This window comes from Oceanisphaera sp. W20_SRM_FM3 (assembly GCF_052119705.1).
GTDB lineage: Bacteria > Pseudomonadota > Gammaproteobacteria > Enterobacterales > Aeromonadaceae > Oceanimonas.
The window spans coordinates 1-55,183 of record NZ_JBGQOP010000022.1 but is presented as its reverse complement, the minus strand read 5'-3'; the positions used below and the strand labels follow the sequence as shown (position 1 = coordinate 55,183).

Genomic DNA, 55,183 nt, shown 5'->3' with positions numbered 1-55,183 from the left:
GGCTCCCCCTGCGGGACTCGAACCTGCGACATACGGATTAACAGTCCGGCGTTCTACCAACTGAACTAAGGGGGAATTGCATTGCTTGAATGCGAGCCGAATGTTAATAGCTACCCCGTTAGCTGTCAACATAGAAAGTTGCTTTGTTGATGATTTGCGTTTGTTTGCTGCAAGAGTAGCCAAAAACAGCGGAAATCTGCAGCGCCTGACGGCTCTAAACTCAAACTGAGCGCCTTGTTTTGGCAGAGCATGTCGTTGTTTTCGTCCAAATCTGAGCCGAGAAAGATGCCTGTTAAATAATGGGGTGTCTCAACATTAAGTGCTAGTACTCTATTTAAGCGAGAGTACTCTATTAAACGTTAGTGCTGTAACGCAGGAGTCGTCTTACGCTGATGCTCCTTTAACGCCACAAGCAGCAGAGGACAGGCAGTACTCATCATCGTACGTCTGCACAAAGAATTCATACTTATAAGTAGGTCTAACATCGGCATGTAGTCTGAGGTAATAGCGTGAGGTAAGAAGGCGAGTTAGGTAGCAAGGACTGGATAGTTGACAAGAACAAATCACGTATTCCAATCGGGATGATCGTTTGGGGAATGTCGTGAAGGTGCCACCGAGGGAGGAGGGGGGATGGGAAGGCGCTCAGCGTCCAAAAATGTCTAACAAAACAGTTTTAGGCTTGAGTTAGTTGGATAATATAAAAATATTTACCGTTTCTATCAGTCTAATCAAGAATAATGGTCTATGCTTTAGTAAAGCTCTCTTAAAATTTTATAAAGCGTTCCTTGCATACCGTAAAACAATCTTTAAAGTCAGGTTTTAGCCTTGTTCTCATTTTGCGAGAGGCTAGTTTAGTATGCGCTAATTATTTAGAATCGACTAATTAGCACAGCTTTTCTTTGCCTGCGCACCTACCTAGCAGTACCACTTGGCGCTATCGCTATTTTTTGCTTTTAAAAAGCGATTAAATATTTCATTTGTTCTTAAATTAAGATTATAGTGTTGGAACTACTTAGCTTGTTAATAGTTGACCCTAAGGTCGAGTGTTTGCAGTGTGTATTTAGAGTAAATAAAATTAAAAACGGAACAGTATGGAACTGAGTCTGTGTAATAACCCAAAACAAGGAGTGATTTGATGAAAGGCAAGAAAATTGTACTGGTTACCGGTGCCGCTGGCGGAATTGGTACAGAAGTGTGTCGTTTATTTTTAAACAATGGTTATAAAGTGGTAGCGACACATCGCCCTGGTAAAGAAGAACAGGCTAAAAGCTGGCTTGCACAAGAAAAACTGGATGCACAAGATATCCAATTACTCGCATTAGACGTTAGCGATCATAAAGCGGTCAGCGAAGTATTAGGCGAGACCCTACGCGAATTGGGTCAGATTGATGTATTAGTCAACAATGCCGGCATTACTCGCGATGCGACCTTTAAGAAGATGTCGTGGGAGCAGTGGCAAGAAGTGATGGAAACTAACCTCAATAGCTTGTTCAGTGTGACCCAGCCCGTATTCAACCAAATGTGTGACCAAGGCTTTGGCCGCATTATTAATATCTCCTCAGTTAACGGCTTGAAAGGTCAGTACGGTCAGGTGAACTACTCTGCGGCAAAAGCCGGCATGATTGGTTTTACTAAAGCTCTGGCCGCCGAAGGCGCACGTTTTGGTGTGACGGTTAACGCGGTAGCTCCAGGTTACACTGGCACTCCTATGGTGACCGCCATCCGTGAAGATGTACTGGATTCCATCAAGGCGACTATTCCTCTGAAACGACTGGCAACAACGGATGAAGTTGCTGGTGCAGTACTGTATCTGGCAGGCGAATATGGCGGTTACGTGACAGGTGAAACACTGTCCGTTAACGGCGGCTTGTACATGCAGTAAGCAGTAAAAAATCGACTATTTATCATCAATGGAGTGAAATTATTTATGTCTGAACCTGTATACATTGTTGCTGCAAAGCGCACGCCAATCGGTAGTTTTTGTGGTGCATTAAGAACCGTTCCTGCTGCAGAGCTGGCCGGTATTGCTATTAAAGGAGCTTTGGCACAAGCAGGCCTGGCCCCAGAGCACGTTAACGAAGTGATTGTAGGTAACGTGATAAGCGCCGGCCAAGGCATGGGCATTGGTCGCCAAGCGGCACTGGCTGCGGGTATTCCAGTCGGTGTTCCTGCTTATAGCCTGAACATGGTGTGTGGCAGTGGTATGAAAACCCTGATGGACGCCTGTGCACATATCAAAGCCGGTGATGCAGATATCGTGGTTGCTGCGGGTTGTGAAAACATGTCACAAATCCCTTTTATTGCGAAAGGTGATTTGCGTAATGGCCACAAAATGGGCGACATGGCCTTGAGTGACTTGCTAATCAATGACGGCTTAACCGATGTGTTCAATAAATACCACATGGGCGTGACCGCTGAGAACGTAGTGGCGCACGAGCACATCACCCGCGATGAGCAAGACACATTGGCTGCTGCTAGCCAAAGCAAAGCCGTCGCCGCGATAAAAGCTGGCAACTTTAAAGCCGAAATCGTACCGGTAGAAGTAAAAAGTCGTAAAGACACAGTTACTGTAGATACTGACGAATACCCGAAAGACGGCACCACAGTTGAGTCTTTGTCACGTTTACGCCCTGCATTTAAGGCCGATGGTTCAGTTACCGCAGGTAACGCGTCAGGCATTAACGACGGTGGCAGCGCCATTATCGTGGCCAGCAAGTCAGCGGTAGAAAAGTATGGTTTAACGCCATTAGCCGAAGTAGTGGGCTACGGTCAAGGCGGCATAGACCCAACCATTATGGGGCTGGGTCCGGTACCGGCTATCAAGCAAGCTCTGGGTCGCGCTAATTTGACGTTGGCACAAATGGAGCGCTTAGAGCTTAACGAAGCATTCGCCGGTCAAGCCTTGGGTGTAGTAAGACAGTTGTCTAACCAGCACGATATCGCCGAACACGCCTTGTTGGAAAAAACCAACGTTAACGGTGGCGCTATTGCTTTGGGTCACCCTCTGGGGGCTTCAGGTAACCGAATCTTGGTTACTTTGCTATATGAATTGCAACGCAGTAAAACTGAACTAGGCTTAGCTTCATTGTGTGTGGGTGGTGGCATGGGCACAGCGGTTATCCTTAAGCGAGTGTAATACACGCGGTTATTGACTTCTTTAAGAAGGAATAAGCAATGTATAGCAATATTTTCCAGAACTTCAGTGAAAATACCGAAAAGACCTTTGCTCCTGTGCTGAAATATAATCAGTTGGTAGCAGATAACTTTATGGCACTCACTAACTTGCAATTAGATGCCGCCCGTCGATATGCAGATATTGGCTTGGCGCAGCTCCAATCAGCGAGTCAGTTTAAAGATGCAGCTTCGTTCGCTAATCTTGGCTCTAAGCAATTAGAAACCATGACACGCATTAGCCAGCAAATGATGGAAGATGCCAGTAAATTAGCGGATCTTACACAAGAGTTTAAAGCTGGCTTAGAAAGCATAGCGGCGAACACAGCAAAATAAACTCAGTTTAGGGTTAACCCTTCAACTAGAGCATATGACAGGGAAGTGGCTTAGTGGCTCCTTCCCCTTATTGTTGTAGGGTGCTTGTAATCTCTATCAGGGAACGACAATGCAACAAAATACATTTAATAGCCAAGACCCCATAGGGCAATTTTTTAATTGGAATGAAACTATGTGGTCAGAAATGCAAAAGGCGAAATGGGGCGAAAATCCTGTAAGCCAAGCGCTATCTCAAGTTAACTCTGACGACTTACAGTTGTTTTATAAAGCGGTATCCACCAATCCCATGCACTTGCTCGATATGCAAATGCAGTGGTGGCAAGGTCAGTTGGCCATTTGCCAAAATAGCATGCTGAAAAGCCTAGATAGCGGTGCGGCCAGCATTATGACTGATCCGCCAGGTGATAGACGCTTTAAGCATAAAGCGTGGAAAGAAAACCCCCATTTCGATTTTATTCGCCAGTCTTACCTGCACTTTGCTAAGTCGTTGACTGACATGCTTGATATAGTTGAAGGTGTGCCCGAGTCGGTACGTGAACGTTTAAAGTTTACCTTTCGTCAAACCATCAATGCATTGTCCCCAACTAACTTTATCTGGAGTAATCCAGAGGTGTTATTGCGCACCATCGAAGAGAAAGGGGCAAACCTGGTCAAGGGCATAGAGCTGTTTCAAGAAGACATGGCCGCCAGTGCCGATATGCTAAAAATTCGCATGACTCGCGAGTCAGCTTTTACCCTAGGTGAAAACTTAGCGGTAACACCGGGTGATGTGGTGTTTAGGAACGAAATCTTTGAACTGATCCAGTATGCGGCCAGCACTAAAACCGTGCATAAGACGCCGTTGTTGATCATACCGCCGTTTATCAATAAGTATTATATTTTAGACTTAACGGCGCAAAACTCGCTGGTAGCTTGGCTGCGTGACCAAGGACATACGGTATTTATTATGTCTTGGCGCAACCCAGGTCGTGAGCAGGCGAGCGTGAGTTTCTCCGATCTTGTGCAGCACGGTACCATGGAAGCGATCCGCGTTATCGAGCAAGCAACCGGTGAAAAAGAAGTGAACGCCATTGGTTATTGCATTGGCGGCACCTTGTTGGCGTCCACGCAAGCTGTATATGCGGCTAAGCGCATGAAGTCGCGAGTGAAGAGTGCGACTTACTTGACGACCTTGCTCGACTTCACCCAGCCAGGAGAAGTGGGTGTGTTCATCAACCCTCCTGTTATCGATGCCATGGTGCAGATGAACGAGGCGCAAGGCTACTTTGATGGGCGCCAAATGGCAGTAACCTTTAGTTTACTGCGTGAAAACAGTCTGTATTGGAACTATTACATCGATAATTACCTGAAAGGCCAAGAGCCCTCAGACTTTGATATCTTGTATTGGAACAGCGATAGCACCAACTTAAGCGCGACCTGTGCCAGTTTCTTGTTGCGTGACTTGTATCTCAATAACAGTTTGAGTCAAGCTGACGCCGTTAAGGTGGGCGAATTTGCCATCGATTTAGGCAAAGTCACCACCCCAAGCTACTTTCTTTCGACCAAAGAAGACCATATCGCGCTGTGGGATGCGACCTTTAGCGGTTCTAATCTGCTGGGCGGTACTAAGACTTTAGTGTTGGGTGAATCGGGTCATGTGGCCGGTGTCGTGAATCCGCCCAGTAAAAATAAGTATGGCTACTGGCTGAATGATGCAGACTTCGATAATTCAGAGCAGTGGTTAGCTAAGGCTAAACGTGAGGAAGGTTCCTGGTGGACTCATTGGCAAGAGTGGGCCACGCCTTTCTTAGGTGAAAAAGCAGTGGCTGCGCGTGTAGCTGGTTCAATTGACCATCCAGTATTAATGCCTGCACCAGGCCTTTATGTGACGCAAAACTTACCCGTAACAGAAGTTGAAACTGCATAACGCAGTTATTTAGCTTAATTAGCCGCCGCAAGGCGGCTTTTTTATCATTAAATGGCAGAAATTAACCGGCGGCTACAGTATAAATTGTAGGCGCGGCTCAATTATTGTGTGCTGGTACTTGAGCCGTGGCCGTAGATCATGGATCATGGTCGTTTGAAAATGCCATTCCCACGTTCGAGGTGTATGAATGAGTCAGGTGGACCAAAGTCCTAGCAATTTTATTCGCCAAATCATCAATGAAGATTTGGCCAACGGTAAACATCAGTCAATACAGACGCGTTTTCCGCCAGAGCCTAACGGCTATCTTCATATTGGCCATGCCAAATCCATCTGTCTGAACTTTGGTATCGCTCAGGATTATCAAGGCAAGTGTAATCTGCGCTTCGATGACACCAACCCAGAAAAAGAGAGTGTGGAATACGTTGAGTCAATTCAGCGTGATGTGCGCTGGTTAGGTTTTGAGTGGAGCGGGGAGCTTCGCTACTCGTCAGATTATTTCGAACAACTTTACGGTTATGCCGTCGAATTGATAGAAAAAGGCTTGGCTTATGTGGATGAGCTCTCACCGGAAGAGATCCGCGAATATCGAGGCACCTTAACTAGCCCCGGCCGCAACAGCCCGTTTCGTGAGCGTTTGCCTGCCGATAGCTTAGAGTTATTTAGGCGCATGCGTAATGGTGAGTTTGCCGAAGGTAGCGTCTGTTTGCGCGCTAAAATCGACATGGCATCGCCTTTTATGGTGATGCGTGACCCCGTATTGTATCGAGTGCGCTTTGCTCATCACCACCAAACTGGTGATCAGTGGTGCATTTATCCGATGTACGACTTTACCCATTGCATCTCCGATGCATTGGAAGGGATCAGTCATTCACTCTGTACGTTGGAGTTTCAAGACAACCGTCGTTTATACGATTGGGTATTGGATAACATCAGCATTGACTGTCATCCGCGTCAATATGAGTTTTCGCGTCTGAATCTTGAATATACGGTCATGTCTAAGCGTCGTTTAAACCAGTTAGTGGTAGAAGGCCACGTAGAAGGCTGGGATGACCCCCGCATGCCGACGATTTCAGGCTTGCGTCGTCGCGGCTATACGCCGGCGTCTATGCGAGAGTTCTGCACGCGCATTGGTGTGACTAAACAAGACAACATCATCGAAATGGGCATGTTAGAAGCCTGCATCCGCGAAGATCTCAACGAAAACGCACCGCGCGCCATGGCCGTATTGCGCCCAGTGCGTTTGGTGATTGAGAATCTAAGCGCCGAGCATGAAGAAATTCTGCAAGCTCCACGTCACCCCAGCAACCCAGCCATGGGCACGCGTGAGTTGCCTTTCAGTAATGAAATACTGATTGATGAAGCGGACTTTCGCGAAGAAGGTAATAAAAAGTACAAACGCTTGGTGTTGGGTAAAGAAGTGCGCCTGCGTAATGCTTACGTGGTTAAAGCCGAGCGCGTTGAAAAAGATGCGGCCGGTAATGTAACCACTATCTTCTGCAGTTATGATCCAGATACCTTAGGTCAAGATCCGGCTGATGGTCGCAAGGTGCGCGGTGTTATCCACTGGGTGTCTGCTCGTCATTGTGTGCCTGCAGAAATACGCTTATATGACAGATTGTTTAACGTGCCTAATCCGGGTGCCGTTGAGTCATTTGAAGAAGCGCTAAACCCTGAGTCTCTTATGGTGTTAAGCGGTGCCATGGTGGAGCCTTCTCTGGCAAATTCCATGGCTGAGCAAACCTTCCAGTTTGAGCGTGAAGGTTACTTCTGTCGTGACAATAAGAATGACGGCTTAGTATTCAACCTCACGGTTGCACTGCGTGACTCATGGGGCAAAGAAGACCAGTCTTAAGAAGCAAGTGAGGAGTAAGGCGTTAAAGGTTAGGGGCTATTTTCGAAGCTAAAACGAGAGTTTGACGCCTTGTACCTCTCTCTTCACTAGGCATAAACGTTCACCATAAAAAAAGCCGCAACGTGTGCGGCTTTTTTATTGCTGAAGCGGAGTCATGCTAGTGGTCTTCATCGTTATGCTGGCACGGCTTATCATGGCAATGGCCATATAAATATAAGCTGTGGTTAGTCAACTTGATGTTGAATTGACTGGCAATGACTTGCTGGCGTTCTTCGATAATTTCATCGTGAAACTCGATGACTCTACCGCAATCCAAGCACACCAAGTGGTCGTGGTGTTCTTGAGAGGCCAGTTCAAACACAGACTTGCCGCCTTCAAAGTGATGGCGGGCTACCATGCCTGCATCGTCAAATTGGTTAAGCACACGATAAACGGTTGCTAAGCCAATTTCTTCACCCTGATCGAGCAGCATTTTGTACAGATCTTCCGCACTTACATGCTCAGTATCGGGATGTTGAAGCAGTTCAAGGATTTTTACGCGGGGTAGCGTCACCTTGAGGCCTGCTCTTTTCAAAGCTTGATTGTTGTCAGCCATAAGAATTAAAGTTTCGCAATTCGTGTGTTTATTGACTTCATTGTCCTTCTTCTTAGCATTAAAGGCAACCGCAATCTAGTTTTGCCCGCTGTGCCATGATCTGGCGCAATAGGTCTGTTAGTGTGAGTTGTTTTTGTTACTATCTTATATCACTCAATCTGGTCGGATGAGATCGATGCAGCTAATTTTTGCTCGCCCCCGCTTACTCAAATTTTTAATGAACTGTTGGCCGCCTTTTTGGGGGGCCGGCATTCGTATTGAACACTTGAGTAAAGACTACCGCTATTGCCGCATAGGTTTAGTGCTGCGCTGGTGGAACAAGAACGCCAACCGTACCCAATATGGTGGTAGTTTGTTCTCCATGACAGATCCTGTCTACTCGATGTTATTAATGGCAATTCTTGGTGATGCCTATGTTGTCTGGGATCGCGCTGCCCAAATCACCTTTATTAAGCCGGGAAAAGGCCGCGTTTATGCAGATATTCATTTGAGACAAGACCAGCTAAATGAGATACTTAATGCGACCCAAAACGGTCATAAGCACTTCCCTCGTTTTCGTATTAATATTGTTGACGAGGAGGGTGCGTTAATCGCCGAGGTGGAACGAACCCTCTATGTACGTAAAAAATATCGACCATAGATAGTTAAGAGTATTGAGCAAAATTTCCTAACGTCATGGTTTGTAAAATAATTTGCGAACACAGGGGAACTTAGTCCATACTTAGCATGACTAAGTGGTCTCTTTGACTATTATAGAAACTAGGAGCATGTAATGCGCAATAAAATGATGTTAGTAGCAGTAGCTGGTTCTTTGTTGTTAGCTGGTTGTGGTTCAAAGACTGAGACTGCAACTCAGTTAGACGGTATCGCACAAGACGTACAAGCTATCCAACAGGGTCAGCAAGCTAACTCTGCTAAAATCGATCGTTTGGCTGCTGATGTTGCTGAAGCTAAAGCTTCTGCAGATCGCGCTAACTCTCGTCTGGATCAGATGGGTCGTTACACCAAGTAATTTTATTGGTGCAACTGAAAAGCCTGACTTCGGTCAGGCTTTTTTTTGCCTGTAATTTAGCACAGCCTTGCTCCTCCTTATGTATCTCATACTAATCAAAGTAAATAAGTGGTCTGTTTAAACGGAAAACGAGAGCAGACCCCAGCCAGTTACAAAGATAGACACCGACCTTGTAGTCCCACGCTTTAGGAATTGATACTCACCTTCCAGCCTACTGCGAATATTCACTGGATATTCGATTAAGCTGAAATGATTTGTCATGGCGAGACGAGCCCGCCCCTGCGAAGCAGGGTAGTTTAAAACTTTCCCGCTGAGACGGGAGTGCCAGCTAAAACGGCACACTACAAAAGACTGCGTTGTTTGTCGGTTGGGTTTAGATGTTGGATTCCCTGCTTTCTAATTTCTATTCACAACACACATAAGAATCAGCAAGCGGATAAATCTGGCCAGTTCATTTTACCTATTGGTATAAGTGTGGCTCTGTATTAGAGCCATAAAAAAGCCCAGCGACTGGGCTGGGCTCTTACGCTATTCATAGGGTGGTTAGATTAACGCACCTGACCTGCTAACTGCGGCGTAGCCTGATGGCTACCAATGATTGCTCTGATGCTCGCTTCATCTAGGCCTTGTTGAAACAAAGGCGCTAAGTCACGCATGTCTAACGGACGACTATCGGCATTACCTTCGGTGGTTAATGGCTCATGAGATTCGACGAACACTTGGCCGAATTCGTCTGTGCTCACTTTTAGCGCCTGGTTTACAATCTGTACCTGAGTGCCCTGATCAACTTGAGCAAACAGCCATTCTACGTGTTCTGGATACATACGAATACAGCCAGCACTGGCGCGTAAGCCTACATCTAATGGGTCGTTGGTGCCGTGAATTAAGTATTCACCACTGCCGTAGGCAAGACGCATGGCGTATTGACCCAAGGGATTATCTGGGCCGGCCGGCACTACTGCAGGCAGGGGCTTACCCATGGCTTCGTACTCACGACGCGTAGTACTAGTCGGTGTCCAGGTCGGATTCTTTCGCATCTGGCTGATACTCGTGGTGGTAAGTGGCGTGGCGCGGCCTACACGACCAATGCCGATGGGAAATACATATACGGCTTGTTCATTTTCTGGGTAATAGTAGAGGCGAAGCTCGGCCAAGTTAATGACGATGCCCTTGGTTGCGGCTTTAGGTAACAGCAGTTGGTTGGGGATCACTACCTGTTGGCCTGGCTTTATCAACAGCAGGTCTTGCTCTGCGTTAGCGGCCATTAACAAGATAGGGCTGACACCGTAATAACGGGCTAAGCTGGCCAACGTATCTCCATCTTGAGCTGTATGTAATAGCAATTGACCCACTGGAAGACCTTTATCGGCGGGTAATGGCAGTGGTGTAATATTGGCTAACACCGAAGTGCAAGGCAGTAGCAGTAGTAACAACGACAGCGCTAACTTTTTCATATCTGTATCTCATCATGCATTAAGTAAAGGTGGTCTTAAGGGCGTTAATTTTTTCTTAGTGCGTTCATCTGTTTGCAGCAACTAGAAAAAAGGGACGCGTCTAGCATCCCTATAAGACCTTGACTGGTGAATTAAGCTTCCAGCTCTTTTAAACACATTTCTTCATATATCTGCTTGCACCATGCTTTGACTCGAGCTGCAGTAAGCTCAGGCTGGCGGTCTTCGTCTATGCCTAAGCCAATAAAGTGCGCATCGTCCACTAAGGCCCGAGAGGCTTCAAACTCGTAACCCTCGGTTGGCCAATGGCCAATAATAATGGCGCCCTTAGGTTCGATAATCTCGCGCAATGTGCCCATGGCATCCAAGAAGTACTCGGCGTAATCTTCTTGATCGCCACAACCAAACAAGGCTACCAGCTTATCGTTGAAGTCGATATCTTCCAGTTCAGGAAAAAAATCATCCCAATCTGCCTGAGACTCACCATAGTACCAGGTGGGAATACCTAACAGCAGCAAATCGAAACCGGCGATATCTTCTTTAGTACTTTTTGCAATATCGTGTATTGCAATCAGATTCTTACCCAGCTCTTTCTGGATCATCTTAGCGATAGCTTCGGTGTTACCGGTATCACTGCCAAAAAACAGACCTACACTTGCCATAATAATGTTGTACCTGTCATAAATGTGAGTGGTTAGGCCGGTCGGCCTACTGACTATCTCGCAGCGCAAGCTGTTGTAGCAGCAAGGCCTGGATCAAATCGGCACGGCTTAGCTGTAGCTCTGTGGCCAATAAGTTTAATTTATCTAGCATTGCTTGATCGACTTTAAGCTCAATACGACTTAAGCCACGCGCTCGGTCACGCTTCAGTTGATTGCGTTTATTAAGCTTGAGTTGCGCTTGGCGGGGCAGGGGATTAGTCTTGGGCCTACCCGGTCGGCGCTCGTCGTCAAATAAGTCCAGTGTGGTAGTATCTTCGTCTTGCTTTGCCATGACTTAACCGACACCGGCCCCTTCCCACACGGCTTCTATGATGCCTTTAGCAATAAATCCGGAACAGCCCAAAAATAGCACAGCCCATACTATGTATCGGCCAAACTTAGGCACATTACCACGCTTGAGTACATCTTGAATGGCCAGACCAATCAGGAGGAAAATGGCGACAAAGAAAAACTTGAGGCCCCAAGTTTCCAGAAGCTCTATTTGTGCTAATGACATCACGCTGTCCGATCGTTTTAAATTTTTGCCACTATACCATAAAGCAAATGGCGCTGTTAACTGACCTTGCTTAAGAAATCCATCACCAAGCGGTTAAACAATTGCGGCTTTTCCGCGTGTAACCAGTGACCTGTGCCAGGGATCACTTTTGCCGTTGCCTTGGGAAATTGTCGTACCACTTGTGCTTGGTATTCAGGTAACAAATAATCTGACTCGGCGCCTTTAATAAACAGCACCGGCCCCTGATACGGCGGCTCAACTCCGGGCCAGTCCATAATATGCGAGTAGTTTTCCAGCAAGGCGTTAACATTAAAACGCCAGCTGTCCCTGTTCTCGGGAGTTTTGGGTGTGAAGGACTTCAGTAAAAACTGGCGCACGTCGGGTAGAGTGATGTGCTCACTCAATAGCGCATCCGCTTCCTTACGATTTGCGCAATCCGCAGCTGCCACCGCCGTTAAGCCGGCAAACACTTCTGTATGGCGAGCTTGGCGATAGGCCACCGGCGCCATGTCGGCTACCACTAAGCCCGCAATCAGCTTTGGGGCTATGCCTGCTGTCATCATGGCGATTTTTCCACCCATTGAATGGCCAATTAACCAAGGTTGCTTGAGTTGGAGTTGCTTGATTAACGCCACTATGTCTTGCGCCATTAGCGGGTAATTCATCTCGGCACTGCGTGGAGATAGTCCGTGATTACGCACATCTATGCTTACTACGTCGTAGTGATCAGTGAGCGCCTTAGCAAGACCATTTAAATTATCTAGGTTGCCAAATAAGCCGTGGATGAGGATCACCGTTTGACCTTGCCCTTGGCGGCGAAAATTCAGTTGCATCAGCATATCCCTGTCAAAAATCAAGGTCGATATTGTTACTTGCTCGGGCAAGCGGTGCAACCTACTTGGGCTGTTCGCCCGTGCCATGTATAATCAGATTCTGTCGTTGGGAGTGGACATGCCAAAAAATATGATGAAAACCATAGAGGTAGATGAAGAGCTTTATCGATATATCGCCAGCAATACGCGACATATCGGTGAAAGCGCCTCAGATATATTACGTCGTTTACTGAAAATTGACTCGCAAGCAGTAAGCCAAGAGCCGCAAAAAACAGCCGCTAAAGCTGAGCCTGATCACCCGTCGGGACAGGGCATAGAGCAGATGCTAAAGAGTGACGATCTTCAGTCTCAAGAGTCTGCCATTGACCGTTTTATGCACATATTGTCTGTTTTGTACCAAGAAAATCCGACTGCGTTTGCACAGGCAAATGACATTAAGGGCCGTAAGCGTATTTATTTTGCCGATGACGAAGCGGCCTTACTGGCCAGTGGCAACACCACTAAGCCTAAAGCCATCGCCGGCAGCCCTTATTGGGTGATCACCAACACCAATACCGGACGCAAGCGTAATATAGTGGCGCAACTGATGGCGGCCATGGGTTATGCACACGGCGTGATAGAGCGTGTATCGCAGAGTATTTGATTTTTATTTGTCAGCTCACGTTTATAAACTCACATGTCTAAATATGGATTTGTAAAAAAGGGAAAGTAATGAGCACACACCCCAGAGCGGGCTTGCGCGCCAAATCGGACGAACTCATTAATGTGCCGCGCTTAATGGCTGCCTATTACCAATTAACACCCGATGTGCGTGTCGCTGGGCAAAAGGTCGCCTTTGGCACCTCGGGTCACAGAGGCTGCGCGTTAGATATGAGCTTTAACCAAACGCATATCCACGCCATTTGCCAAGCAATCAGTGAGTATCGCGCGCTGCAAGGGTTAACTGGCCCCTTGTATTTAGGCATGGACACCCATGCCTTGTCCGAAGCGGCTTGGGGGTCGGCACTGGAAGTGCTCGTTGCTAATGGCATAGAAGTGCGAGTTCAAACTGAGCGCGGCTATACGCCTACGCCTGTGATCTCTCACGCTATTTTAAATCATAACCGAGCTAACCCAAATGACTTGGCCGATGGTATTGTGATCACGCCCTCCCATAATCCGCCCCGAGATGGCGGCATTAAATACAACGGTGCCCATGGGGGGCCCGCCTCCAGTGAGGCCACAGGTTGGATCCAAGATAGAGCTAATCAGCTGATCGCCGCCGATGGTGAGGGCATTCGCCGCCAAGATTTTAATCAAGCCGTGAGACAGGCGGTGGAATTTGATTACATCGAGCACTATGTGGCCGAGTTGGATGAAGTGCTGGACATGGCGGCCATCAAACAAGCAGGCATTCGTATCGGTATCGACCCCTTAGGCGGCGCAGGTTTGGCCTATTGGCCGCACATAGCTAAGCGCTATGGTTTAGATATAACAATAGTTAACTCAAGCCAAGACCCGACCTTTTCCTTTATGACGCTGGATCATGACGGCAAAATTCGCATGGATTGCTCAAGCCCTTATAGCATGGCCAACCTGCTGGCACTTAAAGACGACTTTGATATTAGTTGCGGTAATGACCCCGATTATGACCGTCACGGCATCGTCGATAGCCAAGGCTTGATGGATCCCAACCACTATCTGGCGGTGTGTATTCATTATTTATTTACCCACCGAAAAGAATGGTCTGCCGATTTGGCGGTGGGCAAAACGCTGGTGTCTTCTTCCATGATTGACCGAGTGGCGGCACAACTGGGCCGACGCTTAATGGAAGTGCCGGTGGGTTTTAAATGGTACGTGCAAGATTTATTGGTCGGCAAGCTGGGCTTTGTGGGTGAAGAAAGCGCCGGTGCTTCCTTTTTACGTAAAAACGGTGAGGTGTGGAGCACAGATAAAGACGGCTTTATTCCCTCTTTATTAGCCGCTGAGATCTTAGCCGTGACTGGCCTCACCCCTCATGCTTATTACGCCAACTTGGTCGCGCAACTGGGAGAGCCTGTGTATAAGCGGGTGGATGCACCTGCCAGTCTCGCGCAAAAGCAGGTATTGGCGACGCTCAACCCGGATGCGATTGAGGCGAGCACCTTAGCGGGCGATACCATTACCGCTCGCTTAACGACGGCGCCGGGTAATAACGCGGCCATTGGCGGTTTAAAAGTGGTGACCGAGCATGGTTGGTTTGCCGCGCGGCCCAGTGGCACAGAGCAAGTCTATAAAATTTACGCCGAAAGTTTTCGCGGTGTTGAGCATTTGGACTTGCTGATAGAAGAAGCCCAAACGCTCGTTAAGGCCGCATTTGATAAAGCCGGTGTTTAATTCCCCCTAGCAAGGTAAGCGGCGTGAGGCGTAAATCGTGAGAAAAGAGAGTGTTTTTCATTTTACGCCTTTAGCTTCAAATTATCGTTTTAACCGGTAACGCCTTGTATAAAGTAATTTGCCTCCTAGATTTAGTCTTTGAGTCTCGTTAACTCTTCCCCATCACCGCTCATCTTCGCTTTTACTCTCTGTATATGCGTTATCGAGAGCGTCTTTAGCCGCTTTATCAGCCATTGAATTGGAGGCATGATGCACACTAGCCCGCTTAATGACTTCTTGGCGCTCAGCCGCGCCCATCCCCATCATCTTGCTCCTTTTAGCGAGTCACTACCAAATGGCGCTCATATTCAGGTTTGGGACACAGGCGTGCTCTGTATTGAGCCGCACACCCCTGGTAACAAAGACATCGTTATTTCCTGTGGTATTCACGGTAACGAAACCGCTCCTATCGAAATGTGCGTACGGCTGTTGGCTGATATTGTCAGTGGCCGATTAGTCTGCGCACAGCGCTTATTGCTTATTTTTGGCAACTTAGAGTCCATGAATTTAGCAGTGCGAGAAATCGAAGAAAACCTCAACCGTCTGTTTTGTGGCGAGCATGCCAAAGGCAAGGTGCGTAATAAAGAGCGAGAGCGGGCCGCTAAACTTGAGCATTATGTGGCGCGTTTTTATCAAGCACGCAGCGGGGCTGTGCGGCTGCATTACGACTTACACACTGCCATCCGGGCTTCAAAGTATGAACAGTTTGCCGTGTATCCTTATATGGCGTCCCACCGCTATTCCCGTGACTTATTGGCTTTTTTAGCGGCAGCCGACATTAACACCTTATTACTGTCACACGCACCGGCACCTACTTTTAGTTGCTTTAGTGCCCAGCAGTTCGGTGCAGAGTCCTTAACGATAGAGTTGGGTAAAGTCATGCCCTTTGGCCAAAACGAGGCGGGGCGCCTCGGCCAATTGCAGCGCTGTTTGAGTGCAGAGCTCAGCCTCCTTAATTGGCAGCCACCCGCATTGAAGGTGGCAAAGATGCGGGTGTTTCAAGTGACGCAAGAAATCACCAAACAGAGTACACAATTTTGTTTCCACTTTGCCGAACAAGTGGCCAACTTTAGTGATTTTGCGCCCGGTACCTTGCTGGCCACAGACGGTGCCTTGGCTTGGCATGTGGCCGAATATACAGAAGCTGTAGTATTTCCCAATGCCGAGGTAGCGGTAGGCCACAGAGCGGCATTAATGGCGGTAGTCACTGAATTAACTGATAAAATGTTGTGTTGATTCCTATAGTTTAACCAATAAACACCGATGCTAAAGTTCGCTCTGGATCACATTTTATTGCTTTGTGGTCATTTTCAGTAAAATGTTGTGAACAAAATGTAGCTTTTAGGTGTCGCTTTGTGGCATTCTTTTTGTGCCTTAAGTTACAACCAAATGCACACTGCTGACGTCGTTTAAATATAAAAATCAGGACGTCACATTTCGACTACGTAAGGGAATCACGAATGAAGCAAATTAGTAAGCGCATTTTAACCGTCTCCGCTCTGGCCATGGCCGTAGCTGCACCATCTGTTAGCGCCGCTAACTGGTCTGATACTTTTGTTGGTTATCGTTATGGTTCTGATTTCACTGAACCGTTTAACTCTAATGATATTGAAAAGCATATCTTGAGCCTGACTCACGCCAGTGGTTATGACTATGGTCAAAACTTCTTTAACGTTGATTTGCTACAGTCCGATAATATGGATCCTGCAAATGGTGATAAGCGAGGTGAGGGTGATGGTGCATTTGAAGCCTATGTAACTTATCGTCACCAGCTGCTTTTAGGTAAAGTGTTTAATCAAGACTTTAGTTTTGGTCCAGTAAAAGAAGTAGCCTTGACTGCCGGTTTTGATTTGAACACAAAAAATACAGCAGTAGCTCCACGCAAGCAGCTGTTGGTAGTGGGTCCTACCCTAAAGTTTAATGTACCTAAGGGCTTCCTCGACTTCAGCGTCTTGTACGCTCACGAGCGTAATCATAACGGTACTAAGAATACTGCAGATGAAAGAGACATTACTTTTGATGACTACACAGTTTATAGCCTGAGCTGGGGACTTCCATTCCAAGCCGGTCCTGTACCTATGAAGTTCCAAGGTTTTGGTAACTACAACACGGCTAAAGGTAAAGGCACCGCAGAGGAGCAGTTAGTACGCGCATCTCTGATGGTCGATGTAGGTCAACTGGCCTTTAACAAGAGTAATGCCGTTTGGGCTGGTGTAGGTTACGAATACTGGAATAATAAGTTCGGTATTACCGATGTGCCCGGCGCTGATACTCATGCGCCAACGTTTAATCTAGAATGGCATTTCTAAGCTAACAGCGATGAACTTGCATTCCAGTTAGACTTAAAAAAGAGCGCTTAGGCGCTCTTTTTGCGTTGGTGTTTTAATAACTGGTGAAGCGTAAAAGCGGAAGATTTAGTTAAGGTTGCTGCAATAAGTGAAACGAGAATGTACAGAGGTGAGGATGAACCCTAGAAAATCGCGTTAACGAATCTTCTTAAGCTGCTTTAACTGCCAAATGGTTAGTGTGAGTTAGGAGAGGCGCTGCTCATGGTTTGGTGTTGATGTTAACTGGGGTATCTGCTTCTTTAATCTTACTCGCTTTAGGTACTTTAGGGCCGAAGGGGTAGCGCCTATGGGTGAAAATATAATGGTAAACACTGGCAAAGCCGACCATAAACAAGGTGCCAAACAAGGTCGGCAAGATAAAGTCCAGCGGCGCTAGCTCAGGATCCGCCAAATAAATCAAAATGGGATTGGCACCAGCGGGCGGATGCAGGGTGTCGGTTAACACCATTAAGGTAAAACTTAAGCCAAAGCACACCGCCAGCCCTATCATGGGATCGGGAATAAATTTTAGACCAATAATGGTCAGTATTGTGGTTAACAGATGACCCAAAATAACGTGCTTAGGTCGAGAAAGCGGCGCTGAGGGTAACAGCAGCAGCAGCACTAAAGTGGCGCCCAGCGGTGCACTGAGTACTATAAAATGGGTCCAGTCTTTCAGATAGCTCAACACTATCACGGCTGTGAACGCGGCAAGACCGGCGAGGGTTGCGTCACGCAGTCGGTGTTTTAGGTGCATATAACCTCAAGAGAAAATAAGAGTGGTGTGCGGCAGTTGGATGCATTTCGAGTTAAAAGTGTATTCAAAATACCTATAAAATAAAAGACGAGTTTGCAACTCCAACGTTATAAGTTAGTGCTGACGGCGATATAGCTGTTTACAAGACGGCGGCCAAAGAGCGATCAATTTAGCCTGATGTAGGTAATAGGGTCGCGCAGCAAGGGCTGAGCTATTAGCCGAGCCGCTAAGTGCTGTGAACGTTTTTGTTGTAAAATTATACGTTTAACAAAAAAAGTCTAAAGTTTCCGTAAAATTGCTGCATTAGTCAGCAGTTGAACATGTTTGCTATTTACAGCGGCCGCAAGTGTCCGTATTATCCATCTCGTTCGGAGGGGTGGCAGAGTGGTTGAATGCACCGGTCTTGAAAACCGGCATGGGTTTATAGCCCATCCAGGGTTCAAATCCCTGCTCCTCCGCCATAAAAAACGAAACAGGTCTTGCTGCAAAGCAAGGCCTTTTTTGTGTTTTAAATCCGTGAAGGGTGAAGCGCAAAGGGTGAAGTGGGTGCGTGGACTAAACCAAACACCCCAGCCTTTACCCTATTTTTGCCACGGAAGAACACGAAAACAGTTCACGTGCGACGAGAGATAAGATCCTATTGTTGGTAAGAGCTCCACTACTGCTAGCTGGGATGGCACTTACCGTTAGAGTCATTTTCAGATCTGATCACTATTTTTCCGTGTTCTTCCGTGTCTCTCGTAACAAAGAAGCGTGGCGAAAAAATCTTTAGTCTTGATCTTTCTCATAAAAACGCCGCTTCAGCTTGTTAGCTTAAGCGGCCTTGTTATTTGATCAGCGTTTGGTAATTAACGGGCGTTAATGGCGCCAATCATACGATCTAGGGCTTCTTCTAACATGGCGCGGGGGCAGCCAAAGTTAAGGCGAATAAAGTCACTGCCACCAAACTGACCGCCAGCTGACACGCCGACACCGGCTTGCTCAAAGAAACCAATTGGGTCTTCAAGATCCAGTGCACTAATATCAATCCACGCCAGATAAGTGGCTTGTGGTGACAGCACCTTTACGCCCGGCACCTGATTGAGGCGCGTTACGAGCAAGTCGCGGTTTTCCCGCAAATAGTCCAGCTGAGCCCTCAACCAATCGTCACCCTCTTTATAAGCGGCTTCTGCGGCTACAAATCCCAATAAGTTAACATCGGCCATAATGCCGCGCGCCGCGCGAGTGAAGCGATTACGTAATTCGGCATTAGGAATAATGGCGAAGGAGCAGCATAGACCGGCGATATTAAAGGTCTTACTTGGAGCCATTAAAACGATGCTGCGATTCGCCGCATCTTCATTTAAGGCCGCATAGGGAATATGCGCTTGGCTCTCGTCGAGCAATAAGTCACAGTGAATTTCATCAGAGCACACAATCACATTGTGACGTTCGGCAATCTCATTAATGGCCAGTAATTCCGCTTCGCTATAAATAGTGCCGCCCGGATTATGAGGGTTACACAGCAAAAATAAGTCGCTGTGTTTGGCCTGCTCTTCTAGCTGCTCTAAATTCACTAACCAACGACCATCTACTTCTACCATGTCCACATAGGCGGCCTTGCGTCCATGAAAGCCGGGTGCGTGCAAAAACGGATAATAAATCGGTTTAACGGTAATAATGTTGCCGTTAGGCTCACTAAAGGTCTCGCAGGCCAAGTTTAAAGCCGGTACCACACCTGGCATATACACCAGCCAGTCGGCGTCAATTTTCCAGTGATAGCGCTCCTGCATGCGCTTGATAATAAGCTCGGTTAATTCGTTGCTTGGGCGACTATAGCCAAAGATGCCATGCTCAACGCGCTCAGCAAGGGCCTTAATCACGGCCGGAGGCGCTTTAAACTCGGTGTCTGCAACCCACATGGGCAAAATGTCGGTGCCTTCGTATTTAAGCCACTTTAAGGCGCGAGTGGGGCGACGGTCTATCTGCTCATCAAAATCAAACATGGAATCTCTCAATATGGGCCTCTCAAAATAGGGGCTTTTGGGCAAAAGATAAGGGCTTCAGCATAAGGAAGCCGTGAGCGGCTGGCAACAAGCAGCCTAAGTTGTGGCTTTGGTGTAATGCTGGCGAATTAAGGTTAATAGTAGGCTGGCCGCAGGGCCCGGCGGGCTAGAATGAGGCAATACTAGATGCGAAAAACGCTTGCGCAATGCTTGATTCGTCATGGGTAAGCGCACCAAAATCTTGGCTTCCAGCAAAGGGGCTACCGCTTCCAGTGGTAACCAAGAAAAGCCCACGCCGCGGCGAAGTAACGACAAAGTGTCGTGTAGGTGATTGATCACCCAGCGTTGTTCGGCTTTTTCCCAGCCTTCTTCCGTTTCTTTACTCTCCGCAAGCACTAATTCTAGCTGTGCATCTAAGTCGAGTGCGCTCACCTCATCGAGTTCAGTGAGTACATGCCCAGGTGCGCATACCGGTACATAAACCGTACTCAGTAACGGCAAGCTAGTCACTCCGGCATCCACTTGACTAGCTAGCACCATATCGGCGGCTTGTTTGCTGATCACGGCTTGGCAGCCTGCGGGTTGAGCTTCCATTAAATGGATGCGGCATCCTCGCGATCGCAATGAAAAATCACTTAAGGCTTGATATAAGGGCTGACGGGGCAAAGAAGCCTCCACCACTATGCGCAATATCGGCTCCCAGCCACTGGCCAGTACATCGGCCAATAACTCCAGCTCTTGCATGCCATAGGTGAGCTTACGCGAGCGCTGCAAAAACACCTCACCTTCGGGGGTAAGATAGGCTTTGCGGCCTTTAACTTCTAAAAGCGCGACCCCTAATCCTTGCTGCAGCTTGGCGACAGCATGGTTAAGCGACGACTGACTTTTATTCAGTTTTTCAGCCGCCTGAGCGTAGCCCCCATGATCGACCACGGCTTGAAAAATACGCCATTGTTCAATGGTACTTTTTGGGCGGTACATGGGAGACTCTTCCTTGTGAATTAGGCTCAGCTAACGGTTACTTCCTTGCGTAAGGTGGCCAAGCAAATCAAGCATTAGGCGTTACGCTGCACTTTATCTGGTTGCGCATCGAGGGATTGGCCGTTAATGGCCAAGCTGTCTTTGCCCATTAAATACAGATAGAGCGACATGATCTCGGCGGGAGTGCGTAAGCTGGTCGGATCTTCACCCGGATACGCACGGGAGCGCATATCGGTGCGGGTGGCGCCGGGATTAATGCAGTTCACCCGTACCGAGCTATTGCTTAACTCATCGGCCAGCACTTGCATCATGCCCTCGGTAGCAAACTTGGAAATGGCATAGGTGCCCCAGTAGGCGCGGCCTTTCTTACCCACACCTGAGCTGGTGTAAATAATAGACGACTCAGGCGTGGCTTTTAACAGCGGCAACAAGGCTTGGGTCAGCAAAAATTGCGACTTAAGGTTGACCTGCATCACCTTGTCCCACTGATCTTCGCCGATCATTTCAAACGGACCTAACACGCTCAGATGGCTGGCATTAAATAACACGCCATCTAAGCGACCAAACTGTTGCTTAAGGGTCTCGCTCAAGTCTTGATAATGGGTCTTAGTGGCGCCGTTTAAGTCGAGCGGAATAATGGCCGGCTCTGGGCTGCCTTGGGCAAGTAACTCATCGTACACAGCTTCTAGCTTGTTCACGGTTTTGCCGAGCAAGATAACGGTAGCGCCGTGGGCACCATAATGCAGTGCGGCTTGGCGGCCAATGCCATCGCCGGCGCCGGTAATTAAAATCACTTTTTCTGCCAGTAAATCGGGGGCTGCATGATAATCGAGCATCTGGGCTGGGTTCTCTTAAGTAATAGGTAATAAGTAACTGTTAAACAGATAATACTGGGATCAAACCAGACTCTGGGCTGGGATGCTAGTGTTAAGCACTAAAAATACTGGTCTAAGGTGTTGCTGTACAAGCGAAAGCAGCTTTAGCTAGACGATAAGTAAAATGACGGTTGGTGTTCTAGCTTAAGACTTTTACAATGGGCCTTTAGGCTTTGTGCCGGTCTCAAGGATACCTTATGTTAGATTTTTTTTACCAGTATGGCCTGTTTGCCGCTAAAGCCCTGACCTGGGTGTTAGCCATAGGATTTGTCATTGCGCTGATAGCCAACGCCGCCATGCGGCCAAAGAAGGGAGCGAATCGCCTAAATTTAGAGGATGTGAGTGCAGACTTACACCAGCAGCAACAGCAATTACAAATGGCTTGTGCCCTCAACGATGCCGAGCGCAAGCAGTTAAAGCAGCAATTTAAAGCCGCAGCCAAAGCCGATAAAAAAGCCCAAGACGACAGGGCGCGCCTCTATGTACTGGATTTTAATGGCAGCATGGACGCCCATGAAGTGAGTGGGTTAAGCCGCGAAATTACCGGCTTGCTGCAATTGGCCAAGGCGGGCGATGAAGTCTTGGTGCGCTTAGAATCCGGTGGCGGTGTGGTGCACGGCTATGGTTTAGGTGCCGCCGAATTAGCGCGTATTAAAGCCCATGGTCTTAAGTTAACGGTTGCCGTTGATAAAGTGGCAGCCAGTGGCGGTTACATGATGGCCTGTGTGGCAGAGCGCATTATTGCCGCGCCGTTTGCTATCGTCGGCTCCATCGGCGTGGTGGCGCAAATGCCTAACTTTAATAAATTTCTGAAAAATAAAGACATAGATGTGGAGTTGCACACCGCCGGCGCCTTTAAGCGCACCTTAACGCTGTTTGGTGAAAACGACGACGCGGGCCGCGCTAAGTTTCAGCAAGAGTTGGAAGTTATCCACCACAGATTTAAAGACTTTATCGCGCAAAACCGCCCCGCCTTGGCGCTGGAAAAAGTGGCCACCGGTGAGCACTGGTTGGGCACAGATGCACTGGAGTTAGGCTTGGTGGATGAATTATCGACCAGCAGTGAATACTTGCTGAGCCAAAGCGGGAACAAGCGGGTGATCCGCCTGCATTATCAGCCCAAGAAAAACCTCAAAGACAAGCTCAGCCAAGCGGTCGAATTAGGCATCAGTCGTGCGGTACTTAAGTTTATCTCTGCCGCCCAACGGCCGTTTAGTTAATAAAGGTGAAGAGTGAGATGTAAGGCGTGAAACGCATAAACAAACACCTCACCTTTTACTCCTCACTCCTCACTCCTCACTATTCGAGTTGAAACTCATACACACTGCCTAAGTTTAAAACTTGGCTTAGCTCATCCAGAGCGCTGCGCGATTCAAGCAATAAATCAGGGTCGCGCAAGTCGCTCACGCTTAATTGATCTCGGTAGTGACGCTCCACCCAAGTGTTGAGTTGGGTAAAAAGCGCATCATTCATCAAGCAAGCCTTGTTTGTGGCTGCCAACTCGGCTTGGGTTAGAGCCACCCGCAGGCGTAAACAGGCAGGGCCGCCACCATTGCGCATACTCTGTTTTACATCAATATAATGCACCGCTTTAATAGGCGTGTTTAAGCTGGGTAACCGGTCTAAATAGGCCTTGACGCTGGGGGTGTGCGCGCATTCTAAGGGCGCAATAATCGCCATATTCCCGGGAGCTAACGTCACGATTTGCGTGTTAAATAAGTAGCTACTGATGGCGTCCGCTAACGGCACCTCAGCCTGAGTAACGGCAAGCAAATGCAGCTCGGTATTAGGTAACTTAGCCCTGATTTCGCTCAAGACGGCAGGCGTATCTAAAAACGCCAACTCATGAAAAAACAGCAGGTTTTGGTTGCCTACCGCAATCACGTCGTTGTGAAACACGCCCTGATCGATCACATGCGGGTTTTGGGCAATAAACAGCGTATTGTGCTCGCTCAAACCGTGTAATCGGGCCACGGCACGCGAGGCTTCCAACGTTTGACGGGCTGGGTAGCGCTGTGGCGCAGGTAAATGCCCATTAAAAGCGCAGCGCCCATACACAAACAACTCAAGCCCGGGTTCATGATAATCAATACACAAGCGCGTGTGGTTAGCCGCACCTTCATCGCCAAAGGCGTCTTGACCGGGTAGCGCAGGGTGATGGCAGAAATAATCATCATGATTAAACACCCGACGCAAGATAAGGCCCGTAACCTCATGCTCGATGGCGCGGTGAAACTTATTATTCAGGTTGGCGGGCGTAATATGCACGCGATTATCTTGGGTGTCGGCGCTAGGGGAAATGGTGGCCGCATTGGCAGTCCACATGCTGGAGGCCGAGCAGACTGCGGCTAATAACATAGGATCGGAGAGATAGGCTTTGTCCAGCACTTGGGCGTCACTGCCACTAAAGCCCAGTCGGCGCAAGGTATGCACGTCGGGGCGTTCTTGAGGGGCTAATACCCCTTGGATTAAGCCTAAATCGCTTAAGGTTTTCATTTTTTGTAAACCTTGTAGTGCGGCTTGTTTTGGATTCGAACTCGCTTGTGCGCTACTTTGTGAAGCCACATTGCCGTAAGACAGCCCAGCGTAGTTGTGAGTAGGGCCCACTAAGCCATCAAAGTTGACCTCAAAGGACAGTGCTGTGTGCGAGTGCTGCGCCATAGTCTGGCTCCTTAATTGCTGCGTGCGTAATGCTTAATATGAGCGCTGAAAATGGCGGCTTTTTACTTTTGCGCCATTATAGGTGGCTTTCTGTGTGAGTTGTAACTTAACATTAACAGCAATCGCGGGTGTGAGAGCACACCAGCAAAGCTAAACTAGCTTTACGCAAAATATAAGTAAACATAAGTAAAACATAACTAAAACATAACTAAAACATAACTAAAACATAACTAAAACAATGCCTAAAAAGCGGACGAACAGTCAGCCTAGCTAAAAAACCGGTTGATTCCTGTTGGTATCAAGGCGTTAATAAGACCATATAAATTCGATTCATTTTCTGCGGGCAAGTTTGCATTCCACGGCATTTTCACTTATACAGCCGTCATCACCTTGCCGCCGGACCCCAGCTTGGGGCCAGACCTGAAGGATAGAAACGCGCTTTATGAGTAAATCGCTGGTAATAGTGGAGTCGCCTGCTAAGGCAAAAACCATCAACAAATATCTGGGCAAAGACTTTATCGTCAAGTCTAGTATCGGTCACGTGCGTGACTTGCCGACCTCAGGATCGGCCATTGCTAAAAAAGCGCCGGCCAAAAAAACCGATACCAAAACGCTGAGCCCAGAACAAAAGGCCAAATTGAAAGCGCAAAAAGACCAAAAAGCCTTGATTGCGCGCATGGGCATAGATCCCAACAATGGCTGGCAGGCAAACTATCAAATTTTGCCGGGCAAAGAGAAGGTAGTCACCGAATTACAAGCGCTGGCCGAAAAAGCCGACATCATCTATCTCGCAACGGATTTGGACCGCGAAGGGGAAGCCATTGCTTGGCACCTCAAAGAGCTGATCGGTGGGGACGAGTCGCGCTTTAAGCGGGTAGTATTTAACGAGATCACCAAGTCTGCTATTCAAGAAGCTTTTAGTCAGCCCTCTGAGCTCAATCAGTTTCGCGTGGACGCCCAACAAGCGCGCCGTTTTTTAGATCGCGTGGTTGGCTACATGGTGTCGCCTCTGTTGTGGAAGAAAGTGGCCCGTGGCTTATCTGCAGGCCGCGTACAATCGGTAGCGGTACGCTTGCTGGTAGAAAAAGAGCGCGAGATTAAAGCCTTCGTCCCGGAAGAGTATTGGGATATTCAAGCCGAGCTCAGCAATACCGATAAGCTGGCGCTATCGATGGCGGTGGCAAAATTTAAGGGCAAAGAATTTAAGCCCGATAACGAAACCGACGCCATGGCAGCGGTGTCCAGTCTTAAGGCCGCTACCTATGAAGTGGTGTCGCGCGATGATAAGCCCACCCAAAGCAAACCATCGGCGCCTTTTATTACGTCTACCTTGCAGCAGGCGGCCAGCACCCGCTTAAGCTTTGGTGTAAAACGTACCATGATGTTGGCCCAGCGCTTGTATGAAGCCGGCTACATCACCTATATGCGTACCGACTCCACCAACTTAAGCCAAGAAGCGGTAGCCAGCGCCCGCGAACTAATTGAACAGCAGTTTGGTGCTAACTACCTGCCAGAAAATCCTATCGTTTATAGCGCCAAGGCCAATGCCCAAGAAGCGCACGAAGCGATTCGTCCATCGGACGTGGCGTTAACGGCAGAAAACTTAGATGGCATGGAAGCGGACGCCAAGCGTTTATATGACTTGATTTGGCGCCAGTTTTTGGCCTGCCAGATGATGCCTGCGTTATATGACAGTACCACTATCACGGTGCGTGCCGGTGACTATGACTTGAAAGCCCGTGGTCGCATCTTGCGCTTTGCCGGTTGGACCAAGGTGCAAGAAGCCGCCAAGGGCCGCAAAGGCGAAGATACCGTCTTGCCGGCGGTGCAAGCTGGCGAGACCCTTAAACTTGAGCAGCTGGACCCTAAGCAGCACTTTACCAAGCCACCGGCGCGCTTTAGTGAAGCGGCCTTGGTACGTGAGCTAGAAAAGCGCGGCATCGGCCGTCCTTCGACTTATGCGGCTATTATCTCGACCATTCAAGACCGCGGTTATGTAAAAGTGGAAAGCCGTCGTTTCTATGCGGAGAAAATGGGCGAAATTGTCGCCGACAGGCTGCAAGAAAGTTTTGCCGAGCTGATGAACTACGACTTCACCGCGCAAATGGAAAGCAAGCTCGATGAAATTGCTCACGGCGAGCTGAACTGGACCACAGTACTGGACGCCTTTTACGCGGAATTTACAGAAGAGCTGGCTAACGCCGAACGACCCGCAGAAGAGGGCGGCATGCGCGCCAATGAAATGGTGCTCACCGACATTAAATGCCCGACCTGCGACCGAGATATGGGCATTCGTACCGCCAGCACAGGCGTGTTTTTGGGCTGCTCTGGCTATGCCTTGCCGCCGAAAGAGCGCTGTAAGCAAACCATTAACTTGGTACCCGGTGATGAGTTTGTACTGGCTAATGACGAAGAAGCCGAAACCGATGCCCTGCGTGCCAAGCACCGTTGTGAGAAGTGTGGCACCGCCATGGATGCCTACTTTATCGATGATAAGCGCAAGCTCCATGTGTGTGGTCAAAATCCCGACTGCGATGGTTATGAGTTGGAAGAAGGGCAGTTTAAGCTCAAAGGCTACGATGGCCCAGTGATCGAGTGCGATCGCTGCCAAGCCGAAATGCAGCTGAAAAATGGCCGCTTCGGTAAGTACATGGCCTGTACCAATGAAGAGTGTAAAAATACCCGCAAGATCTTAAAAAATGGCGACGTAGCACCGCCCAAAGAAGATCCTGTGCATTTACCCGAACTGCCTTGTACTCAGTCTGACGCTTATTTTGTGTTACGCGATGGCGCATCCGGTATCTTTATGGCGGCCAGCAATTTCCCTAAGTCGCGAGAAACCCGTGCGCCCTTAGTGGAAGAGCTGGTGCAGTTTAAAGACCGATTGTCACCTAAGTTCTTGTATCTGACCGAGGCGCCGACCCAAGACCCCGACGGCAACAAAGCCGTGGTGCGTTATAGCCGCAAGAATAAAGAGCAGTACGTGATGACGGAAATTGAGAAAAAAGCCACCGGCTGGACCGCGCATTATGTGAACGGCAAGTGGGTGCAAGCTGAGAAAGGCAAGAAGTAACCACTGACGTGAGTGAAGTCAGCTAAGGTAAAAAGGCCAGCACTCAGTGCTGGCCTTTTTCATTGAGAAAATCGGCTATCTTTACGCTTGGTGTTTGGTGCTATATTTTTTCGCTTCACGCTTCACAAAAAGGACTGAATATGGATATTCAAGAACTCAAGCCAGGTATGCAATGCCACACCACTGTGGGCTCCGGCTATATACTGGAAGTCGATGTGCCTAACCACCAGCTGTTGTTGCAGGGCGAAGATGAGCTGCAGCCTTTTTACGTGCATATCAGTGAAGTGCTGGCAGAAAGGCCAAGCTAGGCGGTTAAGCCAGTATAGTGTGATAAAAACGTGACGAGACAGTGGTGAGAAAAAAGGCCGTTATCGGATGATAACGGCCTTTTTCTATGGGACTAGCGTGAGCGGTTGCGAAGAACTAACTAAGCAGGCAACAACTCTTGATGCAGGGTGTTCACTACGCGGTCTGAGTCGGCTTCTGGTACTAAGAAACACAGGTTATGAGAGCTGGCACCGTAGCAGATCATGCGCACGTTTACGTCAGATAAGGCTTTAAATACCTGAGTGCCGGTACCGCTGACTTCGCTCATGCGATTACCGATTAAGGCTATCAACGCCAAGTCGTGCTCTACTTGCAAATGACAATGTTTGTTCAGCTCTTCACGCACTTCGTCCGTTAACAGCTCGGCACCTGAGTCTAGGGTGAGCGATACGCTGATCACCGAGGTGGTGATCAAATCCACGGAGATTTTATGCTTGGCCAAGATGCCAAACACTTCCGCCAAGAAGCCGTGCACCTGAAACATGCTCTGGTTGGTGAGTGTGAGCAGCACCTGATTGCGGCGCAGGGCAATGGCGCGAAACAGCGGCTGGCTGTCGGTTTCATTACGGATCCAGGTGCCGCCGGCTTCAGGCTCTCGGCTTGAACCCACAAATACCGGAATTTGCTGGCGTACCGCCGGCTGCAGGGTAGCTGGGTGCAAGACCTTAGCGCCAAAAGTGGCCATTTCTGAGGCTTCGCTGAAGCTTATCTCGCGAATCGGGCGCGCCGTGGTGACTAAGCGTGGATCTGTGGTGTAAATGCCTGGCACATCGGTCCAGATCTGGATGGCTGCGGCGTTGAGCGCCTCAGCCAACAGGGCGGCAGAAAAATCACTGCCGCCACGACCAAGGGTAGTGGTGCGACCATCTTTGGCGGCGCCGATAAAGCCTTGGGTGACCACTAGTTGATTAGCACACAAGGGCAGTAGTTCTTTTGTGACTTCGGCCTGTAAATTAGCCAAATCTGGGGTGGCGCGGCTAAAGCGGTCGTCGGTGCGCATCACTTTGCGCACATCAAACCACACCGCAGGCGTGCCACGGCTGCGCAATAGCTCCACAAACAAGCGCGTCGAAATTAGCTCACCCTGAGACACGATTTCATCGTGCAAGGCCTTGGTGGGGCTAATAGCGGCGCTGTCAGACAACTCTTTGATGTGCACTAAGATGTCGTCAATGTGTCGAGTCAACATTTCCGGCTTATCTAGGCTATTGAGAATGCCTTGCTGAATATCGGTGAGTTGCTTTAACAAGGCGCTGCGCGCCTCGGGCTGCTGCTCGCCGGAAGCCAGCGCCACCAAAATATTGGTCACGCCAGAGCTGGCGCTCAATACCGCCACTCGGGTGTCGGGATTTTGTTCAAGAATGAGGGCACAACGACTCATGGCCTCGGCGTCTATGACGCTGGTACCACCAAATTTAGCAACGGTTAACTGGCTCAACTGCAGCTCCTTGAATAGGTGCAAATAAAAAATAATGGGAAACGGCTGCAAACAGTGAGGAGTGAGGGGGTGAAGAGTGAAGCGTTAAACATGAGGTCAGGTGCTGTGATAGCGCTCAGGATCTACGAATTACGGTTTACTTGTCACGCCTACACTTCACGCCTTACGGTTACTTGTAGTCAAGACCAAAGGTCACTTAGAAGCACGCCAGCCCTTGGTTAGGCGACAGCCTGAAGGATTCAGCCCTCATAGCCGAGGAGCTCAAACTGCTCTTGAGCTCCTCTCGGCGTTATCTCCCCTGGCCGAGCATGATGGGAGTAGCAGCTCCTAGCACCGGTTACCTGAATAACGCACCTCTTCTGCCCGAAAATCGGGCCACACATCTTTACTAGCTAGTGCTTTATTGTCAACTGATGAAAGACTTAGATTAAGTCTTTCATCATAATTTTCGAGCGACGCTGGTAGTTATACAGCGCTTGCTTGCCCATTGGCAGCGCGCTCACGTCTACCGGCTCAAAGCCGCGTTCTCTAAACCAATGAATGGAGCGGGTGGTTAAGATAAACAGTCGGCTCATGCCGCGCTTCTTCGCCTGCTCTTCTACCTTAAGCAACAACATGTCGCCGCGGCTGCCCCGTCGGTAGTCTGGGTGTATGGCCACACAGGCCATTTCCGCCATGGCTTCTTCTGGGAAGGGATATAAGGCGGCGCAGCCAATAATGGCGCCATCTTTTTCGATGATGGTGAACTGATCTATCTCCATCTCTAGCTGTTCGCGGGAGCGGCGCACCAAGACGCCTTCTTCTTCGAGCGGACGGATCAGATCCAAGATGCCACCTATGTCGTCGATGCGTGCCTGACGGGCCTGCTCGGCACTTAGGCTCACCAATTGGGTGCCTAAGCCGTCGCGGGTAAACAGCTCTTGAATAAGGGCGCCATCTTCTTTGTAGCTCACCAGATGGCTGCGTGGCACGCCGGCGCGGCAGGTGGCAATGGCCGCGCGCAGATAGCGCGCCGTGCCAGACAAGGTATCGCCCTCGGCTATCTGCTGTTGCAAGTGTTCTTCGGCTTGTTCTGGGAACAATTCAGGAATGGCCACGCCTTCTTCGTTAAGCACGCCCAGCTGGGAGCAAAAACCAATCAACTTAGTGGCTTTTAGCTCAATGGCTAAGCGACGTGCTAATTCTTCGGACGATAAGTTAAAGCTCTCACCTGTGACAGAGAAACCAATGGGCGAGATAAGCACGGTAGCGCCATTCACTAATTGGTGATTGATGGCGTCGGTGTGAATACGGCGCACCCGGCCTGAGTGTTGATAGTCGACGCCGTCGTCTACACCCAAGGGCTGAGCGGTCACAAAGTTACCGGTCACCACGTTGATGCGGGCATTTTGCATGGGTGTATTAATCAAGCCCATGGATAAGCGCGCCATTATGTCCATCTGCAGGCCGCCACACACGTCTTTGATGATGCGAAAGCTGTGCTCATCGGTCACGCGGGTGTGTTTATGAAACACATTGTCTAACTTGGCCTCGCTCAAGCCTCGGTCAATTTGCGGACGGGCGCCAAACACTATCACTAAGCGAATGCCAAGGCTGGTCAATAGCGCTATATCACTGATGATATTAGGGAAGTTTTCTTGATCTATGGCTTCGCCGCCCAACATCACCACGAAAGTAGAGCCTCTATGTAAATTCACATAGGGGCTAGATTGACGAAACGCTTTTACTAATGCTGCATCTATATCGCGCACAGAGCATCCTTGGCTAACAAAGGCTAAAACAGCATGTTCGTGAAAAATCATGCAAAAAACAAGAGTAAATATTTACTTTTAGTCGATAAAAATCGAGTGGCGACGTTAACCTGTGCCATTTATTGGGGCAGCTAGCAGGGCTTAAATGAAAGGATTAGCAGAGGTTTAGGCTTAAGTTTGATCTGGCGCATTTCGACTTGAAAAATGCGAGCCAGTGCTAAGAATGCGAGGCACTTTGTCGAGGGCTTTATGTTAGGCTTCATTTGTAGAACATAGAGTAAAAAACACCCTAATAGCTATAGCCAAAATAACAAAAAAGCCAAAATAACCAAAATAACAAAAAGAGAGAGAAAACATGCAAAGGAAGCTGTCTTTACTCACCTTAGGAGGGCTGGGCTTACTGTTCAGTACTTCAGTTGCGGCGGCTGAATTGCCGCTGGATTTAACTCATACCAACATAGGTATGTTTGCGCTCGCCGTGTTCGCCTTCGCCTACATCTTGGTGATGGCCGAAGAATATCTGCATCTGAGAAAGTCTAAGCCGGTATTAGTGGCCGCAGGTATTATCTGGGTCGCCATCGGTTGGGTCTATATGAATAATGGCATCGGTGACCTACCCAAAGAAGCCTTTCGTCATAACTTATTAGAATACGCAGAGCTGTTGCTGTTTTTGCTGGTGGCCATGACCTATATCAGCGCCATGGAAGACCGCGGCCTGTTTGATGCCTTGCGTTCTTGGATGATCCGCCGCGGTTTTAGTTATAAGTCGTTATTTTGGCTCACCGGTATCTTGTCGTTCTTTATTTCGCCGGTGGCAGACAACTTAACCACGGCGCTGTTGATGAGTGCCGTGGTGATCAAGGTGGCCGAGGGCGATAAGAAATTTATCAATATCTGCTGCATTAATATCGTTATCGCCGCTAACGCCGGTGGTGCCTTTAGCCCCTTTGGTGACATTACTACTTTAATGGTGTGGCAAGCGGGCATCATTGAATTTAATGAGTTCTTCATTTTGTTTATTCCGGCTGTGGTGAACTATTTAGTCCCGGCCATTATCATGAGTTTCTTTATTGAAAATCGTTGCCCAGTGGCTGTGTATGAAAAAGCCGTATTGAAGCGAGGCGCACTGCGCATCGTCTTTTTATTCTTGTTGACGGTAGCCACCGCCGTGGCCTGCCAAAGCGTGCTCGACTTGCCGCCGGTACTGGGCATGATGACGGGCCTCGGCTACTTACAATTTTTCGGCTATTACCTGCGTCAAACCTTGGAGAGTTCGGTGGCGCGCAAAAAAATTATGGCCGCCAAGCGTGGCGATGAAGAAGCCTTGGAACGCTTAGGCAGCGTGGTGCCGTTTGATGTGTTCAGCAAGGTGGCTCGTGCTGAGTGGGACACCTTATTGTTCTTCTACGGCGTGGTGATGTGTGTGGGTGGCCTCGGCTTTATGGGTTACTTGGCGCTGGGCTCTGAGCTGTTATACGGCAACTGGGATGCGACTTATGCCAACATTGCCATCGGCTTGATCTCGGCTGTGGTCGATAACATACCCGTGATGTTTGCGGTATTAACCATGAACCCTGAAATGTCTCACGGTAACTGGTTGCTGGTCACCTTGGCTGCGGGCGTGGGCGGTAGCTTGTTGTCGGTGGGCTCGGCGGCGGGTGTGGCTTTAATGGGACAAGCGCGCGGCATGTACACCTTCGGTGGTCACCTGAAGTGGGCTCCAGTGATTTTGCTCGGCTACGTAGCCAGTATGATGGTGCACCTGTGGTTGAATGCCGAGAGCTTCAATATCTTTGGCTAAGGCTGGATAGCCTGATATCTCAACAAGCCCTGACCGTGCGTCAGGGCTTTTTTGTTCCTGATTACCCACAAAGTTCAGCCATGTTTCAGTAACTTAAGCGTCAATAGATTCAATGGGTTACAACGTAGGTGGCCGTCTCTTCGGCGAAGAGGACTTCGCCACGGTTTTATGTTTTTATTTAAAGATTGCCAGCAAAGCTGGCCTGCCGAAACTTTCTGTTTATAAACAAGTGGCAGCTACAAAAACCTAAATAAGGCAGCATTATGGCTGAGGTTCATAAGTATTCAGGTTTTTGTTTGTCAGGTGTGAATGGTGATGAGTGGCAGGAAAGAGATCACCAAGTGCCAAGTACTCGCTGGGAGGATTTACCCTTACGCATGTGCGCAGCAACTTAATGCTGCATAAATAGGTGTCTACTTTAGTCGGGCCATTCCACCAGCCTCACTCCTCACTCCTCACTCGTAAATCATAAAAAAGCCCCAACTAGGTTGGGGCTGTGAGGCATTGAATCATCACGCTATTAATCGCTGCAGCTTACATAATGCTAGGCAGCGGGTGGCGCTCCTTTACGGGGTAGCGACGGCGTTGCAGCCAAACCACTAGCGCCAGCACTAAGAAGCCAGGGATCCACATTAACTCTTTGGTCCAGCGCTCGGTGGGCGCACGTACCAGCATGATTTGCTGATCAAAGTCTAAGCCGGCATCGGCGGCGGGGCTGTTGAAAGACACACTGTCGATCAATACCTTGCCGTCTTGCTCATAGAGCATCAGGCCCAGCTTTTCGAGTCGCTCGGCACCTGTGTCACCCGAGGGCACTGGCAGCAAGACACTGAACTCTTTGATGTCACCCACCGCATCTAAACCGCTCACCCGCAGCCGTAACTGGCTGTCTGCGGGCAGGGTATCCAACACTTGTTCGAGTTGAGATGCGGGCACTTCACGATACGGGTCGTGGATCATGTCCATCCAAAAACCCGGGCGAAACAGGGTAAAGGCCACTAATAATAACAGCACACCTTCATACCAACGGCTGCGCACCAAGAAGAAGCCTTGGGTGCCGGCGGCGAAGATAAGCATAGCCGCGGTGGCAATAATAAAGATGAGCACCCCGTGCCAGAAGCTAACATCAATCAGCAGTAAGTCGGTATTAAAGATAAACAAGAACGGCAATGCGGCAGTGCGCAGGCTGTAATAAAACGCCGTGATGCCGGTTTTAATCGGATCGCCTTTCGAGACCGCCGCCGCGGCAAAGGACGCTAAGCCCACCGGTGGCGTTACATCCGCCATAATGCCGAAGTAAAACACAAACATATGCACGGCAATGAGCGGCACTATTAAGCCATTTTGTTGACCAAGCGTCACCACCACAGGAGCGAGCAAGCTAGATACCACTATGTAGTTGGCGGTGGTGGGCAAGCCCATGCCTAAGATCAGGCTAAACACCGCCACCAGTAGCAGCATCAGCAGCAAGTTACCCATCGACAACAGCTCGACCAAGTCGGCCAATACTAAGCCGACGCCGGTTTGCGATACGGCACCTACTATGAGCCCAGCGGCGGCGGTGGCGATACCTATGCCAATCATGTTGCGCGCACCGGCTAGCAGCGCTTCACGCAAGTCCACTAGGCCGGCCATAAAATGGCCATCTTTATGGCTGCTATCGCGGCGCATCCAGCTCAGCAGTGGACGCTGAGTGATTAAGATCACCACCAGCATCATGCTGCCCCAAAAGGCCGACAAGCCCGGCGATAAACGCTCGACCATCAAACACCACACCAAGACCACCACCGGCAGCAAGAAATGCAGGCCAGATAACAGCACGGCGCGGGTCTCGGGCAGTTTATCTAACTTGGCGTTAGGGTCTTCCGGCGGTAAGGGTGCCACACTGGCAGCAATTTTTAATAAGCCTAAATAGGCGATGGCCAATAATACGCTCACCCCTGGTAGCACATGCTCGCCGAGCACGGGTTTCAACCAGCCCAAGCCGTAATAAACAGCCAATGACAAGCCACAGGTCAAGGTAACGCCAAAGGCAAAACCGGTTAAGCGGCGCAACCAGGTTTTAGGGACGCGGCCGCCTATGGGCTCTAAGCCCAATTTCATGGACTCTAAATGCACTATATAAAGCAGGGCGATATAAGAAATAGCCGCGGGCAAGAAGGCATGTTTGATGATTTCGACATAGGGCATACCAATGTATTCGACCATCAAGAAGGCGGCGGCGCCCATCACGGGCGGCATGATCTGGCCATTCACTGACGAGGCCACTTCCACGGCACCGGCTTTTTCTGCTGAAAATCCGGTGCGTTTCATCATGGGGATGGTAAAGGTGCCCGTGGTCACCACGTTGGCAATTGAGGAGCCGGAAATCATACCGGTTAAGCCAGACGCCACCACCGCCGCTTTGGCGGGGCCGCCACGCATATGGCCAAGTAAGCTAAAGGCTAACTGAATAAAATAGTGGCCGGCACCGGCGCGCTCTAACAGGGCGCCAAACAATACGAATAAAAATACGAAGCTGGTCGATACTCCCAGCGCGATACCAAACACGCCTTCGGTGGTGATCCACTGATGGTTGGCTAGCGCACTAAAGGTCACGCCTCTGTGGGCTAATAAGCTCGGCATATAAGGGCCGGCCAAGCTGTAAGCTAAAAACACCAAGGCGATAATGGCCAATGGCGGACCCAGTGCACGGCGGGTGGCTTCTAATAATAAAACGATACCCACACAGGAGGTGATCAGGTCGGCAGTGGTTAAGGTGCCGGGGCGTTGGGATAATTCTTGATAAAAAATAAATAGATAAGCGGCACTAGCAGCGGCAATCAGGCCCAGCGCAATATCCAACAGCGGTACGCGATTACGCGGAGAAGACTTAAGCGCTGGGAACACTAAAAACGTCAGGAGTAGGGCAAATGCCAAGTGGATGGAGCGCTGTTCGGTACTGTTAAAAATGCCAAAGCCGACCATAAACGGCAGCGGTGAGGCAATCCATAACTGGAATAGCGACCAGAGCAAAGCGAGTCCGGCACTGATTTTGGCCATTATGCCTTGGGGCGAGCGGGCACCCACATCTTGGGCGATCAGCTCCTCTACGGACAATTGTTTTTCGGACATAGGTTATACCTAGTTAAATTGGGCTATAGAGAAGAGTAAACCTCTGCTTAATCGCTCAGCAGAGGTTTGACTTAAGGTAAGAATACGTCATTTAACAGTTTAAGCTTGATGCGCGTCTCTTATTTATATGATTAACCTTATATGGCTAAAGCCCGACCTCATGGAGGACGGGCTTTAGCCTAGGCATTATAACCAACCTTTCTCTTTATAGTAACGCTTAGCACCTTCGTGTAAGGGCGCGGTAATGCCCACTGAGATCATGTCTTCGGCTTTCAGCTCGGCAAAGGCCGGATGCAAGCGTTTGAAACGATCTAAGTTATCAAACACCGACTTCACCAACTGATACACCACTTCTGGATCGGTTTCTTCTGTGGTGGCCAATACGGCTTTGCCGCCGATGGACGGAATAGGCTTATCTACGCCGGGATACAAACCGGCAGGAATATCGGCTTTGGCAAAGTAGCTAGCTTGAGCCAACAGCTTATCGACGCCATCACCCGTGACGGGGATCAGCTTAGCATCCGCCGTGGTCAAGGCTTCTTGAATGGCACCACTGGGGTGGCCCACTACATAAGTAATGGCATCTAGGTTGTTATCGCCCAAGGCCGCCGCCATTTCAGCCGGTTTTAACTCGGCTGCCAAGGCGAAGGTACTCTTATCCCAGCCGCTGGCGGCCATAACTTCATCGAAGGTGTCGCGGCTGCCTGAGCCGGGTACGCCGATATTGACGCGCTTACCTTTTAAGTCTTCAAAGTTGTTGATGTTACTGTCTTTGCGCACCACTACGGTGAGGATCTCACTTTGCAGTGAGAACACGGCACGTAGATTTTTTACTGGTTTTTTATCAAAAGGTGCTTGGCCTTCTAGCGCCTTATATTGGTGATCCGATTGAATAAAGCCAAAGTCGTAATCTTTGTTTTGCAGTGCCACTATGTTGCTGACGCTACCGGCAGAAGAGGGCGCATTACATTTAATATCATGCTCAGCCGCACCACGGTTTAATAAACGGCATACCGACTGACCCGCAGTGTAATAAACGCCGGTTTGACCACCTGTACCTATGGTAACGTAACGCGCTTCGGCGCTGACTTGCGTGCTCAGTAAAAGTGCCGTCATGGCTCCTGTAACTAGCTTGATCATATATGACTCTCCATTCTTATTGCTTAGGGCGACTTCCCAATAAAATATCTACATGACTAACAGTAAAAATATCCCTGTATAATTAGTCACATATATGAAATACGTTAATGTAAAGTTAGCGTTATTGCTAATTTATTGTGCCTAAGCGAGAGCGAACGCATAAAAATGACGGTTACTGCCCCTGTAAGCCCGTTAAGTCGATAGGGCTTGCTTCATTATTAATCAAATTGGCCAATGCTTGAGCACTGCCGCAGGCGAGCGTAAAACCTAAACTGCCGTGGCCAAGATTAAGCCACAGATTACTTATGGTACTGGCGCCGATAATGGGCGTGCCCTCCGGTGTTGCTGGCCTGAAGCCGGCCCAAGGCGTCGCCTGTGCAAAATCCCCCGCATCGGGAAAGCTGGCTTGCGCTTGGCGGCGCAAAGACGCAATACGCCCGGCATCGAGCGCCGCTTTATGTCTGCCAGACTCTTTACCACCTATATCCACCATGGCCGCCACTCGTAATTGTTGGTCTAGCCTTGCGTAGACTATTTTTCGGTCATAATCGGTGACATTGGTGTTGGGCACTGTACTTAAATCGGCCACTGGCAAGGTGAGGCTGTAGCCTTTCAGCGGATACAAGGGCACCTTAATGCCGACGTTCTTCAATAAGCCTAGGCTGCCCATACCCGCTGCCACTACCAGCTGGTCTACCTCGAACTGTTCGGCCTGAGAATGACCATTCTCTAAGTCCAGCGCGCGCACTCGGCCTTGCTCCACCTTAAGGCCCGTGATGCGCTGCTCTGTGTGCAAGGTGAAATGCGGGTGTTGCGTTAAGCTCGCTAATAAGCGCTGACAAAATAGCTGGCAATCACCCACCTCATCACCGGCGGAGAAAATGCCCCCTTGCAGCTGTGGAGCTAAGTGGGCTAAGGCGGGCTCAGCCGCAACACAGGCCTCGACATTTAATATGTGCTGTCGGGCGTCGTTTTTGATCTTGTGTGCGGCGTGGCGAAAATGGCCCTGATCGCGATAAATCACCAGCTTGCCATTGGCGCGCCATGAAAAGTCGTTTATATCCTTATTTTTCTGCCAGTCATGCAAGACCGACTGACTGAACAGGGCGAGCCGTAATAAGTGGGCGCCGTTACGCTGATTCACGCTGTGCCGACAGGCGGTTAAGAAGCGCCAGCACCATTGCCATTGGTGCCAGCTCAGTTGCGGGCGAAAGCGCAGCGGCGCATCAGCTTTAAACATCCAGCCTAAGGCTTGCAGAGGCACACCCGCATCCGCCAGCGGTGACACGTAGCGATAACTCAGCTGGCCGCCATTGGCAAAGCTGGTGGCTTGGCCCACGTCAGACTCTTGTTCAAATAAGTCGACGCTGTGGCCTTTGTTAATGAGCGCGAACGCCGTGGTTAAACCAATTACACCGCCGCCGATGATTGCAATCCGCATAATGAGTCTCTTAAAAAAGCTGATGGACTTAGCATAGGCATTGCCGAGCGGGGTGAATAATGAAAAAATCCACGTTAACCATAACCTTTGGTTATGGACTTTGGCTGAAAGACAGAAGCCAGAGGTGAACTGTGAGGATCTGAGGAGCGAGCATGCAGTTAGGCCACATCGCCTTGTTTCAGGCGATATTACAAACCGGCAGTTTGACTGCCGCCGCCGATTTGTTGCATATCTCACAACCGGCGGCGAGCAAACGCTTACAACAGGCGGAACGTGAACTGGGCTTTGCGCTCTTTCACCGTGAACGCGGCAGGCTAGTGGCCACGGCTCAAGGCTTTGCACTGCAAGCGCCCAGTGAACGCTTGGCCGCCGACTTACAACGTCTTGGCCAGTTGGCGCACAGTTTACGCCCCCAACAACAAGCGGGTGTGCGGCTAATGTGCACGCCGACTTTGGCGCACAGCTTATTGCCATTAGGCCTAGTGGCGTGGCGTTTAGATTTTCCTGAACCCGATTTGAGTTTGGCCACCGAGCATACGCAAGCTTTAGTCGCGGCCTTGGTTGCCGAGCAGGTGGATATTGGGCTGACACTGCAGCGTGTTACGCATCCTAGCTTGATGTGTGCCGCCTTGGCTCAAGGCCAGATGCAAGTTATAGCGCCCGCCGGTTTTTGGCCACAGGATGACGCCGGCTTACCGCTGGCGCTGGCCAGTCTTGGGGGCTTAAAGATAATTGGCTTGGATGATAAGAACGGCTTAGGCGCGCTGTTAGAGCAGCATCTAGAGACGCTGGCGCCGCCGGTGCAGATTAATACGCGGGTGCAAACCTATCAGCTGGCGCGCCACTTAGTGGCGGCGGGGCAGGGCCTGGCCATAGTGGATCCCTTCACCGGGCTTGCTAACCCAAGTGATGGCCTACAAACACGGCCTATCAGCCCGCCGTTACTGGTGACCTTATATGGCGTCACCCGAGTCGATCACACCTTAACGCTCGCCCAGCAGGCATTATTAAATGAATTACAAAGCACGGCGCAGGCGCTGTTAGCCTAGATTAGTAAGCGCTTTTTGACCTCAGCGATAAGCGGTCAGTTTGGCTAGCTAGCCGCCGACTTTTTTCACCTTAAAGCCGCTCTTCAGCAAGAAAGCTTCGATTTGCGGCAGGCGATCCCCCTGAATTTCAATCACGCCTTTCTTGATGGCGCCGCCTGTGCCGAGCAATTTTTTCAGTTGCTTGGCCAAGTCGCCGACTTGCTCATTGGTCGCACCATAAATACACACCACACCGGCGCCTTTGCGGCCCTTAGTTTCTCGGCGCAGGCGCAATACACCATCATCGGGAAACAAAGAGTCAGTTTGATTCGCTTTGTCTGCGGGGTCTTGCCAATTAGGATCTGTACTGTAAACCAAGTTATTCACGTTTATGCGTCCTCTAATTCTTAATTATCGCCATGGGTGTAGACATAGGCGCGGTAAAGTCGCCATTTACTAAGGTATTGAGCACCTCAAGCTCAGGGCTCAATAACACCAAGTTGGCCACTTTGCCCGCGTCAATCGAGCCTAAGTCTGAGTCTCGGCCTATGGCTCGCGCTGGATTATGACTGGCCATACGTAAGGCGTCACTCAAGGATAACCCCACCGTATTGACCAAGTAGCGCACGCCTTCAATCATGGTCAAGGCTGAGCCTCCGAGCGTGCCGTGTTCATCCACACATTGACCGTCTTTGATGAGCACGCGGGTGCCACAAAAATCAAACTCGGTCAGCGAGGTGGGGGCACCGGCGGCGGCGGTGGCGTCTGTTACTAAGCATAAACGCTCACCCAGCACCTGATGGGCCAAGCGAATATTAGCCGGGTGTACATGAAAGCCATCGGCAATGATGCCGGCATAGATACGTGGATTGTCATATATGGCTCCCACCACACCGGGTGAGCGGCCATTGAGCGTGGGCGTCATGGCATTATATAGATGGGTGGCAAAACCAATGCCGGCGGCAAAACCAGCCTCGGCCTGCTCATAGTTAGCCGCCGTGTGGCCGATGGCCACTAACACTCCGGCCGCCACTAGTTTGCGGATCTGCTCGGGCGCATGGCATTCTGGCGCTAACGTGACCTTGACCAACACATCCGCCTGCTGGCATAAAAAATCCAGCATCTGAGCATCCAGTGCTCGCACTTGCGCGGCGGGATGTATGCCCTTGCGCGCCACGTTTAAATAGGGGCCCTCGAGGTGCAAGCCGAGCACCTGATGGCGGTGCCCAGCCATAAAATTGCGGGTGACGCGCACCGCAGTTTGCATATCGATATCTGGGCTGGTGATAAGCGTAGGTAAAAAACTGGTGGTGCCGGATGCGAGGTTAGTGCGCTGCATGTGCGCTAAGGTAGCCGTGCTGATGTCACTGTTAAACATAACGCCACCGCAACCGTTAAGCTGCAGATCAATAAAGCCGGCGCACACAATGGCGCCGGCCTGAGGATATTGCACAAGCCTTGCGTCTAACTCAGCCTCGGTGACTAACGCCTGAATACGACCGTTATTAATAATCACCGCATGCTGCTCTAACCAGCCTTTACCGGTGAAAATACGACAAGCTGTCAGCGCAAACATAAATCGCTCTGCTTAAGCGGTGGTTATGGCAGATAAATCTGCTTGGTCAAGCTCACAAGTCGCGCTGAGCAGGTGAGCCGCAGCAGCATCACATACGATTAAGCTGCGTTTATGCAGGCGTAAACTCGAGATAGGCCACAGCGGGTGCACGTCTCCTTCTACTGCCGCCAGTAACGCTTGGGCTTTATGCTCTCCCGTGACCAACAGCATGACTTCTTTTGCATCCAACAAGGTGCCGATGCCGATGCTGAGTGCCGTGGTTGGCATTTTTGTCACATCATTATCAAAAAAGCGCGAATTATCGTGCAAGGTTTCAGTGGTCAGCTCGGTAATGCGGGTGCGCGAGTCAAAGGCTGAGTGCGGTTCGTTGAAAGCGATATGACCATTGGTGCCTACGCCGCCCATAAATAGCTCAATACCCCCATATTGGCGAATCGCGTCTTCATATTGCTGGCATTCGGCATTGAGATCAGCGGCGTTACCATCGGGAATATGAATATGCTCGGGCATGATGTCGATATGATCAAAGAAATTATCAAACATAAAGCTGTGATAGCTTTGTGGATGATCGGCTGGCAAGCCTATGTATTCATCCATGTTAAAGGTCACCACATGCTTAAAGCTGACCTTGCCCGCGTTATATAAGGTAATCAGTTCTTTATACGTGGCTAAGGGGGTACTGCCTGTGGGCAGGCCGAGCACGAATGGGCGATCAGCACTGGGGGCGAAACTATTAATGCGATCGCTAATATGATGGGCTGCCCAGCGGCAGACTTGAGCTGCGTTAGCAAAGGGGATTAAACGCATGTGTGAGCTCTTCTGGATAAACGAATCAGAAGACTAGCATATTTTTGAGCCGGTTAATAAAGGGTCTTAAAAAAGAGTCAGCTATTAAAAAGTGAATTTTTAGCGGCTTGATTGGCTAATGTCATCGAAAGCCCTAAAAGAAAGTATGAACTTTTGTAAATAGGTCGGTAAAGTCAAAATTAATCTTATTTCACTGTCTAAAGCAATTCAGGCTTTATTTAGGCTGTCAAGTCAGGGGGGAGAGGGTAAAAAATAAAAAGGTTATGCACAAAGCGGCTAAGTCAGCCGGGCCATGGCTCAGATGGACTTATCCACCATTTCTGTGGATAAGGTTGTGGATTACCTCTGTAAATCTCAAGTAAGGCCAGTGGTGGCAGGCTTCAAAGATAATTTGGTAATTTTTTAACCAAAAACAAAATACTTAAAAATCAAATACTTGACAAAGAGAACGCTGAAAATTCGTTCGCTATCTCGAGGATAACAACGATATTAAGGCAGATGTACAAAGTGTGGATTTTCTATCGGAAGTTAGGGATTACTAGTGGATAACTCTGAAAGGGTAGTGCAAATTTGGCTCCCCCTGCTGGACTTGAACCAGCGACATACGGATTAACAGTCCGGCGTTCTACCAACTGAACTAAGGGGGAATCTCACTAGGAGGCCGCAGATGTTACGCATGCGGCGGGCGATCGTCAAGGGTAAATTGCATATTTTGCCTTTCAGCCGCCCAAGTGGAGTTTTTGCTTAATTTTACTGCGTCATCGGGGGTAAACTGGTCATTAATGCGTGAGGAGAGTAAATAATGAGCAAAGACTTCCAGTTGGTCAGTCCCTATCAGCCAGCCGGCGATCAGCCCACGGCGATTGCCCAGTTGTTAGAGGGGATTGAAGCAGGATTGGCCCATCAAACTTTGCTCGGCGTGACCGGCTCAGGCAAAACCTTCACCATTGCCAACGTGATTGCCACGCTCAATAGACCCACCATGATCTTGGCTCCCAATAAAACCCTGGCCGCTCAGTTGTATGGTGAAATGAAAGAGTTCTTTCCCCATAACTCGGTGGAGTATTTCGTGTCTTACTACGATTACTACCAGCCCGAAGCCTATGTGCCGACCACAGATACCTTTATCGAAAAAGATGCCTCTATTAACGATCATATAGAGCAGATGCGCTTGTCCGCCACTAAGGCGCTGATGGAGCGGCGCGATGTGATCATAGTGGCGTCTGTGTCGGCCATTTATGGTTTGGGGGACCCGCAGTCTTATTTGAGTATGATGCTGCATTTGCGGGTGGGTGAGGTGCTCAACCAGCGCGATATGCTGCGCCGCTTGGCCGAGCTGCAATATAAGCGCAACGACGCCGGTTTTCAGCGCGGTACCTTTAGAGTTCGGGGTGAGGTGATTGATATCTTCCCTGCCGAGTCTGACAACCAAGCGGTGCGCGTCGAGTTGTTCGACGATGAAATTGAGCGCTTAAGCCTGTTTGATCCGCTCACTGGCGGGGTCTCGCAAACGCTGGCACGTTTTACTATCTATCCGAAAACCCACTACGTGACGCCGCGCGAAAAGCTATTGGGTGCCATAGAGCACATCAAGGTCGAGCTACAAGAACGCAAGACGCAACTTTTGTCCGCCAATAAGCTGCTCGAAGAGCAGCGCATCAGCCAGCGCACCCAATTCGACATCGAAATGATCCAAGAGCTGGGCTATTGCTCGGGCATCGAAAACTATTCACGCTATTTATCTGGGCGCGGCGAGGGCGAGGCACCACCCACTTTATTCGATTACTTACCCGGCGATGGTCTTTTGATCATCGATGAGTCCCACGTGACGGTGCCACAAATTGGCGGCATGTATAAAGGTGACAGATCCCGTAAAGAAACCTTAGTGGAATACGGCTTTCGTCTGCCCTCGGCGCTGGACAATCGACCGATGCGCTTCGATGAATTTGAAGCGCTGATGCCGCAAACCGTGTTTGTCTCGGCCACACCCAGCGCCTATGAGCTGGAAAAATCCGGTGATGAGGTGGCTCAGCAAGTAGTGCGGCCCACTGGGCTATTGGATCCCATCATAGAAGTACGCCCCGTCGCCACTCAGGTGGACGACGTTTTGTCTGAGGCCAGACTGCGCATTGCGGTAAACGAGCGGGTGCTAGTGACCACGCTGACTAAGCGCATGGCCGAAGATTTATCGGAATATTTATCGGATCACGGCCTAAAGGTGCGCTACTTACACTCAGATATCGATACTGTGGAGCGCATGGAGATCATTCGCGACTTGCGCTTAGGCGTGTTTGACGTCTTGGTGGGCATTAACTTGCTGCGCGAAGGGCTAGATATGCCAGAAGTGTCGTTAGTGGCCATTTTGGATGCAGACAAGGAAGGCTTCTTGCGCTCGGAGCGCTCACTTATTCAGACCATAGGCCGAGCTGCGCGTAACTTAAACGGCAAGGCGATTCTCTATGGCGATAAAATTACCCGTTCTATGGGTGCTGCCATCAGCGAAACCGAGCGCCGCCGTGAGTTGCAGCAAGCCTTTAACCTAGAGCATGGCATAACACCGAAAGGACTCATTAAGGCGGTGACCGATGTGCTGGACTTGGACGGCACTAAACGCATCGGCTCTAAACGCGCCAAAGACAGTTCAGTGCCTGAGCATATTCCTACCGCCAAAGAGCTGGATAAACAAATCACTGAGCTTGAAAAAGTCATGGTGACCCATGCCCAGAATCTGGAGTTTGAACAAGCCGCCGCCACCCGCGACCGCATTCATGCGCTGCGCGAGCAGTTGATCCGCAGTTAAAGTAACCAAAGCTGGAAGCGATAAGCTAGAAGCCTAAAGTTAAGAGAGAACACCAAAACCTCACTGGTTCGGTGTTCTTCTTCCAGCTTCCAGCTTCCAGCTTCCAGCTTTAAGCTATTACTTCAATCAACCAGTTCGATATTCAGGCTGTATAACAGATTGAGCGCCGCGAAGCGGGAGAAGGTGGCGTTATCTAACTTGTTTTCCAATACGTGGATATTAAAGTTTTCAGACTCGGTTAAATCAGCGCCTTGCAGGTTAGTGCGCATAAACACACTATTACTAAAGTCACAGTGGGTCATGGACGCTTGAGAGAAATCCCCCTCTCTAAAATCAACCTCATGGCACTTACATTCCTCCAGCCTTAAGCCTTGTAAGGTGAGGCCGAAAAATGAGGCATCATTTAAGATGCACTGTGTAAAGCTGAGTTCAGCGTCTAAATGAAAGGCCGGCCAGTCGGCTCGAGTCCAATCCACGCCGACTAATTTGCACTCGATAAAATTCACACCAAACCAGTGCGTGCTTGGTACGCGCATCAGGCTTAGATTGCAGTGCTTAAAGGTGCAGTCAATAAACTTACCGCGCGCAAAAACGGCGCTAGAAAAGTCACAATGCTCAAAGGTGCAGCCCTCAAACTCTACGCCGGTTAGGCGGGCATCGATAAGAGACAAGCGGTTGAAGGTCTGTTCAATATAGGACTCGCCGTCTTGAAACTTTTGCACTTATTACTCCTTGATTAAAACAGTGAGGGGTGAAGCGTAAAGGGTGAGGAGTAAAGAAAATAAATCAGACATTTGAGCCAACCGCTTATTTTTACGTTTCACTGCGTTCTCATTTCACGCCTCACGCTAAAGCTGACCGCTCCCCGTAGGGGCTTGATAGGCTTTGGTGCCCCACAGCGGCACGGTTGACATGGCGTGCTTATAACTGCCGGTGGTTTCCTTGGTGCTGTAGGCCAAATACAGCAGCGATTGGCTCTGTTGGTCATAGATGCGGCGGATTTTCAGGCTTTTTAAGAAGATACTTTTTGATTTCTTAAACACTATGTCGCCGCTCTTAGACTTATCAATGGCCGCTATCATCTCGGACGTAATTTCACCGGTTTGCCGGCAGCTGATCGCCATATCGGAGGGGTCTGCCAAGTTTAAGTTAGCGACCACATTAGACATATGGCAGGTAACGCCCGGCACTAAGGGATCGGCCAATACTTCAATTTTAATGTCTTTGGTGGTGAACATGCCGAGTGACACATCACCCACTTCATTGTTATCACAACCGCCAAGAGTGAGTGCAGCTAACACTAGGCCTAAGCGTTTATACATAATGATTCCCTTAAGGTATTGCGAAAACGTGGCTGAAACTTATAGCCAGCCTTTGCGTTTAAAGAAGTAATAGGTGCCACAGGCCGACATCAGCATCATCACCAGTGACATGGGATAGCCAAACTTCCAGCCAAATTCAGGCATGATTTCAAAGTTCATGCCATAGATACTGGCGATAAGCGTAGGCGGTAAAAACACCACAGCCGCCACCGAGAAGATTTTGATGACTTTGCTTTGCTCTAGGCTGGTAAAGCCCAGTGCCGCATCGAGTTGAAAGTTGATTTTATCGAACAAAAACTGAGTGTGAGGCAGTAAGGATTCGACGTCGTAGAGCATTTCATCAATCCAACGGCGCTGTTCGTCGTCAGATTGCTGGCGTACTGAGCGCTTGATAAAACGTAAGGCGCGACGCGTATCGTATAGCGCTAGGCGAATATGACCGTTACCGTCTTCTTGCTGCATCAGATCCGACATGGTTTGGCGCAACTCTTCGACCTGCAGCACCTGCTTGGCGGTTTGTTCGAGCGTCTTGTAGCCGTCTTCAATCAAGTCAGAAATATATTCGATTTTTAGCTCATATATTTCCAATAGCAGATCTACCGCATTGTCGGCCTCCACGCGGTCTTGGCGCATGTAGTGACGCAACAGCCGGATCAATCCTAGGTCGTCTTCACGAAAGCTGATTAGCATGTCATTGCGCAGGGTAAAGAGCACGTTGATGCCGTCTATCTCTTTGCCTAGGCGCTGCGGGAACAGAGAATGAATGTGCAAGCCGTCTTTATCGCGATAAAAACGTGCCGAGGCTTCAATGTCATCGAGTTCATCCAGTTCGGGCACTTCTTCCACAAACAGCTGCTGCATCCAGCGCTGCTCGTTTTCATCAGGCTTTAAGATGTCGAGCCACAAGATATTAGGCGGTAACTCCGCTTCTAAGTTGAGTGGCTGAATATCATAGGAAGTGCCATTAAAGGTATAGGCTGTGATCATACAGCGGCTCCCACCAGTTAATAATGTGCGCACTATAGCGCAGGTACTAAAGTCAATACAGAGGCAGGGGCCAGTTGTCAGCTACCGCGACTGGGGCTGGCGTTTATTTTATGTCTAAACCGAGTAAAATAAGGATAGACTCAAATGACCTGATTATCTGACACGTCTATTGAGTTAAGCTATAGATAACTAAGCCATGGACTGGGTGCTTTTGGGGGCGAGATTGAAACTATTATTTTGCGGCTTGATATTACTGCTGGCGCTACCCGCTTGGGCTAATCATTTGGTCTTACAAGAGCGGCAAACGGTCGATATTTACGGCTCAGGGGCGCTTGAACCCGGTTTGGCCGATGTGGATTACCGCTTGTCTTGGCAGCTGTCGGGCCAGCGTTCCAGTGCTGGCTGCTCGCCTGCACAAGTGTTGGTATCTCTTACTGCGACCGTGTCTGAGCCCTTAGAGTGGCTAGAGACACCTGAGTGGCAAAATTATCGCCTCGCCTTAATCAGTTATGAGCGTTTGGTGCGTGAGCGCGCCTTGCTCTCGGCCGAATGGTTAGATCAATCCCTTTCTCAAATAGCACCGCAAGCGGATTGCGAACAGCTGCATAAGGTGGCAGATCGAATTGGTTACCATCAGCTCGGAATCGCGCAAACCTTGCTACGCGATTTTCAGCGCCAGAATGATTATGGCCGCCAGCTTGGCCTTATTAAGCCTTAACCTAGCACCTTAATCTATCACCTCAACCTAGCGGCTGGCCTCTTAATAGTTTACGAGTCCATTGTCGATTGGGCGCTAAGCTATCAAGAATAGGCCGTGCCACCGGATATGGCTCGTCACATAATTGTGCGGCTAAAACCTCTGCCAACAACGAGGCCGAGCACAGCCCCCGCGAGCCTAAACCCGATAATACATACAAACCTGCATGATCCTCCGCCAGCGGTACCGCTTGTGCTTGACGCCGTTGTAACTTGTCAAATTGCTTTAGCTGCGCTTGTTTATTCGGCGCGGCTCCCGCCATGGGAAAATGATCTCTGGAAGTGGCGCGCACGGCCACCCGACCAGAGCCTGCTGTTTGCTCTACATCAACCAAGGCGGGCAGGGTCTGCACTAATTTTTGCAGATTTTCTTGTTCATCCTGAGTCTGATAGGTGAGATCAACTTGGTCACGACCATAACTGGCACCAATGCAGTGCAGCCCTTGCCAAGCGGGAGTGAGATATCCTTGGTAACAGACCACGGTTTTTAAGGCGCTTAAGCTAGGTGAGCTGGCTTGGTAATTCACTTGGCCCCGCGCCACCGACAAGGCTAAGTCTTGAGTCTGGGGAAGACTCAGCACGTCATGGCTGTTGGCCAAGCACACATTGTCCGCCACGACTTGCCCGGTGCTGGTTGTTAGCTGCCATTGGTCGTCCTGCCTCGTTAAACGCGCTACGTGAGTGTGATAACGGATATCTAGCAAACCGGTTTGCTGGGCTTCAGCTAATAGGGCTTCGATCAGCTCAAACGGACAAATCCAGCCACCTTGCGGATATTCAGCACCCGCCAGATTGGCGGCAATGCCAGTACGGGCGTTAACTTGCTCAGCGTTCAGCTCGCTCAATAGGCTGTTTGGGAAATCGTGCGCCAATAACTTAGTGATTTTCGCCTGACTCTTTTCATCGTAGGCCAGCTGCACCACGCCACACCAGTCGTGAGCCACCCGATGGCGTGTGGCCAAGGGCGCTAGGCTGCGGGTGGCATGTAAAAATGCCTGCAAATAAAATTGACTTAAATTATCGTGCTCGCCGTTTAACAGTGGATAAATGGCCGCTTGACGATTACCCGAAGCACCCAGAGCAGGGCCGGCTTGTTGCTCTAACAAAGTGACGGATACGCCGCGCCGCGTTAGCGCAAGTGCTAAGCTGGCCCCAGCAATGCCCGCGCCCACGATAACGGTATGGCCGACTCGACCGGGCCGGCGCCAAAACCAAGGCGTTGGATAGGGCCGTCGTTGGCCGTTCTTTAATACACCGGCTAACATTTCGCGCTTATGACGAAAGCCTTTTATACGTCGCATCTCAAAGCCTGCCACTGTTAATCCCTCTCTTACTAAGGTGGCGGCAGTGAAGGTGGCCACAGTGGCGCCGTTACGTGCTAAACGTGCCAATTGAGCGAATAATTCAGGCGTCCACATCTCGGGATTTTTACTGGGCGCAAAGCCATCTAAATACCAAGCGTCTACCTTGCCCGCCAGTCCTGCCTCCATACTAGGCAGCACCTGAGTCACGTCTCCCAGCCACAAATCTAGGCTCACATTTTCATCTAATTGCAGTCGATGGCAGCCGCTAAATGGCGCTGGATATTCAGCTAACAAACGTGCGCTTAAAATGCTAAGCTCTGGCCATTGGCCAAGTGTTTTGCTTAGATCAGCGTGGTTAAGGGGAAATTTTTCCACGCTGATCAGGTGCAGACGCTGGGCGTTACCTTGCGGATGTTGCCGGCGATAGTCGATAAACGCCTGCCAAGTAGCCAGTACGTTTAAACCGGTACCAAAGCCGGTTTCGGCCACCACAAATAAGGGCCGGTCGTGGTTGAGCCAACGGTTAGGCAGGTCATTTTGGCCGAGAAAAACATAACGGCTTTCGGCTAGACCATTGTCGTTAGAGAAGTAGACATCGTCGAATGCAGCAGCGACCGGCGTGCCTTGGTCATTCCAGTCCAGACACGCGGTTGTAATGAAGTGGGGTGACACTAAACCTCCGGGGCCGTAAAAGCGGCTATTTTATGTGAAAGCAGACCACTTTAACCTTTCTTTATGGTTAGAATTGGCGGCAAATCAAGACAGTAGGAAAGTGAGATGAGAAGAGCAGTCATTACCGGTATCGGTGTGGTATCCAGCATTGGTAATAATCAAGAAGAGGTTTTGGCCTCACTCAAGGCGGGCCACTCCGGTATTAGCTTCTCCCAGCAATTCGCCGATCATAACTTGCGCAGCCATGTTTGGGGAAACATAAACATGGTTGCAGCCGAGCACATAGACCGCAAAGTGATGCGTTTTATGGGTGATGCGGCCGCATTTGCTTATCTTTCCATGGAACAGGCTATTGCCGATGCAGGCCTTGACGAGTCCATGGTATCGAACGTGCGTACCGGTTTAGTGGCCGGTTCAGGTGGTGCTTCATCTAAGAACCAGATTGAAGCTTGCGATATTTTGCGCGAGAAAGGCGTGCGTCGGGTCGGTCCTTACATGGTGCCGCGCACCATGTCTTCAACTGTGTCCGCTTGCTTAGCAACGCCGTTTAAAATTAAAGGCATTAACTACACCATCAGCTCCGCCTGTGCGACGTCTGCCCACTGTATTGGTCATGCCCTTGAGCAAATCCAGTTAGGCAAACAAGACATCGTCTTCGCCGGTGGTGGTGAAGAAGTGGATTGGACGCTAGCCCTGCAGTTTGACGCCATGGGCGCACTGTCGAGCAAGTATAACGATACCCCTGAGCTGGCTTCTCGTACCTATGATGCGGGCCGTGATGGCTTCGTCATCTCTGGCGGCGGCGGCATGGTAGTGGTAGAAGAATTAGAGCACGCCCTAAAGCGTGGCGCTAAAATCTACGCCGAAATCACCGGCTACGGTGCCACCTCTGACGGTTATGACATGGTTGCGCCTTCAGGTGAGGGCGCGGTACGTTGCATGCAACAAGCCATGGCGACCGCTCCTAAAGTGGAATACATCAACACCCATGGCACTTCAACGCCAGTGGGCGATGTAAAAGAGTTAGAGGCCATCAACAACTTGTTTGGTGACAACGCCCCTTACATCTCGGCCACCAAAGCCATGACCGGCCACGCACTGGGTGCGGCAGGCGTGCACGAAGCCGTGTACTCACTCTTGATGCTGGAGCATGGCTTTATCGCGCCAAGCATCAACATTACCGAGCTGGACGAAAAGGCGAAAAATCTGCCTATCGTTACCGAGTGCAAAGAAATCGAGTTAGACACAGTCATGTCGAATAGCTTCGGTTTTGGCGGCACTAACGCCAGTCTAGTGTTCAGCAAGTACAAGGCGTAATCCTTTACTGCTGTCATTAGCCAGTACTAAAAAAGGACGCTTCGGCGTCCTTTTTTGATCCTATATTCACGCCTCACGCCTAACACCTCGCGCGGGCTTCCAATTCCGCCAATGCCTCGGGCGTATTGAGATTAGTAAAAGCCGTCCGCTGGTCGCTAAAATCCACCTTAATCAGCTTATGCTGGGCATACCAGAGCTGTAATTTACGATCGCCCGCCGCTAAATATGCGAGTAGCGAGGGCAACAAAGATTTGTGCAGTAAAACGGTGGCCGGATGCACACGCTCGCCGTCGTCGACCACGGCGATTTGGCCGCAATGACTCACAGCTGTACTGAGTCGCTGGGCTAAATCTGGCGGCGCCAGCGGACTATCACAGGGCACAAATAATACCCAGTCGTGTGCCGCATGCTGCAGGCCTGCGGCCATTCCGGCTAAGGGACCTTTAAAGTCGCTGGCAGAGTGCAGGCTATCGTTATCGCTAAATACAGGTGCATACTCGCGATAGCGGTCTTGATTGCGATTCGCGTTAATCAGCACTTGGTCTACTTGCGGGTTCAACCGCTCGAATAAGTGCCTCACTAACGGGCGGCCCCATAATGACAGCAGGCCTTTATCTGCGCCTTGCATGCGTCGTCCTTCACCGCCGGCTAAAATAACCGCCGTAACTTGCTGGATATCTCGCATTTCATTCCTTACTGCCAAGTGGGTCTTAAGCCAGACGGCTTTACGTATTGCGCTCAACAATCACAGATCCTACCATGGACCGCTGGTGTCGGGTCGTCTTGAGTTATTTTGGGCGGCCTCGTTTTCTCTGTTCTGACCTCAGTTGCGCTTGCTTACGTTAGGCGGCAGCTTAACGTTAATAAGGAATCTTATGTCCCCCTCCATACCTACTGGGCCTTTCGTCGGTCGGCCCGTGATTGCGGCCTTGGCCATAATGGCGCTTATGCTAGCGGCGGCCAATCTGCGCGGCGGCTTGGTGGTGGTGGGTCCCTTGGTCATGGAGATCCGTAACAGCTTACAGATCAGCGCCAGTGCCTTTAGTTTGCTCACCACCTTACCACTGCTGTGCTTTGGCGTGATGTCTATTTGCGTGCCTTGGTTGACGCGGCGCTGGGCACCACAGTGGATCATCATAGTGGGCTTAATGGTGATTAGCTTAGGCGTCGGCTTTCGCTTACTGGATAATTTTGCGCTAGTAATAGTAGGCACCATATTGTTGGGCTGTGCCATCGCCGTGCTTAATGTCTTGATACCTGGGCTAGTCAAAGCGTTTTTCCCCCGCCAAGTGGGCTTAATGACGGGCTTGTATTCGGTGACCTTAAGTTTAGGCGCAGGTTTAGGCGTATATTTAGCCATTCCGCTATTAGAACAGTTTGATAACTGGCGCTACCCGGTGGCTATGTGGGCCATGTTTCCGTTACTTTGCTTATTGTTCTGGCTGCCGATGCTAAAAGTAAAAAGCGTGGGCCGACCTGCAAACCCGCAACGTATTAGCCTATGGCGGGACAAAATCGCTTGGGCCATCACCTTTTATATGGGACTGCAGTCGTTTTATTTCTATTCGATGGCCACTTGGTTGCCGAAAATCTTGCTCGAAAACGGCCTAGACGCTCATCAAGCCGGCACAGCCACGGCGCTTATTAATCTGGTGAGCATTCCGTTTAATTTATTTGTACCTATCTTGGCGGCCAAAATGGCTAACCAGCGGCTATTAGTGGTGGGGACCTTTGTGGTGTCTTTCATCGGTATTGCCGGTATTTGGTGGCACCCCACGGCCGCACCTATGTTATGGGCATCCTTGATTGGCATGGGCTGTGGTGGCGCGCTGAGCTTGGCCTTGTCTTTCTTCGTGTTGCGTGCCGAAAATACCGCGCAAGCCACGGCGCTGTCGGCCATGGCACAAAGCCTTGGCTATTTGCTGGCGGCATTGGGGCCTGTGTCATTAGGCTTACTGCGAGATATCAGCGGTCATTGGCAGTGGGCATTATTGCTGTTAATGGGTTTGCAACTGGTGCAATTGACCAGTGGCTGGTTGGCAGCTAGGCCAATTAAGGTCAGGTCTGATCAAGAAACCCTGTAAAAAGTTTACCGTTTTATGAGCTAACGGCTTACGGCTGTGTTTTCTTCTATGCTTGATGGTGTTGTAAAAAACTCATCAAGCCATGGAGGGCTGATATGAATTATCTTTCTGTGTTGTTACCGCTAACGGCAATCTCAGTGGTGACTATTTCAGCAACCGTGAATGCCGAACAGCCTAATGCACCGCCGCTGCAATTAGCCGCTAATTATCAGCAGCAAGATGCCAGCCGTTATTGGGTGAGCGAGAAGCTTGACGGTGTGCGCGCCTATTGGGACGGTGAAGCACTTTGGTCTCGAGCTGGGTACCGTATTGCGGCTCCCGAATGGTTTGTGGCCGACTTTCCCGATACGCATTTAGACGGTGAACTTTGGTTGGGCCGCGGTCAGTTTGATGCATTATCGGCGGCGGTGCGCCGTTATCAACCCCAAGAGGAAGAGTGGCGCCAAATCCGCTTTATGGTGTTTGATTTGCCCCACAGTAACGCCACTTTTAGTGAGCGAAACGCCGAGTTAGCACGCCTGCTCTTGCCCATCAACACCCCTTATTTAGCGCAAGTAGAACAGCTACGCCTTTCGGATAATACGGCATTGGCACAACGATTGAGCGACATAGCAGCAGCCGGTGGCGAGGGCTTAATGTTGCGCCACCAAGACAGTTATTATCAGGCAGGGCGCAGTCAGGGGTTACTTAAGCTCAAGCAGTTTCACGATGCAGAAGCCAAGGTGGTAGCGCACTTGCCAGGATTGGGTAAATATCAGGGCATGTTGGGGGCCTTGGTGGTCGAAACACCCGATGGTCGGCAGTTTCGCTTAGGTACCGGCTTTAGTGATGCGCAGCGCCAAACACCGCCGGCGCTGGGATCTATCGTTACCTATCGCTATCAAGGTGAAACCAAACAACGTCAACCGCGCTTCGCGCACTTTATGCGTATTCGACAAGATGAGCCCTAGGCTCTGCGGGCCGTGTTACGCTTTACGTCATACGTCATACGTCATACGTCATACGTCATACGTCATTTCAGCCAGCGCCATACTTTGGGGGGGAACCTAACGTATGGCTTACGGCGTAAAGCTTTTTTACATTCTTCCATGCGGATTAGTATAAAGTGGTTTTGTTACTTACCCTCTTGAGGAAACTAATTCGTGTGCTTGATTGCTTTTTCGTGGCAGCCCCAAGCTAGGCATCTTCACTTATTGGCCAACCGCGATGAATTTTATGCACGCCCCACGCAACCGGCTCATTGGTGGCCAGACTCACCCACTATTTGGGCCGGGCGGGACCAACAAGCGGGTGGCACTTGGCTAGGCATAAATCGTAGTGGTCGCTTTGCGGCACTGACCAATGTACGCGAAGCGCAGATGAGTGTGGGTAAACGCAGTCGTGGCGAGCTGGTCACTGACTTTTTAACCAGCTCATTAAGCCCGCAGGCTTATTTAGCACAAGTGCTTAGCCAAGGTGAGCAATACGCCGGCTTTAACTTATTGTTGGGCGACCTTGCTATGGATAAGGATGAAGGCGAGCTTTGGTATGGCGGCAACCGCGCTGGCGGTGAGGCTCGGCGCTTAAACGCCGGCAGCTATGGTTTATCTAATGCCCAGCTCAATACGCCTTGGCCCAAGTTGACTCGCCTTAAGCAGGGGTTAGCCCAGTTAGACGAAACGAATGAAGCCTCCGCCTTTGCCTTATTAGACGACACCACTCAAGCCACACCCGAATCTTTACCCAATACCGGCGTGAGCCCTGAGCTGGAACTACTTTTATCGTCGGCATTTATTCATAGCTCTACTTACGGCACTCGTGCTCAAACCTACTTGTGCATCAAAGATCAGCAACTGGATATTATCGAGCGCAGCCGTGGCGCTCAGGCAGAGCTAATCAGCACCCAGCGCCTGCAACTTATTCTGCCCAGTGCATAACGAAAATCTGTCAGTTAACTAAACAATACCTGATGACCCATAATGATCAGCCACACCTCAATAATTTATCATTAATAAATTCAATCAGTTATATAGTAGCGCACGTCTATTCTCTTGTAGGAGCCAATTTATTCGGCTCGGTTTTATGTTTTGGTTTAAATCTAAACCTCAGTAA

At 49.8% G+C, this 55,183-nt stretch carries 46 protein-coding genes, 3 tRNA genes and 1 riboswitch; of the genes, 23 read left to right on the top strand and 26 right to left on the bottom strand.

The window, feature by feature from the left end:
* Window positions 1-2: 2 nt before the first annotated feature.
* Window positions 3-75: transfer RNA gene (locus ACEN2G_RS11605), tRNA-Asn, on the bottom strand.
* A 1,060-nt stretch (window positions 76-1,135) separates the two neighbouring features.
* On the opposite strand from ACEN2G_RS11605, the gene phbB reads away from it, so the two are divergent.
* From phbB to glnS, 5 genes are all read left to right on the top strand, one after another.
* Window positions 1,136-1,882 (top strand): acetoacetyl-CoA reductase, encoded by a 747-nt coding sequence (gene phbB, locus ACEN2G_RS11600; protein WP_442021670.1) that lies wholly within the window; start codon window positions 1,136-1,138, stop codon window positions 1,880-1,882.
* 45 nt (window positions 1,883-1,927) lie between these two features.
* Window positions 1,928-3,136 carry an acetyl-CoA C-acetyltransferase gene (locus tag ACEN2G_RS11595; protein ID WP_442021668.1) on the top strand — a complete coding sequence of 403 codons (1,209 nt, stop codon included), beginning with the start codon at window positions 1,928-1,930 and terminating at the stop codon, window positions 3,134-3,136.
* A 38-nt stretch (window positions 3,137-3,174) separates the two neighbouring features.
* Entirely contained in the window at window positions 3,175-3,507 is a 333-nt protein-coding gene (locus tag ACEN2G_RS11590) for a phasin family protein (protein WP_442021666.1), read from the top strand.
* A 109-nt stretch (window positions 3,508-3,616) separates the two neighbouring features.
* Window positions 3,617-5,413, top strand: a complete 1,797-nt coding sequence (gene phaC, locus ACEN2G_RS11585) for a class I poly(R)-hydroxyalkanoic acid synthase (protein WP_442021664.1) — start codon at window positions 3,617-3,619, stop codon at window positions 5,411-5,413.
* A gap of 187 nt (window positions 5,414-5,600) precedes the next feature.
* Window positions 5,601-7,265, top strand: a complete 1,665-nt coding sequence (gene glnS / locus ACEN2G_RS11580; RefSeq protein ID WP_442021662.1) for a glutamine--tRNA ligase — start codon at window positions 5,601-5,603, stop codon at window positions 7,263-7,265.
* A gap of 157 nt (window positions 7,266-7,422) precedes the next feature.
* Here glnS and fur read toward each other — a convergent pair whose 3' ends face one another.
* The gene (gene fur / locus ACEN2G_RS11575; RefSeq protein WP_442021660.1) at window positions 7,423-7,860 is read right to left on the bottom strand and encodes a ferric iron uptake transcriptional regulator; all 438 of its coding nucleotides are present in this window, start codon (window positions 7,858-7,860) and stop codon (window positions 7,423-7,425) included.
* Between the two features lie 175 nt (window positions 7,861-8,035).
* Here fur and ACEN2G_RS11570 point away from each other — a divergent pair, with 175 nt between their 5' ends.
* Both ACEN2G_RS11570 and ACEN2G_RS11565 read left to right on the top strand, forming a co-directional pair.
* Complete coding sequence (locus ACEN2G_RS11570) at window positions 8,036-8,500, top strand: DUF4442 domain-containing protein (RefSeq protein WP_442021658.1); 465 nt, start codon at window positions 8,036-8,038, stop codon at window positions 8,498-8,500.
* A 132-nt stretch (window positions 8,501-8,632) separates the two neighbouring features.
* Window positions 8,633-8,872, top strand: coding sequence for an LPP leucine zipper domain-containing protein (locus ACEN2G_RS11565; protein ID WP_442021656.1), 240 nt, complete (start codon window positions 8,633-8,635; stop codon window positions 8,870-8,872).
* Window positions 8,873-9,420: 548 nt separating this feature from the next.
* On the opposite strand, the gene ACEN2G_RS11560 is transcribed toward ACEN2G_RS11565, so the two are convergent.
* From ACEN2G_RS11560 to ACEN2G_RS11540, 5 genes are all read right to left on the bottom strand, one after another.
* The gene (locus ACEN2G_RS11560; RefSeq protein WP_442021654.1) at window positions 9,421-10,326 is read right to left on the bottom strand and encodes a L,D-transpeptidase family protein; all 906 of its coding nucleotides are present in this window, start codon (window positions 10,324-10,326) and stop codon (window positions 9,421-9,423) included.
* Between the two features lie 131 nt (window positions 10,327-10,457).
* A complete protein-coding gene (gene fldA, locus ACEN2G_RS11555) occupies window positions 10,458-10,985 on the bottom strand; it encodes a flavodoxin FldA (protein WP_442021652.1) in 528 nt (175 codons plus the stop codon).
* Window positions 10,986-11,031: 46 nt separating this feature from the next.
* Window positions 11,032-11,316 (bottom strand): LexA regulated protein, encoded by a 285-nt coding sequence (gene ybfE / locus ACEN2G_RS11550; protein ID WP_442021650.1) that lies wholly within the window; start codon window positions 11,314-11,316, stop codon window positions 11,032-11,034.
* 3 nt (window positions 11,317-11,319) lie between these two features.
* Window positions 11,320-11,541: a DUF2788 domain-containing protein gene (locus tag ACEN2G_RS11545; RefSeq protein WP_442021648.1), complete on the bottom strand. Its 222-nt coding sequence runs from the start codon at window positions 11,539-11,541 to the stop codon at window positions 11,320-11,322.
* 56 nt (window positions 11,542-11,597) lie between these two features.
* A complete protein-coding gene (locus ACEN2G_RS11540) occupies window positions 11,598-12,374 on the bottom strand; it encodes an alpha/beta fold hydrolase (protein WP_442021646.1) in 777 nt (258 codons plus the stop codon).
* Window positions 12,375-12,507: 133 nt separating this feature from the next.
* On the opposite strand from ACEN2G_RS11540, the gene seqA reads away from it, so the two are divergent.
* From seqA to ACEN2G_RS11520, 4 genes are all read left to right on the top strand, one after another.
* The gene (gene seqA, locus ACEN2G_RS11535) at window positions 12,508-13,017 is read left to right on the top strand and encodes a replication initiation negative regulator SeqA (protein ID WP_442021672.1); all 510 of its coding nucleotides are present in this window, start codon (window positions 12,508-12,510) and stop codon (window positions 13,015-13,017) included.
* Between the two features lie 68 nt (window positions 13,018-13,085).
* Complete coding sequence (gene pgm, locus ACEN2G_RS11530) at window positions 13,086-14,729, top strand: phosphoglucomutase (alpha-D-glucose-1,6-bisphosphate-dependent) (protein ID WP_442021644.1); 1,644 nt, start codon at window positions 13,086-13,088, stop codon at window positions 14,727-14,729.
* Between the two features lie 246 nt (window positions 14,730-14,975).
* On the top strand, window positions 14,976-16,004 hold the full coding sequence (gene astE / locus ACEN2G_RS11525; protein ID WP_442021642.1) for a succinylglutamate desuccinylase: 1,029 nt from the start codon (window positions 14,976-14,978) through the stop codon (window positions 16,002-16,004).
* A gap of 224 nt (window positions 16,005-16,228) precedes the next feature.
* The gene (locus ACEN2G_RS11520) at window positions 16,229-17,077 is read left to right on the top strand and encodes an outer membrane protein OmpK (protein WP_442021640.1); all 849 of its coding nucleotides are present in this window, start codon (window positions 16,229-16,231) and stop codon (window positions 17,075-17,077) included.
* 238 nt (window positions 17,078-17,315) lie between these two features.
* Here the strand turns inward: ACEN2G_RS11520 and ACEN2G_RS11515 are convergent, their stop codons facing one another.
* A complete protein-coding gene (locus tag ACEN2G_RS11515; RefSeq protein ID WP_442021638.1) occupies window positions 17,316-17,852 on the bottom strand; it encodes an HPP family protein in 537 nt (178 codons plus the stop codon).
* 370 nt (window positions 17,853-18,222) lie between these two features.
* On the opposite strand from ACEN2G_RS11515, the gene ACEN2G_RS11510 reads away from it, so the two are divergent.
* A tRNA-Ser gene (locus ACEN2G_RS11510) sits at window positions 18,223-18,313 on the top strand.
* A 387-nt stretch (window positions 18,314-18,700) separates the two neighbouring features.
* Here the strand turns inward: ACEN2G_RS11510 and ACEN2G_RS11505 are convergent.
* From ACEN2G_RS11505 to ACEN2G_RS11495, 3 genes are all read right to left on the bottom strand, one after another.
* Entirely contained in the window at window positions 18,701-19,837 is a 1,137-nt protein-coding gene (locus ACEN2G_RS11505; protein WP_442021636.1) for a MalY/PatB family protein, read from the bottom strand.
* Window positions 19,838-19,933: 96 nt separating this feature from the next.
* Entirely contained in the window at window positions 19,934-20,818 is an 885-nt protein-coding gene (locus ACEN2G_RS11500; protein ID WP_442021634.1) for a LysR family transcriptional regulator, read from the bottom strand.
* 74 nt (window positions 20,819-20,892) lie between these two features.
* Window positions 20,893-21,654 (bottom strand): YciK family oxidoreductase, encoded by a 762-nt coding sequence (locus ACEN2G_RS11495; RefSeq protein ID WP_442021632.1) that lies wholly within the window; start codon window positions 21,652-21,654, stop codon window positions 20,893-20,895.
* A 236-nt stretch (window positions 21,655-21,890) separates the two neighbouring features.
* On the opposite strand from ACEN2G_RS11495, the gene sohB reads away from it, so the two are divergent.
* Window positions 21,891-22,913, top strand: a complete 1,023-nt coding sequence (sohB, locus tag ACEN2G_RS11490) for a protease SohB (RefSeq protein WP_442021630.1) — start codon at window positions 21,891-21,893, stop codon at window positions 22,911-22,913.
* 79 nt (window positions 22,914-22,992) lie between these two features.
* Here the strand turns inward: sohB and astB are convergent, their stop codons facing one another.
* Window positions 22,993-24,354, bottom strand: a complete 1,362-nt coding sequence (astB, locus tag ACEN2G_RS11485; protein WP_442021628.1) for an N-succinylarginine dihydrolase — start codon at window positions 24,352-24,354, stop codon at window positions 22,993-22,995.
* A gap of 442 nt (window positions 24,355-24,796) precedes the next feature.
* On the opposite strand from astB, the gene topA reads away from it, so the two are divergent.
* Together topA and ACEN2G_RS11475 are read left to right on the top strand one after the other, a co-directional pair.
* Window positions 24,797-27,427, top strand: a complete 2,631-nt coding sequence (gene topA, locus ACEN2G_RS11480) for a type I DNA topoisomerase (protein WP_442021626.1) — start codon at window positions 24,797-24,799, stop codon at window positions 27,425-27,427.
* Between the two features lie 140 nt (window positions 27,428-27,567).
* A complete protein-coding gene (locus ACEN2G_RS11475; protein ID WP_442021624.1) occupies window positions 27,568-27,735 on the top strand; it encodes a hypothetical protein in 168 nt (55 codons plus the stop codon).
* 119 nt (window positions 27,736-27,854) lie between these two features.
* On the opposite strand, the gene lysC is transcribed toward ACEN2G_RS11475, so the two are convergent.
* Both lysC and argA read right to left on the bottom strand, forming a co-directional pair.
* On the bottom strand, window positions 27,855-29,192 hold the full coding sequence (gene lysC / locus ACEN2G_RS11470; protein WP_442021623.1) for a lysine-sensitive aspartokinase 3: 1,338 nt from the start codon (window positions 29,190-29,192) through the stop codon (window positions 27,855-27,857).
* Between the two features lie 192 nt (window positions 29,193-29,384).
* A riboswitch (Lysine riboswitch) is annotated at window positions 29,385-29,559 on the bottom strand.
* A gap of 55 nt (window positions 29,560-29,614) precedes the next feature.
* Entirely contained in the window at window positions 29,615-30,943 is a 1,329-nt protein-coding gene (argA, locus tag ACEN2G_RS11465) for an amino-acid N-acetyltransferase (protein WP_442021622.1), read from the bottom strand.
* Window positions 30,944-31,298: 355 nt separating this feature from the next.
* Between argA and nhaD the strand changes: the two genes are divergently transcribed.
* Entirely contained in the window at window positions 31,299-32,744 is a 1,446-nt protein-coding gene (gene nhaD, locus ACEN2G_RS11460) for a sodium:proton antiporter NhaD (RefSeq protein ID WP_442021621.1), read from the top strand.
* A gap of 534 nt (window positions 32,745-33,278) precedes the next feature.
* On the opposite strand, the gene ACEN2G_RS11455 is transcribed toward nhaD, so the two are convergent.
* The 3 genes from ACEN2G_RS11455 to ACEN2G_RS11445 form a co-directional block, all read right to left on the bottom strand.
* Window positions 33,279-35,858, bottom strand: coding sequence for a TRAP transporter permease (locus ACEN2G_RS11455; protein WP_442021620.1), 2,580 nt, complete (start codon window positions 35,856-35,858; stop codon window positions 33,279-33,281).
* Between the two features lie 186 nt (window positions 35,859-36,044).
* A complete protein-coding gene (locus ACEN2G_RS11450; RefSeq protein ID WP_442021619.1) occupies window positions 36,045-36,998 on the bottom strand; it encodes a TAXI family TRAP transporter solute-binding subunit in 954 nt (317 codons plus the stop codon).
* A 172-nt stretch (window positions 36,999-37,170) separates the two neighbouring features.
* Entirely contained in the window at window positions 37,171-38,439 is a 1,269-nt protein-coding gene (locus tag ACEN2G_RS11445) for a D-amino acid dehydrogenase (protein ID WP_442021618.1), read from the bottom strand.
* 152 nt (window positions 38,440-38,591) lie between these two features.
* Here ACEN2G_RS11445 and ACEN2G_RS11440 point away from each other — a divergent pair, with 152 nt between their 5' ends.
* Window positions 38,592-39,488: a LysR family transcriptional regulator gene (locus tag ACEN2G_RS11440; protein ID WP_442021617.1), complete on the top strand. Its 897-nt coding sequence runs from the start codon at window positions 38,592-38,594 to the stop codon at window positions 39,486-39,488.
* 48 nt (window positions 39,489-39,536) lie between these two features.
* On the opposite strand, the gene ACEN2G_RS11435 is transcribed toward ACEN2G_RS11440, so the two are convergent.
* The 4 genes from ACEN2G_RS11435 to ACEN2G_RS11420 all read right to left on the bottom strand — a co-directional run bounded on the left by ACEN2G_RS11435 (window position 39,537) and on the right by ACEN2G_RS11420 (window position 42,497).
* A complete protein-coding gene (locus tag ACEN2G_RS11435) occupies window positions 39,537-39,854 on the bottom strand; it encodes a translation initiation factor (protein WP_442021616.1) in 318 nt (105 codons plus the stop codon).
* A gap of 13 nt (window positions 39,855-39,867) precedes the next feature.
* Window positions 39,868-41,043 (bottom strand): N-acetylglucosamine-6-phosphate deacetylase, encoded by a 1,176-nt coding sequence (gene nagA / locus ACEN2G_RS11430; RefSeq protein WP_442021615.1) that lies wholly within the window; start codon window positions 41,041-41,043, stop codon window positions 39,868-39,870.
* A gap of 12 nt (window positions 41,044-41,055) precedes the next feature.
* The gene (nagB, locus tag ACEN2G_RS11425; RefSeq protein WP_442021614.1) at window positions 41,056-41,850 is read right to left on the bottom strand and encodes a glucosamine-6-phosphate deaminase; all 795 of its coding nucleotides are present in this window, start codon (window positions 41,848-41,850) and stop codon (window positions 41,056-41,058) included.
* Window positions 41,851-42,421: 571 nt separating this feature from the next.
* A tRNA-Asn gene (locus ACEN2G_RS11420) sits at window positions 42,422-42,497 on the bottom strand.
* A 155-nt stretch (window positions 42,498-42,652) separates the two neighbouring features.
* Here ACEN2G_RS11420 and uvrB point away from each other — a divergent pair.
* A complete protein-coding gene (uvrB, locus tag ACEN2G_RS11415) occupies window positions 42,653-44,650 on the top strand; it encodes an excinuclease ABC subunit UvrB (protein ID WP_442021613.1) in 1,998 nt (665 codons plus the stop codon).
* A 122-nt stretch (window positions 44,651-44,772) separates the two neighbouring features.
* On the opposite strand, the gene ACEN2G_RS11410 is transcribed toward uvrB, so the two are convergent.
* From ACEN2G_RS11410 to corA, 3 genes are all read right to left on the bottom strand, one after another.
* On the bottom strand, window positions 44,773-45,372 hold the full coding sequence (locus ACEN2G_RS11410; RefSeq protein WP_442021612.1) for a pentapeptide repeat-containing protein: 600 nt from the start codon (window positions 45,370-45,372) through the stop codon (window positions 44,773-44,775).
* Window positions 45,373-45,498: 126 nt separating this feature from the next.
* Window positions 45,499-45,972, bottom strand: coding sequence for a CreA family protein (locus ACEN2G_RS11405; protein WP_442021611.1), 474 nt, complete (start codon window positions 45,970-45,972; stop codon window positions 45,499-45,501).
* Window positions 45,973-46,011: 39 nt separating this feature from the next.
* Entirely contained in the window at window positions 46,012-46,959 is a 948-nt protein-coding gene (gene corA / locus ACEN2G_RS11400) for a magnesium/cobalt transporter CorA (protein ID WP_442021610.1), read from the bottom strand.
* A gap of 223 nt (window positions 46,960-47,182) precedes the next feature.
* On the opposite strand from corA, the gene ACEN2G_RS11395 reads away from it, so the two are divergent.
* A complete protein-coding gene (locus ACEN2G_RS11395; RefSeq protein ID WP_442021609.1) occupies window positions 47,183-47,677 on the top strand; it encodes a DUF922 domain-containing protein in 495 nt (164 codons plus the stop codon).
* Window positions 47,678-47,699: 22 nt separating this feature from the next.
* On the opposite strand, the gene mnmC is transcribed toward ACEN2G_RS11395, so the two are convergent.
* Window positions 47,700-49,691, bottom strand: a complete 1,992-nt coding sequence (gene mnmC, locus ACEN2G_RS11390) for a bifunctional tRNA (5-methylaminomethyl-2-thiouridine)(34)-methyltransferase MnmD/FAD-dependent 5-carboxymethylaminomethyl-2-thiouridine(34) oxidoreductase MnmC (RefSeq protein ID WP_442021608.1) — start codon at window positions 49,689-49,691, stop codon at window positions 47,700-47,702.
* A 105-nt stretch (window positions 49,692-49,796) separates the two neighbouring features.
* Between mnmC and fabB the strand changes: the two genes are divergently transcribed.
* Window positions 49,797-51,008 carry a beta-ketoacyl-ACP synthase I gene (gene fabB / locus ACEN2G_RS11385; RefSeq protein WP_442021607.1) on the top strand — a complete coding sequence of 404 codons (1,212 nt, stop codon included), beginning with the start codon at window positions 49,797-49,799 and terminating at the stop codon, window positions 51,006-51,008.
* Between the two features lie 79 nt (window positions 51,009-51,087).
* Here fabB and mobA read toward each other — a convergent pair whose 3' ends face one another.
* Window positions 51,088-51,693: a molybdenum cofactor guanylyltransferase MobA gene (mobA, locus tag ACEN2G_RS11380; protein ID WP_442021606.1), complete on the bottom strand. Its 606-nt coding sequence runs from the start codon at window positions 51,691-51,693 to the stop codon at window positions 51,088-51,090.
* Between the two features lie 190 nt (window positions 51,694-51,883).
* Between mobA and ACEN2G_RS11375 the strand changes: the two genes are divergently transcribed.
* From ACEN2G_RS11375 to ACEN2G_RS11365, 3 genes are all read left to right on the top strand, one after another.
* Window positions 51,884-53,092, top strand: a complete 1,209-nt coding sequence (locus ACEN2G_RS11375) for a CynX/NimT family MFS transporter (RefSeq protein WP_442021605.1) — start codon at window positions 51,884-51,886, stop codon at window positions 53,090-53,092.
* Between the two features lie 95 nt (window positions 53,093-53,187).
* Window positions 53,188-54,042 carry a DNA ligase gene (locus ACEN2G_RS11370; protein ID WP_442021604.1) on the top strand — a complete coding sequence of 285 codons (855 nt, stop codon included), beginning with the start codon at window positions 53,188-53,190 and terminating at the stop codon, window positions 54,040-54,042.
* Window positions 54,043-54,234: 192 nt separating this feature from the next.
* The gene (locus ACEN2G_RS11365) at window positions 54,235-55,008 is read left to right on the top strand and encodes an NRDE family protein (RefSeq protein WP_442021603.1); all 774 of its coding nucleotides are present in this window, start codon (window positions 54,235-54,237) and stop codon (window positions 55,006-55,008) included.
* Window positions 55,009-55,183 lie beyond the last annotated feature (175 nt).

What these genes read in the sequence shown, in the direction of transcription:
- nagB (WP_442021614.1), bottom strand. Translation starts at nt 41,850, where the DNA reads ATGCGTTTAATCCCCTTTGCTAACGCAGCTCAAGTCTGCCGCTGGGCA.
- ACEN2G_RS11565 (WP_442021656.1), top strand. Translation starts at nt 8,633, where the DNA reads ATGCGCAATAAAATGATGTTAGTAGCAGTAGCTGGTTCTTTGTTGTTA.
- ACEN2G_RS11500 (WP_442021634.1), bottom strand. Translation starts at nt 20,818, where the DNA reads ATGTACCGCCCAAAAAGTACCATTGAACAATGGCGTATTTTTCAAGCC.
- ACEN2G_RS11370 (WP_442021604.1), top strand. Translation starts at nt 53,188, where the DNA reads ATGAATTATCTTTCTGTGTTGTTACCGCTAACGGCAATCTCAGTGGTG.
- astB (WP_442021628.1), bottom strand. Translation starts at nt 24,354, where the DNA reads ATGGCGCAGCACTCGCACACAGCACTGTCCTTTGAGGTCAACTTTGAT.
- glnS (WP_442021662.1), top strand. Translation starts at nt 5,601, where the DNA reads ATGAGTCAGGTGGACCAAAGTCCTAGCAATTTTATTCGCCAAATCATC.
- ybfE (WP_442021650.1), bottom strand. Translation starts at nt 11,316, where the DNA reads ATGGCAAAGCAAGACGAAGATACTACCACACTGGACTTATTTGACGAC.
- ACEN2G_RS11560 (WP_442021654.1), bottom strand. Translation starts at nt 10,326, where the DNA reads ATGAAAAAGTTAGCGCTGTCGTTGTTACTACTGCTACTGCCTTGCACT.
- corA (WP_442021610.1), bottom strand. Translation starts at nt 46,959, where the DNA reads ATGATCACAGCCTATACCTTTAATGGCACTTCCTATGATATTCAGCCA.
- fur (WP_442021660.1), bottom strand. Translation starts at nt 7,860, where the DNA reads ATGGCTGACAACAATCAAGCTTTGAAAAGAGCAGGCCTCAAGGTGACG.
- phbB (WP_442021670.1), top strand. Translation starts at nt 1,136, where the DNA reads ATGAAAGGCAAGAAAATTGTACTGGTTACCGGTGCCGCTGGCGGAATT.
- pgm (WP_442021644.1), top strand. Translation starts at nt 13,086, where the DNA reads ATGAGCACACACCCCAGAGCGGGCTTGCGCGCCAAATCGGACGAACTC.
- astE (WP_442021642.1), top strand. Translation starts at nt 14,976, where the DNA reads ATGATGCACACTAGCCCGCTTAATGACTTCTTGGCGCTCAGCCGCGCC.
- ACEN2G_RS11545 (WP_442021648.1), bottom strand. Translation starts at nt 11,541, where the DNA reads ATGTCATTAGCACAAATAGAGCTTCTGGAAACTTGGGGCCTCAAGTTT.
- nhaD (WP_442021621.1), top strand. Translation starts at nt 31,299, where the DNA reads ATGCAAAGGAAGCTGTCTTTACTCACCTTAGGAGGGCTGGGCTTACTG.
- nagA (WP_442021615.1), bottom strand. Translation starts at nt 41,043, where the DNA reads ATGTTTGCGCTGACAGCTTGTCGTATTTTCACCGGTAAAGGCTGGTTA.
- topA (WP_442021626.1), top strand. Translation starts at nt 24,797, where the DNA reads ATGAGTAAATCGCTGGTAATAGTGGAGTCGCCTGCTAAGGCAAAAACC.
- ACEN2G_RS11405 (WP_442021611.1), bottom strand. Translation starts at nt 45,972, where the DNA reads ATGTATAAACGCTTAGGCCTAGTGTTAGCTGCACTCACTCTTGGCGGT.
- ACEN2G_RS11495 (WP_442021632.1), bottom strand. Translation starts at nt 21,654, where the DNA reads ATGCTCGATTATCATGCAGCCCCCGATTTACTGGCAGAAAAAGTGATT.
- ACEN2G_RS11570 (WP_442021658.1), top strand. Translation starts at nt 8,036, where the DNA reads ATGCAGCTAATTTTTGCTCGCCCCCGCTTACTCAAATTTTTAATGAAC.
- seqA (WP_442021672.1), top strand. Translation starts at nt 12,508, where the DNA reads ATGAAAACCATAGAGGTAGATGAAGAGCTTTATCGATATATCGCCAGC.
- mobA (WP_442021606.1), bottom strand. Translation starts at nt 51,693, where the DNA reads ATGCGAGATATCCAGCAAGTTACGGCGGTTATTTTAGCCGGCGGTGAA.
- fldA (WP_442021652.1), bottom strand. Translation starts at nt 10,985, where the DNA reads ATGGCAAGTGTAGGTCTGTTTTTTGGCAGTGATACCGGTAACACCGAA.
- ACEN2G_RS11450 (WP_442021619.1), bottom strand. Translation starts at nt 36,998, where the DNA reads ATGATCAAGCTAGTTACAGGAGCCATGACGGCACTTTTACTGAGCACG.
- sohB (WP_442021630.1), top strand. Translation starts at nt 21,891, where the DNA reads ATGTTAGATTTTTTTTACCAGTATGGCCTGTTTGCCGCTAAAGCCCTG.
- ACEN2G_RS11440 (WP_442021617.1), top strand. Translation starts at nt 38,592, where the DNA reads ATGCAGTTAGGCCACATCGCCTTGTTTCAGGCGATATTACAAACCGGC.
- ACEN2G_RS11520 (WP_442021640.1), top strand. Translation starts at nt 16,229, where the DNA reads ATGAAGCAAATTAGTAAGCGCATTTTAACCGTCTCCGCTCTGGCCATG.
- ACEN2G_RS11505 (WP_442021636.1), bottom strand. Translation starts at nt 19,837, where the DNA reads ATGTTTGATTTTGATGAGCAGATAGACCGTCGCCCCACTCGCGCCTTA.
- ACEN2G_RS11515 (WP_442021638.1), bottom strand. Translation starts at nt 17,852, where the DNA reads ATGCACCTAAAACACCGACTGCGTGACGCAACCCTCGCCGGTCTTGCC.
- ACEN2G_RS11590 (WP_442021666.1), top strand. Translation starts at nt 3,175, where the DNA reads ATGTATAGCAATATTTTCCAGAACTTCAGTGAAAATACCGAAAAGACC.
- ACEN2G_RS11455 (WP_442021620.1), bottom strand. Translation starts at nt 35,858, where the DNA reads ATGTCCGAAAAACAATTGTCCGTAGAGGAGCTGATCGCCCAAGATGTG.
- ACEN2G_RS11445 (WP_442021618.1), bottom strand. Translation starts at nt 38,439, where the DNA reads ATGCGGATTGCAATCATCGGCGGCGGTGTAATTGGTTTAACCACGGCG.
- ACEN2G_RS11595 (WP_442021668.1), top strand. Translation starts at nt 1,928, where the DNA reads ATGTCTGAACCTGTATACATTGTTGCTGCAAAGCGCACGCCAATCGGT.
- fabB (WP_442021607.1), top strand. Translation starts at nt 49,797, where the DNA reads ATGAGAAGAGCAGTCATTACCGGTATCGGTGTGGTATCCAGCATTGGT.
- phaC (WP_442021664.1), top strand. Translation starts at nt 3,617, where the DNA reads ATGCAACAAAATACATTTAATAGCCAAGACCCCATAGGGCAATTTTTT.
- ACEN2G_RS11475 (WP_442021624.1), top strand. Translation starts at nt 27,568, where the DNA reads ATGGATATTCAAGAACTCAAGCCAGGTATGCAATGCCACACCACTGTG.
- ACEN2G_RS11375 (WP_442021605.1), top strand. Translation starts at nt 51,884, where the DNA reads ATGTCCCCCTCCATACCTACTGGGCCTTTCGTCGGTCGGCCCGTGATT.
- ACEN2G_RS11540 (WP_442021646.1), bottom strand. Translation starts at nt 12,374, where the DNA reads ATGCAACTGAATTTTCGCCGCCAAGGGCAAGGTCAAACGGTGATCCTC.
- uvrB (WP_442021613.1), top strand. Translation starts at nt 42,653, where the DNA reads ATGAGCAAAGACTTCCAGTTGGTCAGTCCCTATCAGCCAGCCGGCGAT.